A 48,762-nucleotide genomic window follows, 5' to 3' on the forward strand; every position below is an offset into this window, starting at 1 on the left:
GGTACGGATCGACGCTCGTCGTCGCCGACCGCTGGTATCCCAGCTCGAAGACCTGCTCCGGCTGCGGCTGGCGAAACCCAAGCCTGACGCTGTCCGAGCGCACNTTCACCTGCCAGTCCTGCGGGCTGGTACTCGACCGCGACCACAACGCCGCGATCAACCTGCACCACCTCGTCGCCGCCAGTACACCGGAGACGGAAAACGCCCGTGGAGCCGACCGTAAGACCCGCGCAAGCGGGCGGGTGGCTGGGAAGCGGGAACCCGGCACGGCCACGGCCGGTCAGACCGGGGGTGCCTCGCCGAGAGGCGAGGCGGCATGAGCGGACGCTATCAAGCGCTTTCATGCAACGGTTCTTGGGCAGAGCTGGTTGATCGTCGCGATCGTGCTGACGACCGTAGCCGCCGCCGTGCTCCTCATCGTGGTGCTGCCCGGACAGCGTGACGTCCTCGACGAGATCGTCGCCGGATCCCCGGCCGTCCCCGACCGTGCGCAGGATGGTGGCGCGGTGGCCATGGATGGTGGCGCGGTGGCCATGGATGGTGGCGCGGTGGCCATGGACGCGGCCGCGGCGCGCGCCCGCACGAGCGGTCTCGCGATGGCGGCCGGTGTGTTCAGCCTGCTCTGGGTCATCGTCACCGTTCTGATGATCATCCGCCCCGGCTCGACCACGAGCGTCTGACGTCCTCCCGGACATCCGGTTTTCCGTCGGGAACCGGCCCGGTGGTGGGATGATCGCCCTCTGGGCGGTGTGTGCGGCAGGCAAGCCTGGAGGATGTCACGTGGGAGAGGCGCTGGACACGGTGAAGCGCGCGCTGGACGCCTTCGACCTCGGTGACGAGGCCTCGGTGCTGTCGCTACTTGACGAGGATCTGGTCGTCGAGGCACCGGGCGGGGTGCGGATCAAGGGGCGCGCGGCGGGCGCCGAGTACAGCGCCGCCTTCCTGGCGGCCTTCGGTGAGATCGACGTCGATACCCACGTGCTGGCCGAGCAGGGCGAGATCGTGGTCGAGGAGTACACGCTGACCGCGACGCACGTCGGCGTCTACCGCGACCCGGACGGTACGGAGCTCGCGCCCACCGGGCGTCGGATCAACCTGCGTGTCGTCGAGGTCTACCGGGTCGAGCGCGGCCTGATCACCGAGAACCGGCTGTACTTCGACCAGACGCGGCTCGCTCGCCAGCTCGGTCGACCCGCCTGAGCCGCCCCGGGCCTGGCGGCCCCGCCCCGGGCTGGCCGGGCGTGAGAGCCGACGGGTCCAGATTCGAGAGCTGATCGGCATGGACCTACTGCCTGCGGAACCCGGCTGACCGGTCATGCCCGGGGAGAAGGGGGTGCCGGTCAGCCGACGGGACTGACGGACTCGATGTTGGCGATGGCGAACTCGCGCTCGGCGTTGCGCAGGTGGCACCAGGAGTCCAGCCACCGGCCGAAGAGCTGGTTCGGCTGGATGCGGCGGACCGTCCGGGTGCCCTGCTTGTCCCGGTAGGCGATGACCACATCGCTGCGGCGTTCCACCGCGTCCGCCAGCACGGCGAGCTCGGCGTCGTTTAGCCGTCCGTTCATCTCGCCGAGCCGCTGGGCCAGGTCGGTCAGCAGGGTGACACCGTCGTCATTGCCGGTGCGCAGGCGCTGGGCGAGTTCGTCGGCCGTCAGCCGCCGTCGGGTCGCCGGCGGACCGGCGGGGGACCCTCCGTGCGGTCGGGACGCCCGGGACTCCCGGGACGGCTGTGCCGGGGCCCCCCGCGGCGCCTTCCGCCCCGGTCCGCTCGTCACGATGACGGTGCCCGTCGCGTCCTCGGCGACGGGGTAGAAGCCCGTCCGGCGCAGCTCGGCGAGGACCGTGTCCAGTTCCACCGGGCTGGCCAGCACGGTGGGGGCGAGCCGGGCGAGGTGCAGCTTCGCCAGTGTCCGGGTGTGGAGGATCTCGGCGGTCGTGGGCTCGTCGGCGAGGACGGCGCTGCGCATCCCGCGGACCCGCACGTGTCCGTGCCGGCGGGCGACGTCGGCGATGAGGTATTCGAGCGGCTGCGGGAGACCGTGGTCGGCGATGGCGCGTAGCTGTTCGAGCAGCTCGGTGGCGGACCATCCGGCGTCCATCGCGGCGCGGACGCTGGCGGAGGTGAACCGCCAGGTCCCGGCCGCGCCCCGGGACTCCGGCACCGCCGCGGCCCGCAGGAGCTGGGATATCGCCGCGCTGGGCTGGCCGGACACGACCGCGGTGAGATCGGACTGCAGGATCAGGCTGGACGGCGTCGCGGGCAGCAGCTCGGCGCAGCGGTCCGCCAGATCCCGCACCGTCCTCGCGACCTGCGCGGCGAGCTCGTCCGCGGTCGAGACGATCATAAGCCCGACGGTGGCAGCCGCCGCGTCGGTGGTGCTCGGCGCGGCCTCGATCAGGGCCTGGCCGGGCTCGGACAGGACGTCGAGGGCGAACACCCCGAGCAGCTCGGCCTCGCGGATCGACGCCGCCACCTTGATCTTGCAGGTGGCGGCGTCGTAGCCGTGCAGGGGGAAGAACCAGTCGAGGTTCTCAGCCGTGAGCCGCACCGACCGCCCGCCGGCCGCCGCGCGGATCAGCACCCGGCGAATCTGGCCCGCCCCCGACCCGATGGGCAGGGGCGGCGGGACGTCCTTCTCGTCGGCACCCTCGCGGCTCGTCGGCGCGTGCTCCAGAGCGTGCCACGCCGCCGCCAGCGTCGCCCACTGATGGCTTGGCGACTCCTCCCGCCACTCCTGGAACCGCGGGCTCGGTGCGTAGCCGCCTTCGGTGAAGGCCAGCAGGCCGGCGGCCGCGACCAGGTCGATCCACAGCGGCAGCTCGGCCAACGGTGTCGACAGCCGCTTCGCCAGCCGGGCCCGTTCCCGCCCACCGACGCCTCCTCGCTTGAGCGCCACGACGGGGGCGGCGGCGGCCTCGTCGAGCAGGGCGGTCACGGCGCGGATAGCGCCCTGGGCGGCCGCCTGGGAGCTCGACCGGACGGCGGCCTCGTTCACCTCCGGCCGGGGAATGTCCGGCGGCCCGGTGAGCCCCAGGTCCTGCCTGGCCAGCCAGGCGGCGACCGCGACCTCACGGGGGAGCTCCGGCCGGTTGCCGACGCCCAGCACCAGCCCCGCGGTGATCAGCTGCCTGATGGACCGCGTGGCTGCCCTGCGGTCATGGATCTCCTCGAAGGGCGTGTAGGGGAACATGTAGGGGAAGTAGCCGCCGGCCGTGGCCAGGCGCAGGTCATCGAGTTGCTGCCGCGCCGGGGCGGGCAGGGAAGCGATGATCGTCGCGATGCGGCGGGCATCGGACATGAGTTCGGTGAGCCGCGCGACCAGCTCGGTCTTGCGCAGGTTTTCGGCCGGAGCCCCGAGCGCCGTGACCGCCTTACGCAGATCCTCGACCAGGACGTTGCGGGCGATCTTTGCGACCGGGCGGGCGGAGCTGATCTCCTCGACCCAGTGGTTGTGCAGCGGCTCCGGGAGTCGGACCACCGTGTCGGTCCAGGCGAGGCCGCGGGCGCACAGATCGTCCACCCCGGCGCGCACCGCGTCCGGTAACGCGCCCAACAGCTCGGCCATCCGGGGCACCGTCGCGGACTCCCCCAGCAGCGCCGCCGCCTGGCCGACCCGGAGCGTGTCGCGGTTCAGCTCCCACAGCGCCGCCGCCAGCGAATCCGGGCTTTCCAGCCGCTGCGCGAGCTGCCCGAAACCGCGGGGTACCGGCTCGATCAGCACGTCCGGACGCGAGCGGAGCAGAGCGGCCAGCGCCGGCAAGTCCAGATCCGCAAGATGGTCAACGAACGATCGTGGTGTCATCCCCTCCATTCTTATGCGCGCCGAACGGGCACGGTCGCCCGGTCTGCCGGTAGCAGACATCCGAGACCACGGTCGCCCGTTCCCGATCCGTCCGGATTGCGAGCGCACCGGTGGCGCCGGCGAACGGCATCGGCGCCCTCCGGACGGTCGCCGGTACCGCGGACGGTCGCCGGTACCCCGGGCCTCGCCGTCGTTGCCGGTGCGGCCTCACTGATAGCCGATGTGGAGGACGGTGGGGCTGGTAGGCGCATCGCTGTCGATGACGACCGTCGGCCCGTCCGGACCACCCCCGGGACCACCGGCCCAGCCGAAAGTGAACATGTAGCTGTGCCCCGGCGCGATCCGGAGGTGGGAGTTCTGATCCAGGAGGCGCTCACCGTCCACCGAGATTGACTGGACGTGCAGGATCCCCGGTCCTTTGTCAGTGATTGTCAGGTCGGTCTGCCGCCCGACGCCGCTCACCGCGCCGGTCTCGTACGAAACGTTGATCACCGGGAGTGGATGATACGTCGAACGGCGGATCATGGCGCCGGCAGGCAACGCTGAGAACAGAATGAGCAGTATTGCGGTGACCATGATGGATACGGCGCGGCGGGACGGGTGCCGGGTACGGGCCGAAACGGATTGCGCCGCATCCCCCATAGCCCCGGAGTCGTCGGTAAGGACGGGCACCAGATCGAGGTGCGGGCGGCACACCGACCTGCCCGGTGAGGGGAGCATGGTTTCCTCCGCGCTGTATTTCCAGAAATCTGTCATCCCGGCCCGAGGATACTAGGGGCCCGGTACGCTGAGTGGTCAGGTCCTACGGGAACATCTCCACCGGACCGGAAGCATGAGCCCATCCGGGGTATGCGGATACCCCTTGCGGGCACCCCCGGTGAATGTGGACGCAGTCGGTCATCCGGCCCGTGCTGTCGGGCAATGGTCGGTAACTGGAATGGTCCTCCCGGATGGCGGTCAACGGCGGTCAACGGCGGTCAACGGCGGTCAATAGCGGTCAACGGCAGGCGTGACCGCCGCCCGGACTTGCGCCGGTTCGACACAGATGTATCGGTTCTCCCATCTTGTGAATGTTGTCATCGATGGTTGGACGGGCAGGGGCGTTCCGGTGTCAACCGCATCGGGTTCTCACCGGCCCGGCTGCCCGCCCGATGCGCGGCCCGATAATCCGGACGGGAATACGTAAACGTGAAACGGAATCGAAGGGCTCGGCGCGCCGTTGTCATTGAGTGGGGAAGTTCTGGTAGGGAATAGCGGATCGGAGAACACGTGAGAGACGCGAGAGAGGTTCAAATATGCGTCGACCCGTTAAGAGAAGAACCGGGCGAGCTGTCGGTGTCCGTCGCATTCTGGTGACCATCGGAGCCGCCGTCACGCTCGGTCTGCTCACCACCGGCGCGGGCTGCCAGCCGCCCGGCACACCCTGCCCTCCCTACCCACCCGTCCCGCAACCCAACTGCCAGCCCATCCCGAACTGACGTGTCCGGCCGCGGCGGGTCACCTGTCCGGGTGAGACGCCGCGCAGGGCGCAAGGGAGGGAAGATCGGTGTCCCACACGCGGGTCCATCGGTGGTCGGCCGTCCGGGTCGGTCGCCGGTGGGCCGCGATGGGCTCACCCCGCCGCGACATCTGCCGTGTCCGCGACATCTGCCGTGTCTGCCGTGTCTGCCAGGCCGAGGTGGTGCACGACGGCCCGCGGAACCTCGGCGAGTCCGGCACGCACCCGTGGGTCGCTCACCGTGCCGTCCGGACCGATGGCCTCCCTTGCCACGGGCAACGACGCGCAGGCCGACGCGCTGACGTTGGCAGCCACCTGGTCCAGCACCGTCCCCAGCTCGGCCCGGGCACCCCTCCCCCGGCTCGGGGCGGCCACGTTGACCCAGGCAGCGGACTTACCGTAGAGCTCCCCGCCGCCGATCGTCCAGTCGATCAGGTTCTTGAAGCTTCCAGTTCTTGAAGCTTCCAGGTAGCGCGCCTGCGTACTGCGGGGTGCGGAACAGCACGACGTCGGCCGCTGTGAGCTGCGCGCGCAGTTCGGCCCCGGCAGGCTGGGGCGCGTCGTCGCTCTTGCCGTAGCCGTGCTCTTGCCGTAGCCGTGCTCTTGCCGTGGCGGTGGTTCTTCGATGGTGGGTTTCGACGGTGGGTGCGGCCGGGCCCGGTTCCTTGACGGCGGCCCGCCGACTCCGGCAAACAAGATGGATGCGGACCATTTCCCCTGGTGAAACAGGGTTCAGGCAAGGGTTCAAGCAGGCCGGAGCGGTACGCGGGGTCACGTCCTCCCACGGGGACGCCATCTCGCCCGGACCGGTGGTCGTACGGTGAGCACGACCTCCGTCGACGGGCTGGTGGGGCTGGATGGCGTCCTCGGTGACGTCCTCGCCGCCTATGATCTCGGCCCGTCGCCGCGGGCGAGCCTGCTGCATGTCTCGGAGAACGTCACTTACCGCGTGGACGACCCGGCGACCGGCCGGCGTTGGGCGTTGCGGCTGCACCGGCCCGGGTACCACACTCTCGTCGAGATTCACGGGGAGCTGGCGTGGGTGGCTGCCCTGCGCGCCGACGGCGTGGTCGTGACGCCGCCGGTCGTGCCGACGAGGGCGGGTGGGCCCGTGGCGACCGTGGCCGCGACCGGAACCCTCCCGCCGAGTGCCGCCTCGCCGGATCCCGCTGGGCTGGATCCCGCTGGGCCGGATGGTGCCGAGCGGCACGCCGTGTTGTTCGAATGGGTCGACGGACGTTCACCGGAACCGACGGACCCCATGTCCCTGCGCGGCGCGTTCGGGCAGCTCGGGGACATCACCGCGCGGCTGCACCGGCACGCGCGGGAGTGGTCCCGCCCGACTACCTTCGCCCGCTTCGAGTGGACCTGGCGGAGCATGCTCGGCGACGCCGGCCGGTGGGGGAGCTGGTCGGAGGGCTTGGTCACCGCGCTGGCCGACGGCCCCGGCCCGCCGGGGGACGGCCCGCGGGGGGACGGCCGCGCGGCGTTGGGCCTGCTGAGCCGGGCCGCGGCCGACATCGAGGCACGCCTGGCCGCCTTCGGCACCGGGCCGGACCGGTTCGGGCTCGTCCACGCCGACATGCGGCTGGCGAACCTCCTGGTACCCCGGGATGCGTCCACCGGGGACGTCTGCGTGATCGATTTCGACGACTGCGGCTTCGGCTGGTACCTCTGGGATCTCGCCGCGTCGCTGTCCTTCATCGAGCACCTCGACGAGGCCGGCGACCTGGTGGCCGCCTGGCTGGCCGCCTACCAGCGCCAGCGCCCGCTCACCGCGGACGACGTAGCGATGATCCCTACCTTCGTCCTGTTGCGCCGGCTGCTCCTGGTGGCCTGGCTGGGCACCCATCCGCACTCGGACGCGGTGCCGAGCGCCTCCGAGTACGCCCGGGACAGTTGCGAGCTGGCCGAGGCCTATCTGGGCGGGCGGTTCCTCACCGGCTGAGGCGGCGGCCCGCGGCCAGGCCTGACCGCTGGCTCGTCCCGCCCGCCCGAAATCCCCGAGGACCGGCACGCCCGGACCACTCAGCGGCCGGTGAAACGGGGCGCGCGGCGCTCCGTCGAGGCGCGCACCCCCTCGGCGAAGTCCTCGGTGGCCCGCAGTCTGGCCTGCTCGGCGGTTTCCCGCTCGGTGGCCGCCCGGATGACGGGGACGAGATCCGCCCACATCGTCTCCCGGATGCTGCGCACGGCCAGCGGCGCGGCGGCGGTGACCTCACCGGCCAGCGCCACCGCGGCCTCCCGCAGCTCGGCGTTCGGCACGAGCCGGTCGGCGAGGCCGATGTCGAACGCCTCCTGCCCACCAACCCGGCGACCGGTGTAGAGCAGGTCGAGCGCCTTCTGCCGGCCGACGACCGCCGGCAGGGTCACCGAGATGCCGAAGCCCTGGTGCAGCCCGATCCGGGAGAAGTTCGCCGCGAAGCGGCTGTCCGGGCTTGCGACCCGGAAGTCCGCGGACAGCGCGAGCCCCAGCCCGCCGCCGACCGCGCTGCCCTGCACCGCGGCCACGACCGGTATCGGGGAGGCGAACAGCCGTAGCGCCTCGCGGTAGAGGGCCGGCGCCCCCTCGTCCGCCGAGATCGCCTCGGCCGCACTCGCGCCGGAGAAGTCGGCTCCGGCGCAGAAGTTCCTGCCCTGGGAGCACAGCACGACGGCACGGACGTCGGAGTCGGCGCCGAGCTTGTCGTAGATGTCGGCGAGGGTCTGGATCAGGCGCACGTCGAAGAAGTTGTGCGGCGGACGGCAGACCTCGACGACGGCGACGTGGCCGGGCAGGGTCTGTACCGCGATGTCTCCGGACTCGCTCATGATGATCCTCCGTCGGGTCGTCCGTGCTGGTGCCGGCGGTCCGCCGTGCCGGCGGGGTCTCCTCCGTCCGACATCGTCCATCCTGACCGAAAACGCCTCGCGGGTCGCGTCACGGACTGGGCCTGGACCGGGCCTGGACTGGGCCTGGAGTGAGCGGACTGAGCCTGGAGCGAACGGAGACGGACGCGGCTGACCTCCCGTTCCCTGACGACGAGTTCGACGTGGTGCTCTCCTGTTTACCGACTAGATCATGCTCACGGTGTTCAATGTGCTGTGCTGACCGGACAGCCGCCGCGTCAGCGGCCGGGGGCCGGCCAGAAGGTCGCGAGCGGAATCGGGGAGTCGGCCGGGTCCGAGGAACCGAGGACGACGTCGGCGGGGGTGATGGCGTTCGCGTCGCTGTACGGCCCGCCCAGCGTGCCGAGATCGGTGAAACGGCCGTCGCGCCAACGGAACGCGTGCCCGTTCGCCGTGCCGGCGACGGTTCCCCGGTCGTTGATGGCGGTCACCCCAAAGTCGCCGCTGGGCACGCTGATGGTCGCGCGCTGGCCGTGCCACCAGACGAATGCATGGTTCGACGAGCCGCGGCTCAGGACGAGGACCTGGCCGGCGTTGTTGATCCCGATCGCCCAGGATTCGGTGTCGCCGGGCGGCGTACCGAGGTCGATCAGACGACCGCGTTCCCAGAGGAAGGCGTGGGTGTGCCCGTCGGCCGTGTCGCTGTAGCCCACGATCTGCCCGGCGTCGTTCGCGGCCACCGCGGTGCTTGACGGGCCGCCGAGGGTACCCAGGTCGTGCAGGGTGCCTCTCCACCAGCGGAAGGCGTGGGACGGGCCGGCGGCGGTGTTACTGCTGCCGGCGATGGCCCCGGCGCTGGTGACCGCGACGGCGGAGCTGCTCGGGCCGCCGAGCGTACCCAGGTCCTGCAGGTGGTTGTCCGCCCACCGGAAGGCATGGAACGTACCGGCGTTGGTGGTGCTGGTGCCGACGATGACCCCGGCGCGGTTGACCGCCACCGCGGCGCTGCTGTAGCCGCCGGCCGTGTGGGTGCCGCCGAGGTAGCCCAGACCCTGGGGCTGGGAGGTTCCGTGTTCCAGCCGGAACGCCTGCCGGTCGTAGTGGCTGACGAAATCGCCGATGACCAAGCCGTCCTCGGTCACCGCCTTCGGCTCTGTGCTGCCGTTGAGGACATGCACGGTGCCGTCGCGCCAAAGGAAGCCCGTGGTGCTGTACGCGCCGCTGTCCCAGTGACCAACGTAGAGTCCGCGGCTGTTGCCACTGGTCAGCGAGCCGGGACTGCCCGGTCCGGGAATGCCGACCCCGGCCGGCGTCGTCTGGCGTGGGTCAGGTCGTGGTTCTGGAACCGGCGCCGCCAGGGCCGGGGGAAGCCCGGTGAGGGACAACGGTGCGGCGGCTGCGGCCATGACCGCTAGGTGGACGAATGTTCTCCGGTTGTTCGGCACGGCCGACCTCCCTGGTCAGGCCTTCCCGACCGTCGTCGTGGCCGCCGGGGCGCCGTCGCACGGGTTCGGTCGCACGGGTTCGGTCGCCAGGATCCTGGCGCCGGATCGGGTCGGGATGGCTGGACGGAGGACCGGCTGGCACCCCGTCAATTGATTACTAACTGAAGCCGGATGGTGTCGATCTGTAGTCGGCTTGTCAATGAATGACACGCCCCGCCTGCGGCCGCGAGGCGCGGAACGTCGCGGGCGCGGGCCGGTGAGCGGCGCGCTGACGTGGGCCTCAGCCGACTCCACCCAGATGGTGCGGACGGCTCAGGACACCGTGATGTCGAGTTTCATCCCCAGCGACTCGTGGTTGTCGACCGGGCAGTCCAGCTCGTAGGTACCCGGCTGCAGAGTCACGGTGAGGTCCTCGGACTCACCCGGTGCGAGGTCTTTCGTCGTGGCCTCGTGCAGGCCGGGCCCCTCGATCCTCAGCGCGTGCGTCACGTGCCCGGCATTCTGGGTGACGAAGGTGTAGATGCCCGGGGTGAACGTGTTCCGGGAAAGTTTGATCACGAACTCGGTCTCGGTGACCGTCACCTTCGTCGCGCCCGCGGTTCCCGCGCTCGTCAACGGACCGGTCGGGGACGGCTTGGCCGACACCGAAGCGGGCGTGGTCGGCGTGGGCCGTGGCGTCGGGGTGGTTGTGCCGCCGCACGCGGCGGTGAAGGCGAGGATCACCGTGCCCGTCGCCATGACCGCGGCAGCCCGGCGCCCACCGCGCCGATGCGCGGCCCGTCGACCCTCGAGAAGGCCGGGGCGGGCGGGGCCCGCGGTCGAGGTTCGCAGGTGATCGGTCACGTGGTCTCCTCGGAAGGTCCGCCGGTCGACTGCGATGGTGCCCTGACGTCGTGACGTCGTCCTCTAAGCGGCTCCGGCGCGTCGCGTCGCATCACGCCGAGGGCACCACGAGGCGGTCGCGTAGGCCGTGGACGGCCGGTGGGGTCAGCCGCGCCTCGTCGTCGGGACCAGTTGGGGCAGCAGGGCTCCGAGCCCGAAGCAGACGGCGGTCGCCGTGATGGTGATGCCGAAATCACTGGGGATGCCGGGCGACAGCAGCCGGGTGGCTGAAAGTGCGAAGATGACGAACAGGCCGACCCCGCAGCCGGCGGGCACGAACCGCAGGCCGCGCTGCCACCAGGTGGCCGGCACCGCATGGCGACCGAGCGGGAGCAACGCGACGGCCCAGAGCAGCCCCATCAGGACGACAAGCCCGAGGCCGAACAGCCCGTAGATGGACAACAGCGATCCGTGGATGTCGGCGGTTCCCGCTACCCTGGCCACTGTGTGCAGGTCCGCGCCCCGGATCGCCACCTCCACCGGCATCAATCCGGTGGCCCGACCGTCGAGGTCGCGCACATCCAGGTCGACGGTCCAGTTCGCCGATCCGCGGGCCGGGATGGTTGTGCGCACCCGGGTGTCGTAGTCGAAGAAGGTGAGGCCGAGCACGGTTCCGCTCAGCCGTACCGAGTCGACGGGGACATTCGACCGGGTCAGGTTCTGCACGCTGACCACCACGCGGGCGACCGCACTGGCTTCGAGGACCACGTTGTCCTCACCGAGGGGCTGACCGTCGACGGTGACGCCGAGTTCCACCCCGCCGCCGTCCGCCGCATGGACCGGAGACGCCATGGGTAACATGAGCCAACTCAGGCACGCCGTCAGGCAAACGGCGACGAAAATACTTTCCCGCGCCGACTTCTCCGTCGGCAATCTGACATTCACCGCTTCCCCCCGTGGCCCGGATGACCGGCAACGCGACTGTTATCCTATCGATCGTCGTAGGGCGGGACTTCCGCCTAACGTGCATCACGTTGTCTCCGCCGGTCCGGGGCAGGCCGCCGGCAACGGGCGTGTTGCCAGCCGCACCCGGGGGGGCGCTCTGGTGTCTGGCCAGCGAGTATCTGGTCGATTCGTGCCACGGCCGTCGCGCGGTCTGGTATCGACGGTGTTTGTCGTTGTGTTTTTCTTGGTCAGCGGGGCCGGCGTCGCCACGGCGATGGTCAGTCCCGGGACGTCGACCGGCACGTCGTCGGAGTCCATCTCCCCGTCCCGGTCCATCCCCCCGTCCCCGCTGCCGTCCCCGTCCCCAGCCCCGACCCGGTCCGCATCCCCGTCCCCGCTGCCATCCGCGTCCCCGTCCCCGCTGCCGTCCCCGACCCGGTCCATCCCCCCGTCCACGTCTCCGCTGCCGTCCACCTCCCCGTCCCGGCCTCCCATCCCGAATCCGGCGCCGAACCCGGAGACCCCCAGCGGTACCCCGTCTCCCCACTCCGATCCGAGTGCGACGAGCTGCCCGTCGGGGACGACGACGGACGCTGGTGGGCGCTGCACGTCCAGTTCGCCGACCTGCCCGGCCGCAGCCACGCGCAATGCGGGTGGCCCCTGCGACCAGCACGGTCCGACCTGCCCACCGAGCACGCCTCGATCGGCCGACGCGGCGGCGTCATCACCGCCGAACGGTGCCTGCCCGCAACCCCGGTGCACCTCCGGGCCGGCGTCGACGTCAACGCCGGGGACGGGTACAGGGATGGGGACAGACAGGGGATGTGCTGACGGCGATCCCCGGCACTGCGCGACGCCCGCCCCCGCGTTGCCGCTCGGCCTGGTCGATGGGACGCCCTGCCCCACGGAGGGCACGAAGACCACGCCACCTCCCATCACCTCGTCCCCGGTCACCGACTCCACCAAGCCGGGCTCCAAGGGGGAGAAGGAGACCTCGGTTACCTGTCCGGACGGCTCCGTGCGCCGATCGGCCGACCAGTGCCCCCTGCCGCAGAAGGCCTGCCCTGGGTCGGTGGTCGGCGTCGCCGTGGGCGAAGCCTGCCCGCCGCCGCGGCCATCCCCGCCGGTCCCGGTCGTCTGCTGGGACGGTTCCGTGCGCGCGGCGACGCTCGACTGCCCCGCCGGGCGCCGGCTCTGCCCCGGCGGCCTCGCGGTTCCGCTGGACGAGCAGTGCGCGGCACCCACCCCGTCCCGCTGCCCGAAGGGGACGGTGCGCGTGCTGGGCGTATGCACACCCGTGTCCGAGCCCGGCGTGTCCGAGCCCGGCGTGTCCGAGCCGGATGTGGGGAAGCCGGATGTGGGGGAGCCGGTGGCACGCGAGGCACGTCCCGGTGAGCTGTTGTTCGACCGGAGCGCCGTGACGGCCGGAGATACGCTGTTCGCCCGGGGTGCCGGCTGCAGACCCGGGTCGCAGGCCGTGCTCACCGCGGGCGGCGAGCTGGTCGGACGGACCGTCGCCGACCAGGACGGCACGTTCGAGACCGTGGTCCAGTTCGCCAGCTTCCGGCCGGGTTACCGTCCGGTCACCGCCGCCTGCGGAGCTAACCTCTCCGCCGGTATAGACATGGTGCTGGTCTCCGCGGACACCAGCGCTTCGCCTTCGTCGGTGCTGCTTCCGCTCTTCCTGGCGCTGTCATTCCTGGCCGTGCACTACCAGATGGCGGCCCGTGGACGTCGGCGTGCCAGGTCGCAGCGTCGCTAGGTGCCAGGCGCCGCCGGGCATTACCGGGCGTTGCCAGGCGCGGGTGGCCTGCTGACCGACAACCTCGGGATCCTCGACAACCTCGACAACCTCGGGCGGGAGTGATCAGCTAATGTCCCACCCACCCGGCCGGAGTGGACCCGCGGACGGACCCGCGGACGGACCCGCGGATCGTGCTGCCTCCGAACCGACCGAGGTCGGTCCCTACCGGCTGGTGCGGCGTCTCGGCGCGGGTGGGATGGGGACCGTCTACCTGGGGGAGAACGCCGCCGGTGGTCTGGTCGCGGTCAAACTGATCCGGGCGGATCTCGCCCGGTTGGCCGAGTTCCGCAGCCGGCTCAAGCAGGAGGCCGACAACGCCCGGCGGGTCGCTCGTTTCTGCACCGCGGCGGTCCTCGACGTCGACATCACCGCCGATCCGCCTTATCTGGTGACCGAGTACGTCGACGGGCCGACGCTGTCCGAGGCGGTTGGCACGCGCGGCCCGTTGACCCCGGCGGAGCTTCATCAGCTGGCGGTGAGCATGACCACCGCGCTGATGGCGATCCACCGGGCCGGACTCGTGCACCGGGATCTGAAGCCGTCCAACATCCTGCTGTCCCGGCTCGGGCCGAAGGTGATCGATTTCGGTATCGCGCGCGCCCTGGACTCCGCGACGGTACTCAGCGGGGATCGCCAGCTCGGGACGCCGGCGTTCATGGCGCCGGAACAGGCCCTGGGCGAGCAGGTCACCTCGGCGGCGGACGTGTTCGCCTGGGGCGGTGTCCTCATCTTCGCCGGGACCGGTCGTTACCCGTTCGGTAACGGCCCCGCTCCCAGCGTGCTGTACCGGACGGTCAACGATCCTCCGACGCTTGACGGCTTCGAGGACAGCCTGCGGCCCCTGGTCTCCGATGCGATGCGCAAGGCAGCGGCGGAGCGACCCACCGCCGAGAAGCTCTACGCGCGCCTTCTGGACCTACGTGTCGAAGCCCCGATGGCGGTCAAGGGGCTGTCCCTGTCCGAGGTGACCGCGCTGATCCGGCCGCTGAACACGTCCCCCGGCGGCGCCTCCGGAACGTCGGCGAGCGACGCCGACCTCGCGGGTCCGATCACGCCCGTCACCGGCCATCAGCCGATCGGACCCCCGCCGCCGGCGAACCTGATCTCGTTCCCGGGGCCGGGCATTCCCGGGGCACCAGCCCGGTCCGGCCCGTCGTCGGTTCCGGGCCCGTCGTCGGTTCCGGGCCCGACCTCTTCTCCCGGGCTCGGGTCGTCCTCGTCGGGGAGCGAGGCGTCACCGTCCGGGCCGGATGCCCGCTGGCGGCCGGGCGCAGGCTCGTCGTCCCGGTCCCGGGACTTCGCCGATGCTCTGGTGACGGTCTGGACCGAGGACGAACACAGCCAGGACCCCGGGCGAGGAGCGTCCCCGTCGTCCTCGTCGTCCTCGTCTCAGCGGTCGTCCTCGTCTCAGCGGTCGTCCTCGTCGTCGCGGAGGTCCTCGTCCGCCGCGCCACCGGGCGACCGGGCCCGCAACCGACGTCCGCTGATCATCGTTGCCCTGGTGGCCGCCGTCACCGTGCTCGTGACGACGGTCGCCATCGTGTCCACCAGGGGCGGGGGCTCGCGGACCGAGATGAGCGTGCCTGAGGCGGTCGCCGAGCGGGCGCTGCTCCTCCAGGACGGCGACACGGGACTCGCTCGCCGGCTCGCGCTCGCGGCCTACCGCGCCGAGCCGCACTCGGCCAGGACCCGGAGCGCGATGATCGCGCTGTTCGGTGCCGGGATCACCCCGACCACCATCCCCGTCGGGACCGGTGCCCTGCTGGCGCTCGCGGTGAGCCCGGACGGGCACTGGATCGCGGCGGGGAGCAACAACGGAACGGTCACGTTATGGGAAGTCGTCGGTCGGACCGAGCTGGTCCGGCGCACCTCCGTCTCGGTGCCGAGCCGCAGCTGGATCGAGTCGCTGGCGTTCAACCGGGACGGTGGCCTGCTCGCCGCGGGCCATTCCGACGGCACGATCCGACTGTGGAACCTGCACGACCCCGACCAGATGGTCCGATGGTCAACCATCCAGGCCCACACCGACGCGGTGCAGTCGGTGGCCTTCAGCCCGGACAGCAACACTCTCGGGTCCGCGAGTGCGGACGGCATCGTCGCGCTGTGGGACGTCACGGACCCGGCGCGTCCGAAGCAGCGCGTCCGGGCGGACGGTCAGACCGGGGGAGTGCGCTCGATGGCCTTCGCGCCTAACGGCACCCTGCTCGCGTTCGCTGGTGAGGACGGCACCGTCCATCTGTGGAACATCCGGGACGCGGCGCGGCCGACCGCGGGTGGAATCCTGCGCGGGCACAGCCGTGGGGTGCGGTCCGTGGTCTTCACCGGCGACGGAGGCGTTCTGGTCTCCGGCGGCGTCGACGCCACGGTGCGCCTGTGGGAGGTGCGGTATCCGGACAATCCCGCCCGTGGCGTCGCCACCGGCTCGCTGGGCGGGATCCAGAGCGTGGCCTTCGAGCCGGGTGCCGACGTCGTCGCCTCCGCCGGCGATGACGAGACGGTCCGGCTGACCGACATCTCCCGTCTGGACACGCCGATCCTGCTGACCCAGTGGCACGGGCACACCCAGCCGATCAGCGCGATCGCCTTCGTCTCCGGCACGGGCGTCGTCGTCTCGGCTGGTCACGACGGGACATTGCGGCTGTGGGACGCCGAGCCCGGCCGGCTCGCGGACACCGCGTGCGCCGATCCGGCGAACCGGATCACCGCCGGTGAATGGAGCACTGCCTTCAGGGATATGGGCTACCGGGCTCCCTGCGGCTGAGTTGACGACGGGCCGGCCGGTGGGGGCGGATGGTCCTGACGGTCTGGGCCGACTCCCTCCCACCGGTACGACGGCCAGCGTCGACACCCGTCGGGCCAGTGACGAGGTCATCGCCGCACCCGTCGGCGGACTCGGCCGGAATCTCTCGACGTGGGGTCGCCGCAACCATGCCGAAACCGCGACAAAATAGCGATGGAACCGTGACGTTGCGTTCACTCGCCGGCTATGCCGACCGGCCTAGCCGTGCCGGGTTGATCCGCCCGTCCAGAGAGGCCCGTCGGGTGGCCAAACCGGGCGTCGCCGGGCGCGATGCTGAACAGTGTCGAATCCGACCGTGTTGGGAGGCAGCGATGCTCCGTCACAGCTCGACGCCCGCGCATGTCGTGGCGCGCGATCTATCCGTTGACTACGTCACGGAGGAGGGGGAGCGAGAGGCGATCCCCGGCACACTCCGTTATGACCCGGCTGATCCCTTCGCCGTTGAGTTGATCCTACGTCCCGGTGAAGAGGCCATCACCTGGATCTTCGCCCGCGCGCTGCTGGCCGAAGGGATCGAGGTTCCCGCCGGGACCGGCGACGTGCGCATCCGGCCGACGAGATCCAAGGGGCAGACGGTGATCACGGTGTCCCTGTCCAGCCCGTCGGGGCATGCCGATCTCGAGCTGGCGAAGTCGAAGGTCACCGCCTTTCTCGCCGACTGCCACGGACAGGTTCCAGCGGGGCGGGAGAGCAACGGCATCGACTGGAACAACGAACTTCACATGCTGCTGCGCACTCGGAACACCTGACCGCTTCGAGTGTTCTCAAAGATATCATCATGAACTCTGGTGATGACGATTCCGGGCGGGGGTACCGGTCCGTTCCGCGGCGCGGATACGGGGAGCCGTAGCCATCCCCCGCCCGTGTCCCGCGCGCCCGCTCAGAAGGTGTCGGGCGCGCCTTCGATCGGCTGCCAGACCTGAATCTCCGGGGGTCCCTCGACGCCGGCATCCCGCATGAGGGCGGCTATCTCAGGCTGATTGGTGAAGAACTCCTGGAACGCCTCCGTGGAATCCCATTCATCGAGGATGATGACCTGCCCGTGGCCGGCAAGGAAACGATGGTGCAAGGCTCCTACCTTTTGTGCCCGCTCGGCGATGGATGTGAAGATGTCTGCCTTCGATGCGAACAGCTGCTGAAGAGCGGCTGGATCGACTTTCAGGGTCACGGCGACGATGACACTCATGTTGAACCCCCCTTATGTTACCTGACTCGGGCGACTGTAGCGCATCGTCTCAGGATCCGGAAGACGGCTTGTCTGCCTCCGGAGATGCCGCGGCGCCGACCGGCTTGGCGGTGCCGTGAGTCGAGAAACGTGGCTGGTCGGGGGTGGGCATGGTCAGGCTGGTCAGTGGTTCGTCCGTCAGTGGGCCGTCCGACGCCGGCAACTCGGCCGCAGTGCCGGGTTACCGCTGTGGTGGTTGGTGCCGGCGATGTCGGTGCCGGGGGTGACGATCTCGTCGATCGCGTCGAGTGTCGCCTGGTCGAGGGTGATCTCGGCCGCCAGGAGGACGTCATCGAGCTGAGTGAGCGTCTTGGGCCCGATGATGGTTGAGGTGACGGCGGGGTGGCTGTCGACGAAGGCCAGCGCGAGGTGGGTGAGGGACACGCCGGCCTGCTTGGCGAGGGTGGTCAGCTCCTCCACCGCGGTGAAGCGGGCGGGTGCGTGCGGGTCCTCGGAGAGTGCCTGACCCTGGCGGCGGCCGAGCAAGCCCTGTGACGAGTAGCGCGATCCGGCCGGAGCCTGCTCGCCGCGCCGGTACTTGCCGGTGAGCCAGCCGCCGGCCAGCGGGCTCCAGGGGATGATGCCGATGGTGTGGCGTTGGGCGGCGGGCAGGACGGCTTCTTCGATGGAGCGGGCGAAGATGGAGTACTGGGGCTGTTCGCAGACGAACCGTTCGCTGTTACGGCGCCGGGCGGCCCACTGGGCTTCGACGATCCAGTCGGCGGGGAAGGAGGAGGAGCCGAGGTAGCGGACCTTGCCGGCGTGGACGAGGTCGGACAGGGCGCCGAGGGTGTCCTCGAGGTCGGTGTCCCAGTCGTGGCGGTGGACCTGGTAGAGGTCGATGTAGTCGGTGCCGAGGCGGCGCAGGCTATCCTCGACGGCGCGGATGATCCAGCGCCGCGAGCCGCCGCGGGAGTTGCGCTCGTCGCCCATGGGGCTGAAGCACTTCGTGGCAAGGACGACGTCGTCGCGGCGGGTCTTGATGGCCCGGCCGACGATCTCCTCGCTCTCACCCTGAGAGTAGATGTCGGCGGTGTCGAGGAAGTTGATGCCGGCGTCGAGGGCCCGATGGATGATGCGTTCGCATTCGTCGTGGTCGGTGTTGCCGAACGCGCCGAACATCATGGCGCCGAGACACTGGGTGCTGACCTCGACGCCGGTCCGGGCGAGTTTGCGGTACTTCATGGTATGCGCGGCGTGGAAACCTCCGCGTCCACGCGGAGGAGGAAACGCCGCTCACCCCCTTTCGCATCAGACCGGATAGAAGACGAGCCGTACTCGCCGGTGAAGATCCTGTGGAGATGGAGGGAGACCGAACCGACGGTAGTCGGTGACGCATCCGTCGGGACCTCCCGTCGGGAAAAGAAGCAGGAACCCGGCCCGCGAGGTCCGGGAATCCCCCACCTGCGGACGAGGGAGGAAGCCAGCCTCGCGCCGACCATAGCGGTGGGAGCGCACTCGAAGTCAACCGGTCGGCCGGCATGGCCCGACATCAGCGGATGAGATCGGTGGCTATTTGGTCGGCGCGGGTGAGGTGATCCTCCACGGCGGTCAGCCAGGCGATCGGGCGGCTCGCGTGTGGATTGTGGTCGGCACCGGCGATCACCGCGAGATGGGCGTCCGGCACGGATCGGGCGAGCGTCTCGGCGGCGTCACGAAGACTGAAGTCCCGTTCACCGACGATGACGGTGGTCGGGGCGCGGATCTCGCCCAACCGGTCCGTGAGGGACGGATAGCTGCTCAGGTCCCGCCAGAGCGCGACGATCGCGTTCGGATCCATCCGGCCGAGCCCCGCCACCGCGCGGTTCCGGCCGGCGTGGACGGCCGTCGCGATCGCCGCCGCCCCTGCCAGCAGGACGGACACGACCCGCTTCGTGATCCCGCCCGTGCCCGTGGCGGGAGCGGCCGCGGTGTCAGCGAGAACCAGGGACCGCACCCGTCCCGGATGGTTGAGCGTGTAGCGCAGCGCCACCACCCCGCCCATCGAGTGGCCGATCAGGTGGACGGCGGGCAGCCCGAGCACGTCGACCACCGTCGCGAGGTCCGCCACCAGCTGATCAAAGCTGTAACCCGCTCGGCCCGTCGTGGCCCAGCCACTCGCGCCATGCCCTCGCTGGTCGTAGGCGATCACACGGCGGGACGTGGCGAGCTCCGGAACCACCGCGGCCCAGTCCGCCGTGCTGCCGGCGATCCCGTGGAGCAGCAGGACCGGGATGTCGCCACCCCCGCCGCGGATCGTCGCCGGCCTGTCGTCCGACGTCATGGTCCGTGTCTCGTCCGCGATCTGTGTCCTGTCCGCGATCTGTGTCCTGTCCGTGATCCGCGTCTCGTTCGGGGCCCGTGCCTCGTTCGGGGGACGGCCGTCCGCCCGAAGGTGGCCCGGGGGCGGGGGAGCCGGTGACCAGGGAATCTCCGGCGGGGGATCGTCGAGTGGGAAACCCTCTGGCCGTAGCTCTTCGACGTGCAGTTCCAGATGTTCCGGACCCGCCGCCACCGCTACCCGCCGCTCCACCGAGATCACCATATCTCCATGGTCGCGTCTCGCGGGGTCGGCGAGCCCCCGATCGGGTGATCGGGGGCTCGCCGAGCAGGAGACAAATCTTCGGCTCATGCGATGCGCCCGGGAAATCTCGACAACGCCGAGTGGAGCCGAGGCGTCCGACGAGGAATATCCGGATCGGTAGTGACGAGTCATACGGGCGCGTCGATCGGCGGAGCACGTGGATCGGGAGAAAGCGCGGACGGGAAGAACACCGGCGTAGAGGCGCAGGCGTAGAGAGTTAGGACGCGGGCGAGGGGGAACGACCCGGCGGGGTGCGCGTTCGTCCGGCGCCGCCCCCGGGTCCGTCTGGCTCGGGTCTGTCTGACTCGGGTTCGCTCGATCGGCCAGCCGCCGTTCGATGATCGGGACGGTTAGCCGATTCCCGCGTGCATCTCGAAGTCCAGCGCACCGATGCCGACGAGCCAGTACACCCAGTCGGCGTCGCGGGTCGGGGCGACCTGCCCGCCCGGTGGTTGGTAGCCGACCCGTCTCGCCTTCTCCAGCGCGCCCGCCAACCGGTCGTTGAGCGAGGTCTGCTTGATCCCCAGCCGGTCGGCGGCGGATTTCTTGGGACGTGGATCCGGGTTACGCAGGGGCGGCCACCGTAGATGCTGTTCGAAGACCACGCGGATCGCCTCGGTCTCCTTCTCGGAGAGGCGATCGACCTCGTTGCTCTCCGTCACTCGACGATCGCGGGCAATCCGGCGGACGCCGGTCGGCTCCGGCTCGCATAACAGCAGGTAGCTGCGCTGCGGAGTGCCGCGCAGCCAGACCGCGGTCGGCCGGTCGGTCACCGACACCAGCCCGCCCTGCTCGACGGGATACGTCGGCTGTCCCCAGTTCCGGACATCGGCCTGGTTCAGGTTCGCGATTTCCACATTCCAGCCGCCGCCCGGCGCGGCGGACAGGCGGGCGGCCCGGCGGGAGAGTTTCCGGTCCGGCGGGCTGGCGGACAGATGCCGGTGCGACGCGGCATCGTCGCAGACGTCGTCCGGGGCGGCACCGACGCACAGCTGGTCGGAACGGCGCAGCCGCTGGTCGAATTCGACCCGATCGTCGACGAGGAACCGCAGCCGCATGGCGAGCGAGTGTAACGGTATCCTTCCGCAGGGTCGTTCCGGCCCCTCCGGTCGTTGCTTCCCCGGCGATCTCGTCCGTGCCCGGATACCGGCGTGGGTCAGGCGTCGCTGCCGTCGACCCCGCGCACCGCCCGTGCGTGAATCTGAAACTCTTCGAGGTCGGAGCCGATGAGACGACCGAGAACCCGGATCACATCGGAGCGTTCGATTGCCACCGGGCGCCACAGGATCGCGGATTGGGCTTCGCGCAGACCGGCCTCCCGTGGGAAGGCGAGCAGGCGTCCGCAAACCCAGCTGAGCCGACGTACCTGAGTGGTAATCGGGAAGGCCAGGATGACGCCGTTCTCCACCCGCACCGCGACCACCGGGCGCCGCTTGTAGCCGGCACAGTCCGAGAAGTCGACGCGGGCATCGAGGACCGTCGCGGGTCCCAGCGACGTCCACGGAACCGGCCGCAGGTGCTTGAGGGAATTCCCGCTCGGTCGCGGCTTGCCCATCGTAGTCGATGCCGATCGGGGATGTCCGTCCGGTCCGGACGCGTAGCGGGCGAGGTAATCCGGCAGCGGCTGATCGCGCCGAGTGCGTCGGCGGGCCTGCCGGGCCCGGTCACGGGCAAGTTTCTGCAGTGGGTTGCTCCGCCTGGCCGGGACCTGACGCTGAGCGCGGCGGGAGTTGAACTCGGACACGGTGCCTCCGGAAGGTAGTGGGCCGTTGCCACCGACCGTCGCAGATGCCGCCGATGACGACCAGACCGATAGATGTCGGTTATGGCTGTCCTTTACCTGACGAGGCCGAGCGATACCGTCATATCGCGCGGACAGGCATACTGCAGATCTTTCGCGATCTTGCGGGAGGAAGGGGGGACCGTCGTGCACGTCGCCGTTGCCACGACCATGGACGCTGATCATCTGGATGATTCGGACGGTAGCGTCGGGATGTCCGCATCCCACGCCCCGGCAGATGTGATCGGGAAGCACCGTTGACCGGCCCGGACGGACCTGTGGTTTCGCCAGGCGACCCGGTTCCGGCGGTGATCACAGGGGTCGTGGGCGGGGACTCCTCCGATGTCCCGGGCGGTGTCCTGGACGGCCCGCGCGCCAGCGATGGTGGCGTCGCCGGGATCGATCCTTTCGGGGCGGTGACCGGTTCACCCGGAGCGCAGGAGGCGAACGAGCTCGGAGGCCCGGACGCGCCGGCGGCCGGGCAGGACGACAGCGACGAGCTGGAAGACCCCACCGGACCCGACGACCCGGGCGGATCCGGTGGTCTGGCCGGGTCGTCGGGTCCGGATGCACTTGAGGGTGCCGAGCTGCTCGGCGAAGCCGAAGAGTTGGACGTGCCAGACGTGCCAGACGTGCCAGACGCGCTGGACGAGGCGGAGGACCCGGGTCCGTTCGACGTGACCGCCGAGTCGGTGGAGCCCGGTGACTCGGATCAGCCGTTCCCGTTCGACGACGCACGTCCTGACGACGCCGTTCCTGACGACGCCGTTCCTGACGACGCGGTTCCCGAGGACGTCGGTCTCGACGACCCTGCCGGTCTTGACGACCCTGCCGGTCTTGACGACCCTGCCGGTCTCGACGACACACGTCCTGAAGACGCCGTTCCCGACCCTGCCGGTCTTGACGACCCTGCCGGTCTCGACGAGGTCGACTTCGACGAGTTCGACGCCGCCGCGGACGCGGGGGCCGGCGCGGTCTCCTTACGCCATGCCCCACCCCGCGTCGCCCTGCCCACGGCGAGCGCCGGACTGATCATGCCGGTGCGGGTCGAGCTGAGCTGGCCGGAACTTCCGGGACTGCCGCTGGTTGATCTGCTCGACAGCCATTCCGCCGATGCTCCCGCGATCTCCGCGGCCGCACTGCTGCGCGCCTTCGTCGAGATCGGCCGCAGCCTCGAACCGTTCCATCAGCAGGGCGTGGGGCTTCTCGCGCCGTGGAGCTTCAGGTGGACCGGGCAGAGCCTCACTCTGGCCGTCTGCGATCTGCTGGACGCGGGCAGGCACGACCCCGTCGACCCCTGGTTCGTCACTCCGGCGGGGGAGCGTGGTCCCGCCCGTGACCTTCGCCTGTTCGCCGTGGTGCTGTTCAAGGCGCTGACCGGCGAGTGGAGCAACCGGGACGCCTCGATGCTGGCGATGGCCGGGCTTGCCGCCGGCGAGTGGCCGCCCGGCGCCGACGCCGCGCTGCGGGCCTGCCTACATCCCGAGCATGGTCGCCGGGCGACCGGAGCCGGTGCGCTGGCGTCGAGGATCGCACCCTTCGTCTTCCCCGCGCGCAACGAGCGGCTGACGACCGTCGTCGCGTGCGAGAGCGTGACGGGCTGGCGCAAGGCGGGCGGCAACCCGGAAGGCGACAACGAGGACGCGGTCGGCTGGGCGAAGGTCGAGGACCCGTCGGACGGCACGACCACCGCCTGCGCGGTGCTCGACGGCATTACCGGTCCCGGTGACGGTTCGGGACGGTGGGCGGCGCGGGCGCTGCTCGCGGCATTCCGTCGGCGGTGGAAGGACGGCGAGACCGAACCGGAGCGGCTGCTGCTGGACGTCGCGCTGCCGCCGCCGCCCGCGCCGCTGAGCCGCCGGGCCGCCGCGGTGGCGGTGCTCGCCTCGATCTCCCGCGGTCGCGCCGACATCGCGACCGTCGGGGACTGCCGTGCCTACCTGCTGCGCCGCTGCGGCGACGGCTTCGTGGCCACCCGGCTGTCCAGCGAGCACAGCGTGGTCGCCGAGGCGATCGTCGCCGGCCAGGCTCCCACACCCGAGGAGCGCGGCATCGTGACCGAGAGCGTCCGGACGGCGCAGCGCGGCGCGACCGCGGTGGCGACCAGAAGGGTGCAGCTCGCCGACGGCGACCTGCTGATCCTCGCCACCGACGGGGCGTGCGAGGCGGGCGTCGACACCGCCGAGGACATTCCGGGCGTGGCCGACTGGAGGTTCTGCGACGTGCTGGAGGACCTCGCCTCGGTCGCCCGCACCCCCGCCGAACTGGCCTCGTTGCTCTGCCGTCGGGCGGAGGACCTCGGTGGGCACGACAACGCCACCGTCGCGGTGATCGCGATCCGCTCCGCCCGGGAGAAGGTGGTCGCCACCCGGACCAGACCGCGCCAGCGGGCGATGCTCACCGGCGTCGGCGAGTCCCGCGGCACCGGCACGCGCATTCACGGGGAGCCGCGCATTCACGGGGAGCCGCGCATTCACGGGGAGCCGCGCATTCACGGGGAGCCGCGCATTCACGGGGAGAAAGGAAACCGATGAACGACAGGGACCGGCTCGGCGTCGAGGGCCGGATGGACCGGGGTGTCACGAAGCCGGGTGGGGTGCTCCGGCTGACGATCAGCGTGGCCGATCCGCCGCGGGGCCGGCGGGAGGTGGCGGTCGCCGTCGCGGTCGACGCATCCCTGTCGATGCTGCATCCGGCGGCGCCGGACGCGGTCAGCAAGTGGGAGCTCGCGCAGCGGGTTCTGGAACGCGTGCACGGCCTGCTGCCCGACGGCTGCCCGCTCGTGCTGGTGCGCTTCGCCCGCGAGGCGCGAGTGATCAGCGCCGGACGTCGGCCCGACCGCCTGCCGGCCGTTGACGGCCCCACGAACAGCGACGCGGACTCCTACACCAACATCGGCGACGCGCTCGCCGTCGCCGGGCGGGAGCTGCTCGCGCAGGCGCCGGACGCGGACGTCTACCGGGTCCTGCTCATCACCGACGGTGAGGCCAACATCGGCCGCTGGCAGCCCGAGCAGCTCGCCCACATCGTCGCCGGGCTCGGCGACCAGGGCATCGGGACGGACGCGCTGGGCATCGGCGTCGACGCCCGGGACGAGGTGCTCGCCGAGATGGTCGGGGTGTGCGGCCAGACGCAGCACGTCTGGGCGGCGGCCGAGGACGTCGACCGGATCGACGCGATCGTCTCGTCGCTGATCGAACCGGTGGTCGGCGCGGCCGCGGGGCGCGGTGAGCTGCGGGTCCTGATCCGACCCGGCTGGACGGTGGAGGCGCTGCGGCGGATCAAACCGCAGCGTCACCTCATGAAGGTGCCGCCACCGACCTCGCGCGGCACCGAGCTGCGGCTGCCGCTACCCGCCGTGAGCACCGGCGAGGACCGTCCGGTCTTCCTGCTCCGGTTGCGCGCTCCGGACACACCGCTCGGCGCGCACACGATTCTTCAGGCCCGCGGCGGGGTGGTCGCCGGTGGACGGCGGCTGGCTGTGGACAGCCGGGCCGACCCGCACGCCGCGCAGCGCTTCCGGGCCACCGTCGAGGCGGATGTCTTCCCGGACGCGGAATCCTCCCTCGAACACGAGGAGAGCATCGCGGAGTTCGACGAGGAGATTGCGAAGCGGGCCAGCTTCGCCCATTCCCGGGAGAGCGTCACCGAGCTGTTCCGGAACGCGGCGCTGTGGGCGGCGGACCGCGGATTCGACGATCTGGCCGACCACTACAACGCGACGCTACGGGCCCTCGGCCAGGGTGTCGCGCCGGCCGACGCGGTGTCGGGAGCCCGGGTCCGGGCGACCCGCACCAGGACCCGGACCCGTGATCTCGTCGAGGCGGACCCCGTGTCCGGCCGGCAACACGGCGGGGCGGCGTCCCGTCGGCGTCTCGACGACGTCCTCGGCAACAGCTGACAATCGGTAGGAGTCCCATGTCCTCGACGACGGTGCTGTTCGACGTCAGTAACATCACCCGGGACGGTTCGCCGGGCAGCTTCGCGCAGATCGGTCTCGGCTGCGCGCACGGCGCACGCTGCCCGCGCCGGTGCGGCGTGACCGCGCGGCTGTTCGCCGTGGAGGCCGCCGCCCGCCGTGCCTTCGGCGCCGACGCGACCTTTCGCTATGTGGCCGACAACAGCCTGCGCGGCCTGCTTGACGACCTCGCTCCGCTGCAGCGGTACTACCGTGACGGCGCTCTGGCCTGGGCGGCCGAGGCCGACGACATCCTGCTGGAGGAGGCGAGGGCCGTCGGGGGGAAGGTCGTCAGCAAGGACAACTTCTACGGCAAACGCAACATCGACGCCCACGCGTGGATCCAGGGCGACGCCTCGACCTTCTTCGGATGGAAGGTGCTACCCGCCGCCCCGGCGGGCGAGAACGTGAAACTGGTCCGCCGGGCGATGAACCGGATCGACACCGTCACCTGGGAGCGGGCCGCGCGGCAGGACGAGGTGAAGGCGTCGGGCCTGCGGGGGCGACCGGAGGTCGTCGCCGCTGCCCGCGCCAACGCCTATCGCTGCGTGACCCCCGACTGCGTGAACGCCCGGCTGGGGCCGCTCGTGTCGCCACCGATGCGCGTGGCGGGGCGCGGCCAGGGCGCCCGGCTGGTCTGTCCGCTGTGTCGACGCCCGGTCCAGGAGATCGAGACGGATACTGGGCAGGCGGTCGGGGACGCCTCGGGCGCGGCGTCGCCTGTGCCCTCGGCGTCGCCCATGCCCCCCGCGCCGCGGGACGCGCCGGCCCCCCGGGGAGCGACCGAGCCCCTGGACCTGGATGCCCCGGACCGGCAGGCGGGCCATGGCGAACCCGGGGAGGGAAGTCGCAGGACCCTGGCGGACGCGCTCGGGGACGCGCTCGCGGACGACGCCACGATCTTCGATGCTCCCGCCTACATCCCGCCCTCGGGCACCGTGGGGGCGCCGACCATCGTCGGCCTGCCCGTGCCGTCCGGCGCCGGGTGGGATGCCAGGGTGGTGGCGGGTCCGGTCGTGCTGAGGATCGAGGGTGGCGGCACCCATCGTCTCGTGACGTTGGAGGTGGGCACCACGGTCGTCCTTGGGCGCCATCCCGACCACAACCTCGGCTCGGAGCAGCTCGTCGACGTCACGGCCGGGCTCGGTAGCAGTTACGACTACATCAGCACCCGGCACGTGGAGATCACCCTCACGGCTGCCGGCACGGCGATGGTGGTCGACCGCTCCCACAACGGCACCAGTCTGGGCGACGACCGGCTGGTGCGTGACCTGCCCCGGGAGTGGCGTTTCGACGTCCCGCTCCACCTGGCCGGGTCGCTCGTGCGGGTCGGCCGGGTCAACGCGGCTGGGACGGCTGGGGCGGCCGAGGCAACCAGGGCGGCCGAGGCAACCAGGGCGGCCGGGCGGCCGGGCGGAACAGGCTGGCGGCTGACCGTCCGGCGCGGCGACGGCTCGTCGTTCGACACCCCGAACGTGGGACCCGGTGAACGCATTGTGCTGGGACGGCAACCGAACGCCGTGCAGCGGACGGCGGACGACCTGATCGTCGTCGACGTCTGCGACCGGCTGCAGATCGACGCCGCCGGCCGGGTCTCGCGGCGCCATCTGATGGTCGGCAACGAGCGCGACGGGACGGTGACGCTCACCGACCTGTCGACGAACGGCTCGTGGGTGGGTGCCCGGCGGCTGACGCCGGGCGTCGCCGAGAGGTGGGACGGCGAGGAGCCGGTCTGGCTGGTCCGCGACGTCGTGGGTCTGGAAGTGCATGTGACGGGACCCTGGCCGGCCGGCGGGGTGCTCGGGAACGGCGGACCTGGCGGCGGTGGGGTACCCGGAGGTGGCCGGTGAGTACGGTCGCCTCTGATTTGGAGATCGTCGAACGGTTGCGTTACGGGGCGTCCTTCGCGTCGGTGCCGCGCACCTGGGGCCGTGGCCGGTACCGCTGCGTGCGTCATCTCGCCGAGGGCGGCCAAGGTTACGTCGAGCTCGCCCGGGACGAGTGGAGCAACGCCCTGGTCGTCGTCAAGGGCGCATGGTGGGGCGGCCGCGACCACGACATCAATCCCGAGTACGCCAGGACCCAGTACGAGAAGCGCTCGATCGACGTCGAGGACGCGGTCGCCGTGCAGGCGGCGCTCGGCGAGATCACCCACGGGGTGCCGGCCCTGGTGGACGTCGTCTACGGGCCCTCGCCGACCCGGCACGACCATAACGCGCTCGTGACCGGGGGCAACGAGCGGGAGGTCGAGCGGTACAACCGTGAGGCGTTCATCGTCATGCAGTTCATCGGTGACATCGGGCAGATGGTGCCCACCACGCTTGACTCCCGGGTCACCGAGTCCGGCCCGCTCAGCGCCCGCCAGGTCGTCGAGCTGGCCGACCAGATCAGCGCCACGCTGGAGGCGATGCACACGATCCGACCGCAGCGGCTCTACCAGCACGAGGAACGGATCAGGGGGTACTGGGTCCACGGCGACGTCAAGCCGGAGAACATCCTCGTCGCTGGTGACCCACCCCGGTACTCGCTCGTCGACCTGTCGACGGCGGCGATCGTCGAGCCGTCGGCCAAGGTCATGCCCACCACCGCGACCCCGGGCTACGCCCCGCCGGGAGCCGAGCCGCTCAGCCCGCAGTACGACCTGCACTGCCTGGCGGCCACCCTGCTGTTCGCGCTGACCGGTGACCGCCCGGATGACTGGCTCGGCGGGGCGACCGAGGCCAGGTCGGCCGCGGACGCCGCCGGTTCCCGGGCTGATGCCGAGGCGCGGGACGAGAAGCTGCGGCAGCTGCGGGGTGAGCTCGCGGCCCGTCGCGTGCACCCCATGCTGATCCGCTTGATCACCGACTGCCTGCCCGCCGATCCGCGTTTCCGGCTCGGCACCGCCACCGTGCTACGCGCGGAGATCGCCGCGGTGCGTACCGCGCTGGTCGCCCGCGAGGTCCTGTCGGATGAGGAGCCGCAACCGTGAGCTGGTGGAACCGGAGCGCGTGGGGGAGCCAGCCCGACGGCGAATCGAAGTCGAACCCGGGGGCGGCCCCGGACCGCGGAGCGGGCTCGAACGGCAGGGCCTTCCAGGGCGGTCGGACGGGATCGACCGGCGCGGCGTCTTCGGGTGGTGGCGGGTATTCGGGGAGCGCGGCGTCTTCGGGTGGTGGCGGGTACCCGGGCGGCNCCGCGGGCCCCGCCGGCGCGGACGACTTCGACGACTTCGACGACTTCGCGGACCCCGAGCCGCTCCCCGCCGGACCCGCCGACGGTGCCGCGCAGGCGCAGCGGGGACACCGCCCGGCGCGGACCGCAGGCGCGCGGTCCGCGCCGGGCGCGCCGCCGGCGGAAGTGGCGGAAGTGGCGGAAGTGGCGGACCAGCGTCCGGCGGTCGTGGGCCGCAGCGGCCGGACCTGGCGGGAGATGCCCCGGCGGATCCGCGGCGCCGGGGCCGACTGCCGGGTACGCCTGGTCAGCCTCGCCGGGCTGGGCTTCGGCGCCCTGCGTACGGCCGGCGCGGGCGGCCCGTCGACGCTACGGGTCGGCATGGAGCTGCTCTCGCTCGGCAACCCGCTGACCCCCCTGCTGCTCGACATCGTCGACGGCCCCGACGGGGTGCCCACGGGCTACGAGGCGCCCACGGGTTACATCACGAGCTGGGCGGCCGGCCCGCTCACCGACCCGCTCGAGCGGCAACGCGGCGACGACAGCATGGCCGCGCAGCTCGCGAACGGCGAGTTCGTTGCCCCCGCGGACGTCATGGACATGCTCGCCCCGCTCGGCGCGCTGCTCGACGACGCCGCGACCCAGCTCGGCGTCGTTCCCGTCGAACTCAGCCCGGATCATCTCGTGCACTGCCGGGGATCGCTGCGGCTGGTCGGGTATGGCCGCCACGGGTACGCGCCGGCCCGGGGGGTGATCCCGCCCGCGTCCGAACGTAGCCAGGACACGGTGGAACTGCTCGGCGACGACGTCCCGGCACCGGACGCCCCGCTGGAGGAGTGGCGGGCGGCGCAGGCCCGATCGCTGGCCCGGCTGATCGGGTGGTTGTCCACCGGCCGCCGACCGACCGCCTACGGCGCGGTGACGGGCGGGTCGCGGGCGACGCGCGAGCAGGCGGTGGACCGGTACCTGCGGGGCTGCGGGATCGACGCCCGGGTTGCCGACCTGCAGCCCGGCCGGCTCCGGGAGGAGCTCACGACGCTGGCCGCCGCGGCGCGGCGCGCGAAGATCACCGAAGATCTCGCCGCCTCCGACGTCATCATCGCCTACCATCACGACACCGCGGCCCGTGGCGGGTTCGGCGACCGCAACCCCCGCTTCGAGCGGGGCCTGGTCGGCGGGACGTACCTGGGCACGGTCGACCGGGTCGACCCCCGGTTCGTCGTGATGAAGCTCAGGTACGGCGTCCGGGTGTTCGTGCCGCGCTCCGGCACCGGGTTCGACGTCGATCTCACCACCGTCCTGCAGGCCGGTGAGCAGCGCCCGGTGACGGTGCGCCGTTTCGACGAGACGCTCACCCCGCGTGGCGATCCCAAGGGCCTGCGGGGAGTGTTCGCGCCGACGGGGACGGAGGTCATGACAGCCGAGCGCCGGGTCAACCCGGAGCCGGTGCGCCTCGCGGCGAGCCTACAGTCCGGGCGGGCGGCGGTCGGCGTGGCCGCCTTCGAGGCCGCGGACCTGTCCAGCCCGCTGGCCGGCCTGCTCGGCGGTTCCGGCTGGCTGCTCTGCCCGCCCGACGACCTCGCCCGGACCCTGGTTGCGCTGCGACGCCTGCGGTCCGCGCATCGGGCACCGGACGGCGCGGTGCCCGATCCGGCCCGGATCATCGCCTTCGGTGTCGACCCGGCGGCTCTGACCGAACCGAAGGTTCTGGCGAGCGCCGGCCAGCCGGTGGAGTTCGCGCTGCCGCTGCTCGACGAGGACGGCCAAGCCCACGCTCCGCGCGCCTGGCGGGACCTGCCGCTGGTCGATGACGTCTCGTTGCAGGGGCTGCGCAGGCGCATCGGAGCGACGGCGGGGCAGAGCGCGGCCCGGCGGCTGTTCGCCGCGGCCTTCGCGCACCTGCTGGTGAACCCGGACGAGAGTGCCCTCGCGGCCGACACCGGCAGCCCGCAACGCGGTGGGCGTAGCGCAGTCATGACGATGCTGCAGGAGATCGGTCGGGCGTTCGCCGGGCGGCCGGACCTGATTGTCACGGTCACCGCGGAGCTCGCCGAGCAGCAGAGCGTCCTGGCGGCCCGGGACAGCGCGAAGATGCTCGACGAGCTCGCGGCGGTCCTGCGGCCGCTGCCGGCCGAGCGCCGGATCGTCATCGACGTAATGCGGCTGGTCAGGCGGGAGCGGATCCGGCCGGAGACCCGCCGGATGCTGCTCGCCGAGACGCTGCCCGCGATCGGTGTCCTCACCGGTTGCTGGGGTGACGTCTGGCAGATCACCGCGGTCGGCCTGACCGAGCTGACCGAGGCCCTCGAACGGGTGGCCGCGACCGGGCAGGTGCTGGCCCGGGCACCCCGACTTGACCGCGACGCGGTCGTCTCGCTCGCGGTCGCCGGCGCGGCGCCGGCGGTGGTGCGGTGCGCGCCGCTGCTGCCCGTCGATCTGATCCGGGAACTCACGGAACGTGCCCGGGTGACGCCCGAGGTGCTGCGGGGGGGAACCAGCCCGGTGAGTGGGCGGCCCGGCAGCGGCATCGTCCACCGGATCGAGCTGCTCGCGCGGGCCGGCGCCGATGCGGTGCCCGGACTCACCGAGGACGAGGTCCGCCGGTTCGTGCTCGACGGCGGTGTGGACGGCGGTGTGGACGGCGGTGTGGACGGCGGCGTGGAGGGCGGCGTGGAGGAGGGCGCGACTGCCTCCGCCGAGGACGTGTCGGCCCCGGTCGCGGACCCGCGGGCCGCATTCGCCGACACCCTGGTCGTCGCCCGTGACCCGGACTGGATACCGGACTGGTGCGCGGCCCTCGCGGCCGCCGGCGGGCTGGCTGCCGACGAGGTGCGGGACCGGGCGATCGAGGAGAACCTCCTGGCCGGACCGGGTCCGGTGCCGCCGTCGCGGTGGGACCCCGACATCGCCAGGTGCCTTGCCGAACGGTGGGAGACGACGAGCCTGGCCGAGCTGATCGAGCTCGGGCGGGTGCTGGCCGCGGGTGACCTGCTCTGGATCCGCTCGGTGGCCGTCACGGTCGGGGTGTCCGTGTCGGAGGTGGTCGACGCGGCACTCGCCCAGCGCCTGCTCGGCCAGGCGCGGCCACCGTCACCATCCGACTGGTCCCATGCGGACGTCGCCTCCTACCTCACCGAACGGTGGACCGCGGTGCCGTTGGTGGCGTTGCTCGACGTGGCCCGGGACCTGACGCGGTCGAGTGTCGGCTGGCTGCGCGCGGTAGCCGACGCCGCCGCGGTCCCGGTTTCCAGCGCGATCGACCGGGCCGTCGCGGAGGGCGTCCTTGGCGAGGCCTCGCCGACGGACGCGGCGCTGCCGCCGCTGATCGCCGGTTACGTCGCCGCACGCTGGGACGAACGGTCGCTGCGGGACATCATGGCGACGGTCCGGGTCCTGGTGGACGGCGACCTGGAGTGGCTGCGCTCCTTCGGCGCCGCGCTCGGCGCGAATCCGGGCGACCTCGTCGACGAGGCCGTCACGGCGGGCCTGCACCAGGCCGACCCGCCGCCCGATCCCGTCTGGTGGGCCGATCCGCGCGTCGTCGCGTTCGCGCGATCCCGGTGGGGCGTCCTGCCGCTCGACACCCTGCTGAAGATCGTCCGATGCCTCGCCGTCGAGGACATCGTCTGGACCACGCAGTTCGCCGAGCTTGTCGCGGCGGACCCGTCGACGGTGATTGAGACCGCCTTCCAGGAGAACCTGCTCGGCAGGCCGGGCATGTCGGCGTGGGCGGTGGCCCTGTTAGACGACGACGTCGTCGGGCTGTACCTGTCCCGGCGTTGGGGCATCCATCCGCTCGCCGAGACCCTGAACAGGGCCAGCCTGATCGGGGCGGCGCGCGACTGGCTGGTCCGGCTCGCCCGGATGTCCGGACAGGACGTGGCCGACGTGCTCGACACCGCGATCGCGGAGGGCGTCCTGCGCCGCGGGGCGCCCTCCGCCCCCCCCTCGCTGGAGGGTGTCTCCGCGCCCTATCTGGCCGCCCACTGGGGCACGATGCCGCTGCCCCGGCTGCTCGTCGAAGCGGCGCGCGCGGCCCGGGGCGAGTCGGACCCCACGGGACCCCTCACCACCGGTCCGGCGGGGCCGGCCACCACGGGTTCATCCGGTTCATCCGGTTCGTCCGGTCGGGTTGCCGGTTCGTCCGCGTCCTTCGCGGCGGAGGTCGCGTCGCTGGTCGCGCTCGACCCGGCTACCGTCGCCGCGACCTGCGGTGCCCGCCTGGTGCGGGTGGCCGCCGCGCTGCACGGGGCGCCGCGCCTGGTGTCGGCGCTGGGCGCGTTGGACCCGCCCGCCCGGGCCTGGTTGTTGGCGGTCGCCGACCTGCTGCCCGCGGGCGCGGCCGAGGTGGATCTGGCCGTCGCCGCCACCACGGACGACCCGGTCGCCGTGGTCGGCCTGGCTCTGGAGCACGGCATATCGGTGACCGAGGCCGCTGCCGCGGCCGCGTGTCTCGGCCGGGTACCCGAGGCCGACCGGCCGGTGCTCGCGCCGCTCGGGGGGCTGCTCGCCCGGATACCCGTGGCCGTGCTGGCGACACTCGCCTCGCTCGACCTGGAACCCGCGGTGCGCCGGGCCCTGGCCGACGTCGAACAGGCACATCCGGGCGCCGTGGACGTGGTCGCGCGGCACGGGGCGTCGGCGGCGACCATTGTCACCGGGCCCCGGTCGCAGGCGATGATCTCGCTGCTGCAGCGGATCGAGCCGACACCGGGACTCGTGCCGTGGATCCTGACCGCGGGTCCCGAGGCGGCGGTCGCGGTCGCCACGGCCGGTCCCGGTGTCATCGACGTCGCCGCCCGGGCCGCCGACGCCTGGCGGCGCGGCGACGTCACCGGCCCACTCGCCGCAATCAAGGCCGCCTGGGAGGCGACCGGCCCGACGGACCGGGTCTGGCCCGTCCCGGCCGCGGGCGTCAGCCGCCGGGGTGACAACCTCATCCGGCTGGCCATCACCGTCTATCCCCTCGCGGCGCGGGGACGTTCGGCCAGTGAGATCCTGAGCATCCTCGCGCGCTGACCCGCGGCCACCCCGCCCGCTACCCGCCCGCCCACCCCGCTGTCACGCATGCCGCCGTCACGCACGCCGCCGTCACCGCTGTCGTCATTGTCACCGCGGCGGGGGCGGCACTGCTAACCTGGACGACATGCAGCGCGCTGGCCTGACGACGACGCCGGAGAGTGTCCCGGCGCGCTGACAGCCGTTCTTCTGTCGAAGCCCCGGGGTGGATGCCCCGGGGCTTCGCCTTGTGGTCACCCGCCCTACCTGCCGCGAGGTGAGGAGACCACGGTGTACGACCACCGCAAGCTCGGTCGCGAGCTGGAACTTTTCGATACCGACCCGCTGATCGGGTCGGGTCTGCCGTACTGGCTGCCCGCCGGTGCCGTCGTACGGCACACCCTGGAGGAGTACATCCGTGGCGTGGAGCGTCGGGCCGGTTACCGGCACGTGTACTCGCCCGTGCTGGGCAAGCGGGAGCTGTACGAGATCTCCGGCCACTGGTCCCATTACCGGGACGACATGTTTCCGCCGATGGATCTCAGCGGGGAGCGGCTTGGCGGGGGGCGGCTTGGCGGGGAGCGGCTTGGCGGGGAGCGGCTTGGCGGGGAGCAGATGGTGCTGCGGCCGAGCCTCTGCCCGCACCACGCGTTGATCTACCGCTCCCGCGCGCACAGCTACCGCGATCTCCCACTCCGGATGGCCGAACTGGGTGGCATGTACCGCTCCGAACTGTCGGGGGTACTGGGCGGGCTGACCCGGGTGCGGGCGATCCAGCTGAACGACGCGCACATCTTCTGCGCTCCGGAGCAGGTCGCCGACGAGGCGCGCGCGGCGCTGGAGCTGATCCGCGAGGCCTACGGCGCGTTGGGTGTCAGCCCGGCCCGCTACCGGCTCTCCCTGCCGGGGCCGGGCGGGAAGTACGTCGGCGACCCCGGCATGTGGCGGCGGTCCGCCGCCCTGCTGACCGAGGTCCTCGACGCCGCGGGGGTGGCCTACGAGGCCGTGGAGGGGGAGGCGGCCTTCTACGGCCCGAAGATCGACGTTCAGATCGTCGACAGTGCCGGCCGTGAAGCCACCCTGTCCACCGTGCAGATCGACTTCCATCAGCCAGAACGGTTCGATCTGCGCTACGCGGGCCCGGACGGCGCGATGCGCCGGCCGGTCATGGTCCACCGCAGCGTTATCGGCAGCGTGGAGCGGGCCGTGGCCCACCTCATCGAGTCGCACGGCGGTGCCTTTCCACCATGGCTTGCGCCCGTGCAGCTGGTGGCCCTTCCGATCTCCGACGCCGAGGTACCCCACGCCCTCGCGCTGGTCCGGCAGGCGGCCGACCGGGGACTGCGGGCCGAGGCCGCCGGTCCGCAGCGCGGCACCCTGGGCGCGCGGGTCCGGGCCGCTCGTCTGGTGCCCTACCAGGCGATCATCGGTGCCCGGGAGGCAGCCGACGAGCGGGTCTCCCTGCGGTTGCGGGACGGGCGCCGCCTAGAGGCCCGGCCCGCCGCGGAAGTCCTGGCCGGCATCGACCTCCTGACAAGCGCGCACAGCACTGATCTATGGACCGATCCCCGGGGACAGGCCGGGGGCAGGTAGGGAATTCGGCGTTTGCCGACGATGTTTGCCGACGATGTTTGCCGACGATGTTTGCCGACGATGCCGATCATTGAGGCCGGCGAAGAGTCGAACTCGAGCCGATTCGGACCGTCAGCAGCAATATATACCGGCCGCGCCCGGATGAAGTCCTGGCGGGTGGCCGACGGTCCGTCGCGCCGATGATGGGTATGGCTGGGAGCAACCGAAGAGGCCGGACCGAAGAGCCGGTCGGTGCCCATCCTGGACCCTGGAGGATCGGCTCGCCGACCGGCGGGAGCGGAGAACAGGAGGCCGCGGTGCCGTGATCCCAGATGAGGAGATCAACGAGTTGTTCGCCGTCCCGAGCCCGTGCGCGACGCTGTACCTGGGCCTGTCCGATCAGATGGACGGGATTGCGGCGGATCGGGCGGTCCGGTGGCGGCGCCTGCGCGACAGCCTGGCCGCCGACGGGGCGGATGGCGCGACGCTGGGCGCGTTGGACGAGGTTGTGGCGTCCCTCGGCCCGCAGAACGCCGCTCTCGCGGCGTGCGCCGCGGATGGCAGGGTGGTCTGGTGTCATCGGCTGCGACGGAAGGTGGCGGACCGGGCCGTCTGGGGCTCGCTGCCCTGCACGTTGCCGATGCTTGCCTACCGGCAGAGCAGCGTGCCCTGTGTGGTCGTGCTCACCGACCGGACGGGCGCCGACCTGCGGGTGGCCGGGGACGGACTGCGGTTCGCCGGTGAGGTCGTCGGCTCCGACGACGAGATCGAGCGCAATGCCCCCGGCGGCTGGTCGCAGCGCCGCTACCAGGATCGTGCCGAGGACTCGTGGGATCACAACGCCGCGCAGGTCGCCGAGGCGGTGACCGAGCTGACCGAGCGGGTGGACGCCGCGCTGGTGGTTCTCGCGGGAGACGTCCGGGCCGTGCAGCTGCTGCGCAAGCATCTGCCGCCCCGGGTGACCCCGCTGGTCCACCAGCTCGAACACGGGGGACGTCACCCCGGGCGGAGCGACCGGTTCCATTCCCAGGAGGTGCGGGAGCTGGTCGAGGCCGAGGTTCGCGACCGGACCCGCGCCGTGCTCGACCGCTTCGCCGAGGACCGCGCACACGGCCGGGCGGTCGACGGGGTGCCCGCGACGTTCGCCGCGCTCGTCCGCGCTCAGGTGGGCACGCTGCTCGTCGTCGACGACCCCGGCGACGACCGGGCCGCCTGGTACGGGCCGGAGCCCGGGGACGTCGCCACCGAGCCGGGCGCGCTGGCCCGGCTGGCCCGCCGGGCCGGGTCACCACCGACCACCGGCCGGTTGGCGGATCTGGCCGTGCGGGCCGCTTGGGGCACCGGCGCGGCCGTGCGGGTCCTGCCCGCCGATCTGCCCGGCGCACCGACCGACGGTCTCGGTGCCCTGCTGCGCTACCCGTCCCCGTGACCTGTGTCGAGCGCGTCGATGAACTGCAAAGACGACGGGGCGGCGACCACCCGCACGTCCCAGCCGGCGGACCGCACCTGCCTGACGAAGGCGGGAAGGTCCCCGGCGGGGTACCCGCCACCGCAGGCGACTACGTAGAGATTGCGATTTCCGTCGGTCATGGCGAAACCTCATTGTGGTTGGGTTGGAAGATCGCTGCGGTTTTCGTTTCGTCGAGAACTCTCCCGTGTCGCGCCTCGTCATCGGGGCAGGAAATACTTTTCTATATCGAAAAATCAAAAGTTATCAACACCCGGATCCGGGTGCGAGGCGGATCCGGGTGCGGGTCGTCCCTGCAGGGGCGGGGCAGGTCAGATCCGGGTGAAGGCCTCCGCGTCACGACGGAAGCGGTCCAGCTCGGTAAGACTGATCGTCGGCCGGGCCAGCCGGGCGGCGTCCAGCAGGTCCTGTGTGCTCAACGGGGTCACCGTCGGGCCGTGGCCGCCCCCGCCGCTTTCCGCTCCCGCCCCGGTGCCGACCTTCACCCCGTCGGCGGCCCGGTGGAAGGCGGCGGCAGCGGAGCGCTGCACGACCGCCGAGAGATCGGCCGGCGTGAACAGGTCGGTGGCCGCGACGACGGCGTCCAGATCGATGTCCTCCTTGTTTGCGACCCGGTCGAGCAGCCCATCGAGCAGCACCCGGCGCCCCTTGGCGTCCGGCGGTCCGACGGGGAGGACGAGATCGAACCGGCCGGGCCGGATGAACGCGGGATCCAGCGCCGAGACCGCGTTGGTCGCGCAGATCAGCAGCCGGCCCTGCACCCCGCGGAACTGCGGGATCGCCTTGAGCAGTTCGTTGACGACGGACTGGTTCTCCGGTCGGGTCTCCCGCGACTGGGCGATCTCGTCGACCTCGTCGATGAACACGACGACCCGCTCGACCCCCATGAGGTCGTTGATCGCTGACCGCAGCTCGGCGGCGAGCCCACTGCCGCCGGAGGCCAGCCGTGAGGGCAGCAGCTCGACGAACGGCCATTCCAGCCGGGCGGCGACCGCCCGGGCGAAGGACGTCTTACCGGTGCCGGGCGGCCCGAACAGCAGCATCGCCGTCGGGATGACGACTCCGTACGCCTCGGCGAGCTCCCGTTCCCGAACCGGCAGCAGCAGCCGCTTCTCGATGAGCGCGCGCTCCTCCTCCATCCCGGCGAGGTTGGACCACTCGGAGGCGCTCAGCAGCGCGCCGCCCCACCGCTCGACGGTGGAGACGTCCGCCGGGCGCAGGGGAATCTGCTTGTCATAGAGTACCTGCCCGGTAGCGGTGAAGCCGCGGTTGAGGAACGCCTCCTCACCCGGCTGCCCGGGGGTGATCAGCGTGGTGATCCGCCGGCAGCCGGCGTGCAGGAGCAGGTTTTCCACGCTCTGCAACAGGCTGGAACCAATGCCGTGGTGACGCCAGGCGGGCGCGATGGCGACCGTGAGCACCCGGCCTTGGCCGCCCTCCTTGCGCCCGACCGCGGCACCGACGAGATGCTCGCCCGCGACGGCGACCACCGCGGGGGACTCGGTCTCCGGGAGTTCGTGCCGCAGCGCCAGCACGGTGTCGGTGAGGTTGATGGGCGGGCCGCCCGGGGTGCTCCTCACTTCCTCCAGCAGGCGTACTGTCGCCGCGTAGTCGACGGTCTCGTAGGGACGGATGTGCCAGATGGGCACGCTGGCTCCTTCAAGTCGGTCACCGACGGATCGTCGACTCGACAATGCCCTTCTGCTCCGCCCCGATCAGCAGGGACTGACGAAGCTTTCTGACGGGACCTTGGGACCGCCACCCCCGGCCGAAGGCAATCTCCGTGCCTGTATGTGCCCTCCCTGGGCGGGGCAGCCCCTACTCCTCCAGCCTTGCCGGCAGCTGTTCGACGAGTGACGCGAAATCACCGGCGCTGAGAATCAGGTTGAGCATAAGGCGGGTTCCCCCGCCGGGAATACAGGGTGGCAGGGGCCGATGCGGTGTCGGTCGAGGCGCGGTCGCGGCCGGTGGACCGTTCGCTCATCACAAGGCCACGATGCGGCCGTGACACGTTGGCCTCTCCGTAAAGGGGCGGTAACATCACGTTCCTAGGGTTGCGCGTCATGAGCGAGTTGACACGACGTAATCTGTTCCGGCACGGCACGGCGGCGGGGGCCGTGGTGGTCCTGTCCGCCGAAGCGTTCAACCTGCTGGCGGCGAGCCCGGTGGGCGCGGCGACGGGAGGCTACGGGCCGCTGGTGGCCGACCCGGCCGGCAAGCTCGATCTTCCCGCCGGCTTCCATTACAAGGTGATCGCGAAGGCCGGTACCTGGGGTCAGGCGCCCTACAACGAGCCGTTTGACCGGCTCGACGATCCGGGTAGCCCGCCGTACCCGACCAAGTTCGACGGCACCGGCTCGTTTCCTGGGACGCAGGGCGGGACGATTCTGGTGCAGAACCACGAGCAGGACGCGGTGAACCCGGGCGCGCAGTTCACGCCGGTGGTGCCCAAGACCACCGGGGCCGCGGTGTACGACGGGTCGGCCACGAACGCGTTCGGTGGCACCACGAACATCGTGCTGGACGTCAACGCGAACGTGCAGCGTCGCTACGTGAGCCTGGCCGGCACGATCCGCAACTGCGCCGGCGGGGTCACCCCCTGGGGTGCGTGGCTGACGTGCGAGGAAACAGAGTCGATCATCAGTGGTGGCAAGCGGCACGGCTATGTCTTCGAGGTCGACTCGCTGGGCCGCCGCACCACCGGGGCGCCGTTGACGGCGCTGGGCCGCTTCGCGCATGAGGCGGTCGCGGTCGATCCCAAGACCAACTTCGCCTACCTCACCGAGGACGCGAGCGGCCCGAACGGCCTGCTCTACCGGTTCCGCCCGACCCGGGCGACGGGCCAGTTCGGTGACTACGCGGCGGGCGGCTGCCTGGAGGCGCTGCAGGCCTGGACCGCGGCCGGCAACCCGATCGACGACCTTTCCCAGATCACCAAGGTCGGCACCAGCCTGACAGTGAAGTGGGTGCCGGTGCCTGCTCCCGACCCGGACGGGACCGACGCCTCGCCCTCGATCCGCAAGCAGTTCGCCTACCCGGGCCGCCCCGCCACCCTGGCGGCGGCCAGCCCCGACCGGGTGACCCGGTCGAAGAAGTTCGAGGGCGCCTTCTGGGCCCGGGACGCGGCCTGGATCAACGCCAGCTATGCCAAGAAGGCCGACCTGCCCGCCTCCGTCAGCTACCCCGCGCTGCCCCCCACCGTCCACGATGGCCAGGTGTGGAAGTACCAGCCCGCCGCCGAAACCCTGACTCTCGTCGCGCTGCTGCCGTCCCACGAGGCCGCGGACGACTACGACACGCCCGGAGTCTTCGACGGGCCCGACAACCTGTGCATCACCCCGCATGGTGGGGCGTTGTTGTGTGAGGACGGCGACGGGCTCAACTACGTCGTCGGTCTCGACCGCCAGGGCAGCCCCTTCGCCTTCGCCCAGAACAAGATCCTGTTCCAGGATGGTGCCGACAAGATCTACCGGGAGTTCGTCGGCTCCTGCTTCTCCACCAACGGCCGTTACCTGTTCGTCGCCACCCAGGACCCGGGCATCGCCTACGCCGTCACCGGCCCCTGGCACACCGTCTGATCTCACCCGAGGCCTGATCTCACCCGCGGCGGCCCGGCCGTCCGTCCCCAGGCGCGGTCGGCCAGGTCTCGCGGTCGGCCAGGTCTCGCGGTCAATGGCCCGGGCAGGCGGGGGCCGGGCAAGGGGCAAGGCGGTGCCAATCGAGGTGATCACGCACCGCCGGGCCGCGGCCCATAGCAGCGACGGCGCTCAGGCCAGCAGCGACCGGCCCAGGTGGTCGCTCGCGTCCCGGACACCGGGGAGCACGAAGAAGTAGCCGCCACCGGTCGGGCTGATGTAGTCGACGAGCGGCTCGTCGATGAGCCGGGTCTGCGTCGCCTCGAACTGCCGGATGATGTCCTGCTGGTAGCAGCAGAAGACCAGGCCCATGTCGAGGTTGCCGTTGCTGTCTGTTCCCCGGTCGTAGTTGAAGCCGCGGCGCAGGATGCGGGAGTTGTCGGTGGCCGCGGTGCGCGGGTTGGCGAGCCGGATGTGCGCGGTGAGCGGGATGGCCGTGCCCTTGGGGTCGCGGGCGTAGTTGGGAATGTCGGTCTCCGCGGTGCCGTCCAGCGGTGCCCCGGTGTCCCGTCGCCGGCCGATCATCGTTTCCTGCTCGTTGAGGGAAACCCGGTCCCAGAATTCCACCAGCATCCGGATGATGCGGACGACCTGGTAGGAGCCGCCGGTGGTCCAGCGCGGCTCGCCCGCACCGTCCACCCAGACCAGCCGGTCCATGTCGGCGGCGCTGGTCACATCGGGGTTGACGATGCCGTCCTTGAAACCGAGCAGGTTTCGCTGCGCGCCGGCTGGCCGGGGCTGGCTGTGGAAGCCGTCGATCCGCCACCGCAGTTGCATGCCGCCGCGGGTGTGCCGGGCGATGTCGCGCAGCGCGTGCAACACCGTGTCCCGGCTGTTCGCACACAGCTGCAGGCTGAGATCGCCGTGGCAGTCGGCGGGGTTCAGGTTGTCGTTCGGGAAGGTACGCATCGGCGCCAGCCGCCGGGGACGCCGGTCGGCCAGGCCGAACCGGCCGTCGAACAGGGAGGCGCCGACCCCGACCGTGACGGTGAGCGCGTCCGGGGGCACGGTCGGCCCGAGGACCCCGCTGTCCGACGGTGGGGCGACGGTGCCCAGGTCGGCCGGAGCACCGCCGGCGGTGAGGAACCGGGCCCGGGCGGTGATCGTCTTGAACAGGTCGGTGAGCGCGGCCCGGTCGTCGGCGATGACGTCGAAGGACGCGAACATGGCCGCGGCCGGCTGCGGGGTGAGGATCCCGGCCTGATGCACGCCGTGGAAGGGAACCACCTCGTCGGAGCTTCCGCTGGCGGCCGCGGCGGCCGGCGCGGCGGTGGTGAGCACCGCAGCGCCGGTTCCGGCCGCGACGGTGGTGGCGCTGCCCGCGGCCGCGGCGCCCGCGGCGAAGGCTCCGGCGAGGAAGGAGCGGCGTCCCATCCGCCCGCCGTCGGACCCGGGGCTCATCCGGTACTCCTGATCTCGAGGATGTCGGGGATCGGTGCGAGAGTCTCCAGCAGCGCGCCCAGGCTGCCGTTCAGCTTCTGCCGGTCGGCGAGTGGCAGCCGTCCCGGCGGGATCCAGGTGCCGTGTGGGTTGCCGACCCGCCGCACCAGCGCGCCGAAGGCGCCCAACTGCTGGCGGGCCGCGGTCAGCGCGGCGGGCGACCGGGTCTGCAGCACCGGCGCGATCACGGTGAGCAGTTCCCGGGTGCCGTCCACGTTTGCGCTCGCGGTCGCCAGAGCCGTGCCGCTGCCCTGATCGGCGGCGCCGGTGAGCTGGAACTGCAGCGTGTTCTCCAGCACTTCGTGGGTGCGCAGGGCCAGGTCGTTCGGATCGAATTCCTGGGTGGGGAATGCCGCCCGCAGCCCCGCTACGTCGCTGGACAACCCGACCGCCGACGCGGCCAGCGAGGCGGCCGACTCACCGTGCCACAGCCCGTACTCGATCCGGTAGAAGCCGGTGAAGTCTGGGTCGTGCACTCCGCCGGGCAGCCCGGCAGGCAGTCCGTTGATCTTGGAGTCGAAGTCCCCGAAGGTGCCGTAGGCGGCGCCCAGGCGCTCGTAGTCGAGGTGGGCGGGCAGCCAGTCCCGGCGGGCCGCGTCCAGGTCGCCGTGTTCCACGTCCGCGCGCAGCGTGTCGACGCTGCCCTGCAACGTCACCAGGCCGACGGCGACGAAGGCGCGGTAGCCGCGCAGCGGGCCGCTCATGGTCTCTGCCGTCACGGGGAGGATGGAGGCGGCCCCGCTGGCCGCGCCCGCCACCCGTTGACTCGCGGACAGCAGCCGCTTACCGCCGTCCGGCAGGCATTCCCAGGCATAGGTGCCCCCGCCGATGGTGGCCGACAGGGTTCGGGTGGTTCCGGGCGCCAGCAGTTCGATCTCCGCATGGATGGCACCGGTCGCCGGGTCGATGAGGCGGACCTCCGCCGTTTGGGCGCTGCTGTTGTGGACGGTGAACGTCTGCCTGCCCGACCGGGGCGCCGCCCAGCCTGCCGCGCAGGAGCCGCCGGTCACCTCGATCGTCCCGCCGCTGCCGCCGCTGGACGACGGGCCGAGCGCGAGGATCGTGGCGCCGGCGGCGAGGGCCGGCACCGCGACGATGGCGGCCGGCAGCGCCCACCGCGGCAGCCGGTGGCCAGCCGACGCCCCCGTCGGGGCCGGCGGGGGCGTCAGGGGCGTCGGGGCCGGCGTGCGATCGGAACTCTTGGCGGCGGGGACGGCGGCCGGTTCTCCTGGCTGGGCTGGCTGTGCTGGCTGTGCTGGTTGGGGGGCGCGGGTGCCGCGGACGAACAGGGCCAGTACCACCACCAGGTAGGCCAGGTAGCCGGTGACCTGCAGCGCCGTCATCCGCGGAGTGATGTTGAAGACGCCCTCGACGAGCCTGGCGTACCAGGAACTCGGGTCGAAGGTGGTCCGCAGGTCGAACAGGACCGTGTCGAAGCCGGGGAGGGCACCGGCCTCCTGGAGGTCGCGCAGACCGTACCCGGCGACACCCGACGCGACGACGATGAGCCCGATGCCGGTGAACGTGAAGAACTTGGTCAGGTTGATCTTCACGGCGCGGTAGTACATCCCCACGCACAGCCCGGCGGCGATGAGGAGCCCGGCCGCGGCGCCGATCAACGGACCGGCCGACTCGCTGGCGCCGCGGGTGGTCGTCCAGATGAACAGGGAGGTCTCCACACCCTCCCGGGCCACCGCCAGGAAAGCGGTCAGGATCAGCACGCCGGGCCCGAGTGCCAGCGCGGCGGTGACCTTGCCCTTGATCTCGCCGGACAGGGCGCGGGCCGACCGCCGCATCCAGAAGATCATAACGGTGACGAAACCGACCGCTACGAGGCTGAGGCTCCCGCTGAACACCTCCTGCGCCGCCGTGGACATGGACGCGGCGGCAAATGTCAGCACGGCGCCGAAGCTCGCCGACAGGGCGATGGCGGCGAGCACGCCCGTCCACACCAGCGGCAGGCGGGAGCGTTCGTCGGCGCGGACGAGCGTCGCGACCAGGATCGAGACGATCAAGCCTGCCTCGAGGCCCTCGCGCAGCCCGATGAGCAGGTTCGGGAGCACATCACCCCACACGTCCGATTCCTTTCGGTCCGCCGCGTAGCCGGCTTCACGGAACGTACCAGAGACGGAGGTTAGCCTAACCTGCTTTAGGTGAACCTTACTTAGGATTATGGATCAGTAACTGGCAACCGGCGGGGTGGGCATGATCGTCGGGATCGGTTGTGCTCGCCTGGGTAGAAGCTCACTGCGGGTGGCTCTGTCCGCACCTCGCAAACAGTCGTGGCGCGGAGAGCCCAGGAGAGCCCAGGGCACGCTGAGCCCAGCTGGAAAGGGGTTCACCGGCATGGTCAAGATCTCGGCCCCCTTCGCGGCAGAGATCGATCTCGGTCAGCTCCGGTACCCATCCTTCGCCGGTGGTCCGGAGGTCCGGTGGTCCGGAGGTCCGGTGGTCCGGAGGTCCGGCGGTCTACGAAGGAGTGCCGAGTGCGACGGGCCGGGGCGCTGGCTCCTGGCCGCCCAGGGCGTCAGGCGGCGATGGGCGCGACGGTCGGCCGGGCCAGCACCAGGTAGTCCGAGACGGACAGGGCGACGGACAGGTCGAGCCGTCCGGCGTTGAAGTAGATCTCGTCGTGGATAAGCAGGCCTTCGTCGACGATGAGGTCCAGCTCGGGGGAGAAGACGAACGGGGTGATGGATCCGCTGACGCTGCCCGCCAGACGTTCGGCGACCTCACGGGCGGCGAACGAGGCCTCTCGGCCGCCATACCGGTCGGCCAGCGCGTTCAGGTCGACCCGACGGTCACCGGGGACCACGGCGAGCACGTAGCGCCGGGAACGCCTGCCCGTTGCCACCCGCACCACGAGGGACTTGGCGGCCTGCTGGAGGGGGTGGCCACGCAGCCGGCTGGCGACGTCGGTGTGACCCTCGGGCGGATGCGGGATCATCCGGTAGGACACCGAGCCGGACTCGAACAGATCGGTCAACCGCCGGAAGACGTCTCGGTCGTCACGCATCCGCCCCACTCCAAGGGCGAGTGACGGCAGGTCGGGGGTGGCTCGGACGACAAAGCATTGCGCCTCCGCGGTCAGAGATGGTGAACGGACAGCCGACAGTTACCCGACGGCGCGCATGGCATGGCGCCAGGTCGACCGGGTACACGATTGCGCACGGCCCTTTCAACGCACAACGTTCTGCCTCGATCACTTCGTTGATGGACGCCCGGCTGCCGGCGTGCGGTGGAACGCACTCTTCGCCTTCCGGCCAATCCTCGGCGTTGAGCAGCAGTGGATGGGGTATTCCCGGGGAGCCCGGCCAGGCAGAGCACCGCTTGGCCGGGGCTAATCCGCGGTTTTCAAGCTTACGCCGGGGCCGGTGCGGCGCGAACACCCGACTCCGGCGACAACACGCGTGTTCAACTGCGCCACCGCTGCAGTCGAACATCCTGGTGTTTACCTGGGAACCTTGACGAGACACGACTCGAAAGTCCCACTCGTGATGGGCGGTGCCCGGCTCGCCGTACTCTCCGAGAGTCGCTATGAGGTATGAGCCGTTTGTGAAGGCACCAATAGTGACACCCGGCGGTCCCTGCCGGAGCGGCCTTCGTGTCCTCGGTGCCATCTACAGTACAGTCGGCTGGGTTGACCGGCTGGGAGGTGGCCTGAGGTCCGCGCCCTCGCTGTCAGGCGAGGAGGTCGAGGAGTTCGGTGAGTGAGTCGATGATGTGGTCGGGCCCTGCTGTGTGCAGGGTGCGGGTGTAGCCGTTGGTGATGGCGACGGTCTGGTAGCCGGTCGGCGGGGTTGCTGCGGGTGTGGCGGCTGTTGTCGACGACGTAGTGGGTGCGGACCGGCCGCTGATCCGGGACTGGCTGAACCCCTCGATGGAGGAGGCTAGGCGGTCCTGGCTGACATGGTCCCATTTGCGCATGAGCAGGAACGCGGCGTCGAAGTCCCGGCCGCGCAGGGCGTCGGCCGTGTCGTCGCGGTACAGAAGCTCGGCGGAGACGGTGTAACGCTGCCAGGCGGATTCGGGATCAGCGGTCATTCATCGCTCTTCGGCAGGCGGCAGATCGGGACAAGCCGCGTGAGCGGATCAGCACGGTGAGCATAGCCGGGGGATGTCGTCTCGGCATCACAAGTCCGGATCGAGCGGTCAAGCGGCGCCGGACAGGCGCTGACCTGGGCATGTCGCCGGGACGGCGGCGGCGCCGGAATGCCGTCGACCCGGGACGCCGTCGATCCGTGCCGCCGTCGATCCGTGCCGCCTCGGCATTCCGTGGTCGTCCACTTCCGGTGAGTCTTGTTCTTGGGCTCCTCTCCGCGGCCAGACGAGCGGACGCATGCCACCCGGCGGTAGCCGTTAGGCTGTACGTCGTCGATGTCCTCCACGCTGTGAGACGTCCTCCACGCTGTGAGACGCTGGGGGGGATCGATCCAGGGGGCGGTAGCTCAGCCGGTTAGAGCAGCGGACTCATAATCCGTCGGTCGTGGGTTCGAGCCCCACCCGCCCCACCCCTCCTGACCTGGCCTTTTGCAGCGGCCAGGTGGCCGTGGAGATCAACAACGGGCCCTGGCGGTGACGTGCTGGTGACGTTGCGACCGCAACCATTTTCCGAGCCTCCTCCGCTGGTTGCGGAGAGTGGCCGTGGCTGGTGAGGGTGCCTCGGTGCCGGTCGATGCGGACGAGCTCTTGGTGGCCCTCGGCGGCCCCGCCGCGGTCGTGGGGATGGCCTGGTCTACCGGCTGTTTGACCGATCTTGACCGTGCGCGGTTGGTGTGGTCTCCCGCGCTGCTGGTGGATCAAGAGCCGATGCGGTCGGTGCGACCGGAGTTTGCTGCGAACCTGACCCGGGGTGTCCTACAGGTCGAGGCCAGGTCCGTTGGCGGGGGGTGGTGTGGGGTCGTCCAAGCTGTCGGGTTCCACCTGGCCGGGTGGGTGTCGGCGGGGGACGATGTCGGCGGCGGCTTTGGCCGCGGCGCGATCCGCGTCGGCGAAGACCGAGGTGTAGACGTCGCCGGTGAAGTGGACGGAGGAGTGTCCGAGGAGTTCGGAGACGACCTTGAGGTCCTTGGTGGCCCGGTAGGTGAGGCTGGCGGCGGTGTGCCTCAGGTCGTGCAGTCGGATCGGGGGCAGGGGGCCGAAGGCGAGCGCGGTCTGAATGGCGTCTTCGGGCATGAAATGCCGGGCGGCGAGCTGGTCGACGGTCCAGCTGTGTTCGGCGTGCTCATGGCGGATGGTGGCGAATCGGGTGATGAGCCGTTCGAAGCGTTGCGAGACGCCGTTGGGGGTGAGCCTGCTGCCATCGGGATGAGTGAACATCCGTCCGCTGTCGACCCAGGCCTTACCGTAAGCGGCGCGTTCCTCGTCTTGGCGCGCCTGCCAGGTGGTGAGGACGTTTTTTGTAGCCGGGTCCAGGCTGACAGTACGGTAGCCGGCGTCGCTTTTGGGTTCGGTGTATTCGTCGCCGTCCAGGTCGAGGTTGTCGTCGGCGCCGGAAACGGATCCGGGGAGGTTGTCGAGGATGTAGATACTGTCGTCGTCGATGTCGATTTCGGTCCAGCCGAGGGCGACGGCTTCACCGCGACGTAGGGCGCGGTGGGCGATGAGATGCCACAGTGGGTAAAGGCGGTCGGCGACGGTGAAGTCGAGGAAGGCACCGGCCTGCTGCGGGGTCCAGACCATGACGGGGGAGGGCCGTTTACCGGTGCGTTCCCAGGCGGCGATCCGCGGTGCGGTCCAGACGAGCGGTCGGGGCTTGCGGGCCTTGGGTAGTTCGACGTGTTCGGCCGGATTGACGCCAAGTTTCTTACGTTTCACGGCGCTGTTGAGCGCGCTCATGGTGGTGGCGTGCACCCGGCGTAGCCGGGAGGCGCTGAGGGGCCGGCGGTGGTTGGGGTCGTCTTTGCGGACTTCGAGGAGGCGGACGAGCAGGGGTGAGCGTTTCCTGCCGTGCAGATCCCGGCCGATGAGCCGCATGGCGGCGTAGAGCTGTTCGATGTGGTGGTCGCGCAGGTCAGCGAGTCTGAGGTGTCCCAGGCCGGGTTTGAGATAGAGGCGGACGTGCTCCTCATACGAGCGGCGGGTGGACGCGGCGAGACTCGCCTTTCCATCGAGCCAGTCGTCGAGGTAGCGGGCGACGGTGAGCCCGGTGTCGTCGGGCCGCCCACCGCCATGGAGTTCGGCCAGGGAACCGGTCAACGCGACCTCGGCCTCCGTCTCGGTCTCGAACGGTCCGCCGGTGGTGCGCCGCCGCCGCCCATTGGGACCGGGTGGGACGTCGTGTATGTACAACCAGGAACCGTGGTCCGACCGGGGCAGTTTCGGACACCGGGCGCCGTAATCCTTGCCTGTCTGGGGATCGCGGCAGCCGCACCGTTTGAACACCGATCCCCTCACTGGACACCATCCGGGCAGCCTGTCCCGGGGGCTACCGCGGCCGAGGATGACGGGCAGCTGCGCCCAAGTTCATCGGACGCGGCTGGTGGGACGGGGCGGGGCATACGATTCATGCGCACCGACGGTCCGGGCTGGTGCCATCGCAGACGGCATCGTCGCGGCCCTCGGCAGAGACATCGTCGCAGGCGCAGGCATCCACATTGACATCGAGCGCGTCACCCTGGCATGGCCTCGACACAAGGCTGTTGCGTTGTGAGGGGTAGGGCGTACGAGGCTCTGGCCGCCCGGGCGGTCAGATGGCGCGGGCGAGCTCGGTGAGAACAGGCGACAGTACCGGGTGAGAATCGGCCTCGACGTCGAGTTCGTCGTACTAAGGGGAATGAAAGTATCTGGACTCACTACCAGCCGATGTAGGCGAGGTGGGGGTCACCGAAGAAGCCGATGACAAGCGCAGAGTTCTCCTGGAGCCTGCGAAGTGCGGTGAGGGCGTTGGAGTAAAGATCCGAGACCGATGTAATCATTTTTCGGCCGATCTGTGCGGTCTTCACGTTGTTCCAGACCCACTCGTCCGGGTTGGTGTCGGGGGCATAAGGCGGGAGAAAGAAAATCCGGAGCCTACCGTCCGTTC

General features: G+C 71.1%; 36 protein-coding genes and 1 tRNA gene. 15 read left to right on the forward strand and 22 right to left on the reverse strand.

The window, feature by feature from the left end; genetic code table 11:
- The 3 genes from BMG523DRAFT_RS15320 to BMG523DRAFT_RS15330 all read left to right on the forward strand — a co-directional run.
- Positions 1–320, forward strand: a 320-nt coding sequence (locus tag BMG523DRAFT_RS15320; protein ID WP_043591435.1) for a zinc ribbon domain-containing protein, incomplete at its 5' end; no start/stop codon positions are given.
- Positions 321–383: 63 nt separating this feature from the next.
- Positions 384–680, forward strand: coding sequence for a hypothetical protein (locus BMG523DRAFT_RS15325; RefSeq protein ID WP_131728933.1), 297 nt, complete (start codon positions 384–386; stop codon positions 678–680).
- 100 nt (positions 681–780) lie between these two features.
- Positions 781–1,200: an ester cyclase gene (locus BMG523DRAFT_RS15330; protein WP_011437807.1), complete on the forward strand. Its 420-nt coding sequence runs from the start codon at positions 781–783 to the stop codon at positions 1,198–1,200.
- Between the two features lie 140 nt (positions 1,201–1,340).
- On the opposite strand, the gene BMG523DRAFT_RS15335 is transcribed toward BMG523DRAFT_RS15330, so the two are convergent.
- The 4 genes from BMG523DRAFT_RS15335 to BMG523DRAFT_RS27405 all read right to left on the reverse strand — a co-directional run bounded on the left by BMG523DRAFT_RS15335 (position 1,341) and on the right by BMG523DRAFT_RS27405 (position 6,226).
- On the reverse strand, positions 1,341–3,803 hold the full coding sequence (locus BMG523DRAFT_RS15335; RefSeq protein WP_023841526.1) for a helicase-associated domain-containing protein: 2,463 nt from the start codon (positions 3,801–3,803) through the stop codon (positions 1,341–1,343).
- Between the two features lie 207 nt (positions 3,804–4,010).
- Complete coding sequence (locus BMG523DRAFT_RS15340; protein ID WP_131728932.1) at positions 4,011–4,295, reverse strand: hypothetical protein; 285 nt, start codon at positions 4,293–4,295, stop codon at positions 4,011–4,013.
- A gap of 1,120 nt (positions 4,296–5,415) precedes the next feature.
- Positions 5,416–5,676, reverse strand: a complete 261-nt coding sequence (locus BMG523DRAFT_RS27400; protein ID WP_023841523.1) for a hypothetical protein — start codon at positions 5,674–5,676, stop codon at positions 5,416–5,418.
- Between the two features lie 19 nt (positions 5,677–5,695).
- The gene (locus BMG523DRAFT_RS27405) at positions 5,696–6,226 is read right to left on the reverse strand and encodes an NAD(P)H-dependent oxidoreductase (protein WP_368671117.1); all 531 of its coding nucleotides are present in this window, start codon (positions 6,224–6,226) and stop codon (positions 5,696–5,698) included.
- Between BMG523DRAFT_RS27405 and BMG523DRAFT_RS15350 the strand changes: the two genes are divergently transcribed.
- On the forward strand, positions 6,122–7,249 hold the full coding sequence (locus BMG523DRAFT_RS15350; RefSeq protein ID WP_011437803.1) for a phosphotransferase enzyme family protein: 1,128 nt from the start codon (positions 6,122–6,124) through the stop codon (positions 7,247–7,249). The genes BMG523DRAFT_RS27405 and BMG523DRAFT_RS15350 overlap by 105 nt on opposite strands.
- Positions 7,250–7,329: 80 nt before the next feature.
- On the opposite strand, the gene BMG523DRAFT_RS15355 is transcribed toward BMG523DRAFT_RS15350, so the two are convergent.
- The 5 genes from BMG523DRAFT_RS15355 to BMG523DRAFT_RS25385 all read right to left on the reverse strand — a co-directional run bounded on the left by BMG523DRAFT_RS15355 (position 7,330) and on the right by BMG523DRAFT_RS25385 (position 11,990).
- Entirely contained in the window at positions 7,330–8,112 is a 783-nt protein-coding gene (locus BMG523DRAFT_RS15355; RefSeq protein WP_011437802.1) for an enoyl-CoA hydratase/isomerase family protein, read from the reverse strand.
- A gap of 296 nt (positions 8,113–8,408) precedes the next feature.
- Positions 8,409–9,575: an HAF repeat-containing protein gene (locus BMG523DRAFT_RS15360; protein ID WP_011437801.1), complete on the reverse strand. Its 1,167-nt coding sequence runs from the start codon at positions 9,573–9,575 to the stop codon at positions 8,409–8,411.
- A gap of 312 nt (positions 9,576–9,887) precedes the next feature.
- Entirely contained in the window at positions 9,888–10,418 is a 531-nt protein-coding gene (locus tag BMG523DRAFT_RS15365; RefSeq protein WP_011437800.1) for a hypothetical protein, read from the reverse strand.
- A gap of 144 nt (positions 10,419–10,562) precedes the next feature.
- Positions 10,563–11,249: a hypothetical protein gene (locus BMG523DRAFT_RS15370; RefSeq protein WP_235186952.1), complete on the reverse strand. Its 687-nt coding sequence runs from the start codon at positions 11,247–11,249 to the stop codon at positions 10,563–10,565.
- A gap of 177 nt (positions 11,250–11,426) precedes the next feature.
- Positions 11,427–11,990: a hypothetical protein gene (locus tag BMG523DRAFT_RS25385; RefSeq protein ID WP_160323723.1), complete on the reverse strand. Its 564-nt coding sequence runs from the start codon at positions 11,988–11,990 to the stop codon at positions 11,427–11,429.
- 157 nt (positions 11,991–12,147) lie between these two features.
- On the opposite strand from BMG523DRAFT_RS25385, the gene BMG523DRAFT_RS26540 reads away from it, so the two are divergent.
- The 3 genes from BMG523DRAFT_RS26540 (at position 12,148) to BMG523DRAFT_RS15390 (ending at position 16,695) form a co-directional block, all read left to right on the forward strand.
- Entirely contained in the window at positions 12,148–13,104 is a 957-nt protein-coding gene (locus BMG523DRAFT_RS26540; protein WP_235463172.1) for a hypothetical protein, read from the forward strand.
- Positions 13,105–13,216: 112 nt separating this feature from the next.
- Positions 13,217–15,907: a WD40 repeat domain-containing serine/threonine protein kinase gene (locus BMG523DRAFT_RS15385; RefSeq protein WP_043591437.1), complete on the forward strand. Its 2,691-nt coding sequence runs from the start codon at positions 13,217–13,219 to the stop codon at positions 15,905–15,907.
- A 350-nt stretch (positions 15,908–16,257) separates the two neighbouring features.
- The gene (locus tag BMG523DRAFT_RS15390) at positions 16,258–16,695 is read left to right on the forward strand and encodes an SsgA family sporulation/cell division regulator (protein ID WP_011437797.1); all 438 of its coding nucleotides are present in this window, start codon (positions 16,258–16,260) and stop codon (positions 16,693–16,695) included.
- A gap of 131 nt (positions 16,696–16,826) precedes the next feature.
- Here the strand turns inward: BMG523DRAFT_RS15390 and BMG523DRAFT_RS26545 are convergent, their stop codons facing one another.
- The 5 genes from BMG523DRAFT_RS26545 to BMG523DRAFT_RS15415 all read right to left on the reverse strand — a co-directional run bounded on the left by BMG523DRAFT_RS26545 (position 16,827) and on the right by BMG523DRAFT_RS15415 (position 21,478).
- Positions 16,827–17,132, reverse strand: coding sequence for a hypothetical protein (locus tag BMG523DRAFT_RS26545; protein ID WP_011437796.1), 306 nt, complete (start codon positions 17,130–17,132; stop codon positions 16,827–16,829).
- A 177-nt stretch (positions 17,133–17,309) separates the two neighbouring features.
- A complete protein-coding gene (locus BMG523DRAFT_RS15400; protein WP_043591438.1) occupies positions 17,310–18,356 on the reverse strand; it encodes an aldo/keto reductase in 1,047 nt (348 codons plus the stop codon).
- A gap of 307 nt (positions 18,357–18,663) precedes the next feature.
- Positions 18,664–19,695, reverse strand: coding sequence for an alpha/beta fold hydrolase (locus BMG523DRAFT_RS15405; protein ID WP_083494838.1), 1,032 nt, complete (start codon positions 19,693–19,695; stop codon positions 18,664–18,666).
- Between the two features lie 389 nt (positions 19,696–20,084).
- On the reverse strand, positions 20,085–20,792 hold the full coding sequence (locus BMG523DRAFT_RS15410) for a hypothetical protein (protein ID WP_023841518.1): 708 nt from the start codon (positions 20,790–20,792) through the stop codon (positions 20,085–20,087).
- A gap of 98 nt (positions 20,793–20,890) precedes the next feature.
- Positions 20,891–21,478, reverse strand: a complete 588-nt coding sequence (locus BMG523DRAFT_RS15415; RefSeq protein WP_023841517.1) for a hypothetical protein — start codon at positions 21,476–21,478, stop codon at positions 20,891–20,893.
- A 344-nt stretch (positions 21,479–21,822) separates the two neighbouring features.
- On the opposite strand from BMG523DRAFT_RS15415, the gene BMG523DRAFT_RS15425 reads away from it, so the two are divergent.
- The 6 genes from BMG523DRAFT_RS15425 to BMG523DRAFT_RS15455 all read left to right on the forward strand — a co-directional run bounded on the left by BMG523DRAFT_RS15425 (position 21,823) and on the right by BMG523DRAFT_RS15455 (position 36,624).
- Positions 21,823–24,048: a PP2C family serine/threonine-protein phosphatase gene (locus BMG523DRAFT_RS15425; protein ID WP_152987860.1), complete on the forward strand. Its 2,226-nt coding sequence runs from the start codon at positions 21,823–21,825 to the stop codon at positions 24,046–24,048.
- On the forward strand, positions 24,045–25,415 hold the full coding sequence (locus BMG523DRAFT_RS15430; RefSeq protein ID WP_011437791.1) for a vWA domain-containing protein: 1,371 nt from the start codon (positions 24,045–24,047) through the stop codon (positions 25,413–25,415). The genes BMG523DRAFT_RS15425 and BMG523DRAFT_RS15430 overlap by 4 nt, the downstream gene beginning before the upstream one ends.
- A gap of 17 nt (positions 25,416–25,432) precedes the next feature.
- On the forward strand, positions 25,433–27,322 hold the full coding sequence (locus BMG523DRAFT_RS15435) for an FHA domain-containing protein (protein ID WP_011437790.1): 1,890 nt from the start codon (positions 25,433–25,435) through the stop codon (positions 27,320–27,322).
- A complete protein-coding gene (locus tag BMG523DRAFT_RS15440; protein ID WP_011437789.1) occupies positions 27,319–28,443 on the forward strand; it encodes a serine/threonine protein kinase in 1,125 nt (374 codons plus the stop codon). Before BMG523DRAFT_RS15435 ends, BMG523DRAFT_RS15440 begins: the two co-directional genes overlap by 4 nt.
- 5,447 nt (positions 28,444–33,890) lie before the next feature.
- Positions 33,891–35,216, forward strand: a complete 1,326-nt coding sequence (gene thrS / locus BMG523DRAFT_RS15450; RefSeq protein ID WP_083494839.1) for a threonine--tRNA ligase — start codon at positions 33,891–33,893, stop codon at positions 35,214–35,216.
- A gap of 301 nt (positions 35,217–35,517) precedes the next feature.
- The gene (locus tag BMG523DRAFT_RS15455) at positions 35,518–36,624 is read left to right on the forward strand and encodes a Vms1/Ankzf1 family peptidyl-tRNA hydrolase (RefSeq protein ID WP_035909536.1); all 1,107 of its coding nucleotides are present in this window, start codon (positions 35,518–35,520) and stop codon (positions 36,622–36,624) included.
- On the opposite strand, the gene BMG523DRAFT_RS23280 is transcribed toward BMG523DRAFT_RS15455, so the two are convergent.
- Together BMG523DRAFT_RS23280 and BMG523DRAFT_RS15460 are read right to left on the reverse strand one after the other, a co-directional pair.
- The gene (locus tag BMG523DRAFT_RS23280) at positions 36,609–36,785 is read right to left on the reverse strand and encodes a hypothetical protein (protein WP_235463173.1); all 177 of its coding nucleotides are present in this window, start codon (positions 36,783–36,785) and stop codon (positions 36,609–36,611) included. The genes BMG523DRAFT_RS15455 and BMG523DRAFT_RS23280 overlap by 16 nt on opposite strands.
- Before the next feature lie 189 nt (positions 36,786–36,974).
- Entirely contained in the window at positions 36,975–38,312 is a 1,338-nt protein-coding gene (locus BMG523DRAFT_RS15460) for an ATP-binding protein (RefSeq protein ID WP_011437785.1), read from the reverse strand.
- A 414-nt stretch (positions 38,313–38,726) separates the two neighbouring features.
- Between BMG523DRAFT_RS15460 and BMG523DRAFT_RS15465 the strand changes: the two genes are divergently transcribed.
- A complete protein-coding gene (locus BMG523DRAFT_RS15465) occupies positions 38,727–40,241 on the forward strand; it encodes an alkaline phosphatase PhoX (protein ID WP_035909533.1) in 1,515 nt (504 codons plus the stop codon).
- A gap of 189 nt (positions 40,242–40,430) precedes the next feature.
- Here BMG523DRAFT_RS15465 and efeB read toward each other — a convergent pair whose 3' ends face one another.
- The 4 genes from efeB to BMG523DRAFT_RS15485 all read right to left on the reverse strand — a co-directional run bounded on the left by efeB (position 40,431) and on the right by BMG523DRAFT_RS15485 (position 45,782).
- Complete coding sequence (gene efeB, locus BMG523DRAFT_RS15470) at positions 40,431–41,699, reverse strand: iron uptake transporter deferrochelatase/peroxidase subunit (protein WP_011437783.1); 1,269 nt, start codon at positions 41,697–41,699, stop codon at positions 40,431–40,433.
- A complete protein-coding gene (efeU, locus tag BMG523DRAFT_RS15475) occupies positions 41,696–43,813 on the reverse strand; it encodes an iron uptake transporter permease EfeU (protein WP_023841512.1) in 2,118 nt (705 codons plus the stop codon). The genes efeB and efeU overlap by 4 nt, the downstream gene beginning before the upstream one ends.
- Positions 43,814–44,265: 452 nt before the next feature.
- On the reverse strand, positions 44,266–44,685 hold the full coding sequence (locus tag BMG523DRAFT_RS15480) for a YbaK/EbsC family protein (RefSeq protein WP_349256637.1): 420 nt from the start codon (positions 44,683–44,685) through the stop codon (positions 44,266–44,268).
- Positions 44,686–45,419: 734 nt separating this feature from the next.
- On the reverse strand, positions 45,420–45,782 hold the full coding sequence (locus BMG523DRAFT_RS15485) for a hypothetical protein (RefSeq protein WP_011437780.1): 363 nt from the start codon (positions 45,780–45,782) through the stop codon (positions 45,420–45,422).
- 393 nt (positions 45,783–46,175) lie between these two features.
- Between BMG523DRAFT_RS15485 and BMG523DRAFT_RS15490 the strand changes: the two genes are divergently transcribed.
- Positions 46,176–46,249: transfer RNA gene (locus BMG523DRAFT_RS15490), tRNA-Ile, on the forward strand.
- 346 nt (positions 46,250–46,595) lie between these two features.
- On the opposite strand, the gene xerC is transcribed toward BMG523DRAFT_RS15490, so the two are convergent.
- Together xerC and BMG523DRAFT_RS15500 are read right to left on the reverse strand one after the other, a co-directional pair.
- Complete coding sequence (xerC, locus tag BMG523DRAFT_RS15495; RefSeq protein ID WP_235186949.1) at positions 46,596–48,029, reverse strand: tyrosine recombinase XerC; 1,434 nt, start codon at positions 48,027–48,029, stop codon at positions 46,596–46,598.
- Positions 48,030–48,532: 503 nt separating this feature from the next.
- Positions 48,533–48,762: transposase (locus BMG523DRAFT_RS15500; RefSeq protein WP_043591446.1), on the reverse strand; the 230-nt coding region annotated here is incomplete at its 5' end.

Origin of the sequence: Frankia sp. BMG5.23, from assembly GCF_000685765.2 — a bacterium.
In the GTDB taxonomy this organism is placed as follows: domain Bacteria; phylum Actinomycetota; class Actinomycetes; order Frankiales; family Frankiaceae; genus Frankia; species Frankia casuarinae.

Coding starts and splice junctions, on each gene's coding strand:
- BMG523DRAFT_RS15405 (WP_083494838.1), bottom strand. CDS start 19,695: ATGGTGATCTCGGTGGAGCGGCGGGTAGCGGTGGCGGCGGGTCCGGAA.
- efeB (WP_011437783.1), bottom strand. CDS start 41,699: ATGAGCCCCGGGTCCGACGGCGGGCGGATGGGACGCCGCTCCTTCCTC.
- BMG523DRAFT_RS15480 (WP_349256637.1), bottom strand. CDS start 44,685: ATGATCCCGCATCCGCCCGAGGGTCACACCGACGTCGCCAGCCGGCTG.
- BMG523DRAFT_RS15430 (WP_011437791.1), top strand. CDS start 24,045: ATGAACGACAGGGACCGGCTCGGCGTCGAGGGCCGGATGGACCGGGGT.
- BMG523DRAFT_RS26545 (WP_011437796.1), bottom strand. CDS start 17,132: ATGAGTGTCATCGTCGCCGTGACCCTGAAAGTCGATCCAGCCGCTCTT.
- BMG523DRAFT_RS15400 (WP_043591438.1), bottom strand. CDS start 18,356: ATGAAGTACCGCAAACTCGCCCGGACCGGCGTCGAGGTCAGCACCCAG.
- BMG523DRAFT_RS15335 (WP_023841526.1), bottom strand. CDS start 3,803: ATGACACCACGATCGTTCGTTGACCATCTTGCGGATCTGGACTTGCCG.
- BMG523DRAFT_RS15485 (WP_011437780.1), bottom strand. CDS start 45,782: ATGACCGCTGATCCCGAATCCGCCTGGCAGCGTTACACCGTCTCCGCC.
- BMG523DRAFT_RS27405 (WP_368671117.1), bottom strand. CDS start 6,226: ATGCAGCAGGCTCGCCCGCGGCGACGGGCCGAGATCATAGGCGGCGAG.
- BMG523DRAFT_RS15370 (WP_235186952.1), bottom strand. CDS start 11,249: ATGGCGTCTCCGGTCCATGCGGCGGACGGCGGCGGGGTGGAACTCGGC.
- BMG523DRAFT_RS23280 (WP_235463173.1), bottom strand. CDS start 36,785: ATGACCGACGGAAATCGCAATCTCTACGTAGTCGCCTGCGGTGGCGGG.
- BMG523DRAFT_RS15390 (WP_011437797.1), top strand. CDS start 16,258: ATGCTCCGTCACAGCTCGACGCCCGCGCATGTCGTGGCGCGCGATCTA.
- BMG523DRAFT_RS15465 (WP_035909533.1), top strand. CDS start 38,727: ATGAGCGAGTTGACACGACGTAATCTGTTCCGGCACGGCACGGCGGCG.
- BMG523DRAFT_RS26540 (WP_235463172.1), top strand. CDS start 12,148: ATGGGGACAGACAGGGGATGTGCTGACGGCGATCCCCGGCACTGCGCG.
- BMG523DRAFT_RS15355 (WP_011437802.1), bottom strand. CDS start 8,112: ATGAGCGAGTCCGGAGACATCGCGGTACAGACCCTGCCCGGCCACGTC.
- BMG523DRAFT_RS15385 (WP_043591437.1), top strand. CDS start 13,217: ATGTCCCACCCACCCGGCCGGAGTGGACCCGCGGACGGACCCGCGGAC.
- BMG523DRAFT_RS15410 (WP_023841518.1), bottom strand. CDS start 20,792: ATGCGGCTGCGGTTCCTCGTCGACGATCGGGTCGAATTCGACCAGCGG.
- BMG523DRAFT_RS15435 (WP_011437790.1), top strand. CDS start 25,433: ATGTCCTCGACGACGGTGCTGTTCGACGTCAGTAACATCACCCGGGAC.